The following is a 56,405-nucleotide window of genomic DNA, read 5'->3' on the forward strand; positions in this document are numbered from 1 at the left end:
TGTAGGATTTCCGCAATCAAAAACAGCGGAAAGCCACATTTTAAATCTTTGCTGATATCTTTCAGTGCTTTGGTGAGGTGGTTGTTGACTGTTTTTTCGGAGATGTTAAGGTCTTCCGCGATTTGTCGACGCGACTTTCCCTCTTCTCTGCTCAATCTATATACGATCCGGCATTTTTCGGGCAATTTGGCGATAGCTTTTTCGAGCGTTGCCATCAGTTCCTTCTCCAGAATTGATGCTTCTGCTGACGGGGCGTGCACAGTCAGGTCCTCTATGCGAAGCTCCGCCATTTTTTTTCTTTTTCTATACCGCTTATCCAATATATTGATCACCCGATACTTCACCGCCACCGCAAGATAGGTGTATAGGGAATAGTTTAAACTTATGCTATCGCGCCGTAACCATATGCTGCAAAAAATATCCTGCACGCATTCTTCGGCCTCTTCGATATTATCCAGGGCATTAGCTGCGAGCATAAAGATTTTTTCCCAATATCGATCATAGATCTGGCTGAAAGCCAGTTCATCTCCTAATCGCAAAAGTGCCATCAGCTGATCTTCCCCATATGTACTATAAACTGACATTGAATTGTTTGATTATACTAAGTTACGTAAATGCAACCATATTTAGATGTGGTGCCCGGTATATCCCGGGGTCAAGGCATTATAATTTGATCAAAAATTTGCTGCTGTATTAATGATCCCGCCTTGCATTTACCCTTAGTGAATTGGAATTGTTTTAATTGATGTTATTTCAAGAGATTTAAGCTGATTTTTCAAAAATATGAAAAACTGCTTGCCGCGCTTTAGTTCAGTTTCGCTGTCTATCCTCATTGAGATTATATCCAAAGAACCATGGGAAGGTTTTCTTGCAACCGATTCTCAGACCTTAGGTTTTCCTTTTAGAATTCTTTTTGAACCATTAATTAAAAGATTGTGCCGTGTTAAAACCATCATCAATAGCGCGGCATTAGGAGTAAAGCATTAGAATCTTTCTACAAAATCGATATACACATCGAAAAATAATTTTTTTGTTAGATAGCAGATTCCACTAAACACACAACCAGGATTTGTGGATAGGTATAATGCATACTTATTCTTAAAATAATAGATTGTGTCAAGGTATGGGTGATAGGTATAAAATTATTAAGTTGTTTTTTAATGATGTTTACAAAATTACAATCTAACATTTGATAACTTTTTGAAAGCCTACACTTCATTTTGGCCGTTGAATCGGGTTAAAAAGTCTTTTTGGTATGCTTTCCCTAGTGGAATCTTGACCTCACCGAGGTAAATGTTCCCGGTATCAAATGATGTAATTGCCTGCTGGTTTATCACGTAGCTTTTACTTACCCTTAAAAACAATCGCTCCGGTAATTTCGAGTGAATGGTCTTCAGGTTCATCCAGGTAATGTATTTATTATCCTGGGTATAGATAATGACATAATCCTTGAGACCTTCGATGTATAGGATACTTGAAAAGTCAATCTTGTAAAATCTTCGATCTGCACGGATCATAATATAATGATCTGCAACATTATCCAGTTCACTCTGTTTGTTTTGCCTTAAGGAAAAATACATACTCGCTTTATCCACCGCTTTGGCGAACCTTTCGGATGTGATTGGTTTAACCAAATAGTCGATCCCATCTACCTCGTAACTCTCCAGGGCATGTTCAGAGTAAGCAGTGGTAAATATCACCAAAGTTTCTTTTGGTAGCCTACGAGCAAGCTCCAACCCAGTTTCACCGGGCATCTGGATATCGAGGAAAACAAGGTCTATGTTATTTTCGGTGAGAAATTCATTTGCACTTAGTGCATTATTGAAAGATCCTTTCAGGTGAAGCCCCGGGAAGTTTGCAATCAGGGAGGACATTCCCTCCCGAGCAAAGGGTTCATCGTCGACAATTATGCAATTCATGTGGGTATTTTCAATTCTACGGTATATCTGTTTTTTAAGGAGTTGCTTTCTAATGTAAACGTTTCTCCATAGAGCAACTCCAATCGTCTTTTCATATTCTCCAGGCCTAATCCTCCACGCTTGCCAACAACCTTGATCTCCGGAACAGAGTTGTCACAACAAATGCAAATACTATCTGTCGTTCGTGTAATTCGAAGTTTGACATCAGAAGGAGACATTGTGTCAAGGCTATGTTTTGTTGCATTTTCCACCAGCGTGAGCAAAAAGTGGGGTGGAATTTTCAAGTCACCCAGGCTACTTTGTTCAACTTCTATGTCATATTCAAACCGATCTCTTCGAACCTTTTCAAGTTCCAGAAAATCACTTATAAACTGAATCTCGGAAGATAAGTAAACTTCATGGTGATTGCTTTCATACAACTGATAACGCAGGAAGTCTGAAAGCTTGAATATAATGTGAGAGGCCAATTTCGGATTTCTATTATTGACAACTTGTATGTTGTTTAGCATGTTAAAAAGAAAATGGGGCTGGATTTGGTTGCGCAAAGCAATCAGTTCACTCTGCAAAGCCTTATTCTCCATTTCATTGATTCTCTGTGTGTCATTTATCCATCTCTGGAACAACTTGATAGCGGTCGCAAAAAGATAGAATGGTGTCAGATAAAAAATGCCGGCCAAGACGTCCAATAGGTTGAAAATAGCATTCGAAGTCGTTAAGATTCGGTGATGGTCGAAGATAAGACGATGAAAGAAAAAAAGAACTAAACAGGCAGAAGCAATAGCAAAGGTTAAGTAAACCAGATAAACTGTGGTCTGCGCATTATAAAAATACCTTGGGACAAGTATTCTGAGGTTTAGGTAAAAAAGCGCCATTAATACCACATAACTTAATATCCAATCCAAATGGTCATATACGCCCTGGAACTGGCGCCAATCTTTTCCAACAAGTATTAAAAGAAGGTAGGCAGTCATTGCAAACGCATGTCGCGAATGCCGGTATGATTTGTCGGTAAGGAACCTCAAAAGCCATTCCCTCTCTCGGATAATAGTTTGGTCTTGATGAATGCTCATGGAAAAAAGCAGATTTAATCATTTTGGTGCGCTGCAAATATAATCATCTTCATTGCGAAATTGAGATGAGGGATATTGTTTTGGTATGGCTTTGCCATCATTCGTCTAAAATTTAAGTCCAAATGATTTCTAATAATTTAATATGGTTAGGGTTAATTTTGCAGCCTACTTGTGACCTTTTTCAGCTACGGACGCCATTTTTAAGGTTTTGGAAGCTACTAAATGACTCGTTTATTTCGAGGGTTGCCCAATATAAATTTCTGTTGGTATAGGCAATCGATACTTTGGTCTAGTAATAAGATAATTCGAGCTGTATTGGAAAGATATTTGAACACCCGGCTACCATAATTAAATATTTATAAATTATTATCTTAAAAAAAAATGAAAACATTACATCAGCACAGAACATTCCTTTTCACGACATTGATTACACTGTTGATTACCGTAGCATGCAGCTGTAGGAAGGACACCATAGTGAAAGATGGAGGGATGCCTGGACAAGCACAAAATGGCCCGGGAGGTAGTGATTATCTTTACCGTAATATTACAAAGATAGCGTACCAAAGCAATGGTGTTGAAAATTATATTTTCCAGCCTTCACCCAAGCCTAAAAATGCACTTCCTGTAATTGCATTTCAGCACGCCTATAATATCTATCCTGGCAATCAGTTAGATCGTCACACTGGCCTGATCAATCACCTTGTAAAAAAAGGGTATACCGTTATATATGATGAGTTTCAACCAAAGCTCGATACCGACCCAAAAACTTTTGAAAACAATGCTGCAATCATAATCAGTGATGGCCTAAAATATATCAAGGAACATCCTGAAGAATTAGCTCCGGTTGCTTTGTCCGAAAATGGTCTGCTACAGCTTGGGCTGATCGGATATTCGGTAGGTGGGGCGACATCCATCAATCTAGCAGCGAACTATCGCCAGAACGGTATTCCAAAGCCTGCATATTTATTCACTTTGGTTGCCAATAATGGAGGTGGTAATACCACACCAATGCGAGATGCGGGAACAATTGATCCAGATACGAAAGTCGTGATCATTGATGTGGAAGATGATGGTGAAAATACATTTATTACTTCCTCAAACTGCTGGAATCAGATTTCACAAATCCCTGCTGCGAACAAGCAATGGATTGGGGTATTCTCAGATAGAAATCCATCCAAACCGTCCGAGCAATTGAAGGCAGACCATTATAGTCCCGCTTCAGACGCTCCAGATGCGCTGGATTTTAATGGTTACTATAAATGGGCGACTGCGCTGGCCAACTACTCCTTTTACGGTAATGATTATAAGTTTTGGTGGGGAAATACAGAACAGGCCACCTTCATGGGAATTTGGGGGGATGGTTCTGAAGTTAAACGCGCAAAGACCGGTCAGACAGCTTTCTGGCCTGGACACTAAAAGCATCAGTGTTGGCTTAAGGTCTAAACATTATTTAACCGAAGTTTGCCATTATTATCTTAATAATAAGCATGTTTATTTGGTAAGTATTGGATACTATCATCCTAACTTCGATAATCTGAGCATTTATGCTCAGATTATCCCCAGTTTTAAAGTTTCAGCACTTTGTGGAAGTTTCTTAAGAAATGAATATGTTATTCGAAATTGAAAGTCACTTCGTTTAGTTGATAATTGACCAACTCGACACATTGATTTTTAACGTGCTTGAGGAGTACCGAAATCTGCATAACTAGTCGATCTGCCGCGGGATTGCTTGCCCAAGACTTGCGGGAACTCCATGGCACTCACCAAAAGATGAATAATTATATCCGCTCATAACGATCGGGCGATCCATTCTCGGAGTTTATCGTAAGTCTAAGTTGTCAAGGTCGATTTTTGGATATATACATTCCTAAACCTGATAAGAGTTCGACTTTTAACGGCTGTTTTTAATTATTGATTAAACTAAAGTAGCTAAAAGTCCCTGTTTGCGAAAGATCTCCTTTTACCACAACGCCTGCCCTATATCCCATTCCCCAAGGTGCATATTTCGCTGCTGAAAAATCTGTACGGTAAAAACTAAGCCATTCTGCGCGCTGTTTTTTATAGAAAAATTCGATTTGTTTACCATCATTACTGATTTGCATCTTCAATTGCACGAGGCCAGTTAAATTTTCCTTTGATGTTTTAAGGATATTATAAGCTCCCTGAAAATTATCAAAGACAATAAAGCCGTCACTTGAGGCCGTAATCCCTATTCCACCCAGTTCCCCAGGCCATTTGCTTTTAAAAATAGCGCCGCCAAGGCAGATACCCGTTTTTGCCATACCCGGCTTTACTTCGGCACTAATGCTGAAATTCACAGTTTTAATGTACTGGCCCAGAAAGGTGCCTAACGCATGGTTTTCATCGGATGCAGCTAATTTTAATCCCTGATCAAAAGACATCGACGGCCTTTGCGATTTGGAAGGCCATTGCCATGCAAGATCAAGTTTTTGATCGTTTTCAAAATTGTCCACAAAATCAAGGTCGGTCCGTGGCCTATTTGGGAGGGTTGCATTATGCAACACAGGCCAACCATCAGTACCAACAATTAGTTCTTCTAAAATGCCTTCCCGGCCTACAAAAACGTCATAACTTTTGTTAAAGGCATGATACAGCATAAACAATCTGTCCTCTATTGTATTAACCACGGTACCGTGGCCTGGGCAATTCCACTTATCGTTACTTTGCATAATCGGGTTATCGCCATATTTCTCCCAAATTCCGCTGTCAAGGTCTTTCGTCCTGGCAATTCCTGTTTTATAGTTGCATTTTGCATCGCAGCAGCCGCCAACAGAATACAGGCTATAAATATATTCTCCCAAAGTAAAAAAACAGGCGCCTTCAACAAGTCCTGTTTCCCATGGTTGGCTGTTGGTAAATACTTTACTCTTTTGGCCCAGCAATTTCGTTCGGCTATTGTTAATTTCCTGTTTCCAGATCCAGCTATCTTTGCCACAGCCATTGCCGTCATTTTTCCAGAAAGCATAAATTTTTCCATTTTGCTGTAATTCAAATGCATCTATGGCGCCACATTCATCCTCAATAATAACGGGCCCATTGTCGGTAAATTTACCGTTTTCAATTTTATCTGCATCGATCCAGGCGGTACCGCACTGTAAACCCCGATTACCTTTTGTTTCCCTGTTGTGCGCTGTATAATAAGCATAAATCCGGTTCTGCTTTTGATCGTAAACCAGCTCTGATGCCCAAAAGTTATTCTCGCCCCATTGGTTTTTCATATCTTTAAACCCATCTGGAAAGACATGATTGATCAGTTTCCAGTTTTTAAGGTCAGTAGATTTATAGATGGTAAAATATGGAGCCCACTCGTTTGTGGTAGAAGTTGCATAATACACTTTTCCAACTCTGATGATCGAGGGATCCGGGTTGTCGCCTGGTAGGGCAGGGTTTAACAGCAAAGGAGCAATGTTTTTAGTATTAGCATTTGGAGTTTGTGCTCTTTTTAATCCGCAGGAAGCGGTGCAAAAGCTGACTAACAAATAAAACAGACAAATAACAAAAGCTGTTAGGTATGGCTTCTTTACAATTATTGTTGTTTGGTTGTTTACCAGATGGATACCACTTATATATTTTTTAAAGAATATAGATAACTGAAAAGTGATCATGTACTTAAAGTATTAATCGTTTTTTAACATTGGTTATTTCACCGAAAATAGACAATTATCGAACAGGGCAATGGCATACCGAAGTTGGAGCATCGCTCACAAATTAACGTTTTATTGCTAATCCATGAGTTCTGACCTGAGATCTTTTACTTCCTTTTTAGTCATTCGCTTTGTTTTAAGCTGTTGTCTTGTAGTGAGTTGGTTGTATTTTATTTTATTTGGTTACATCTTTTTTAACAGGCACTTAGCCTTGCCATTCTTCTTCTTTTTCATTTGTTGATCATGTAAAATGAGACAAATCAACAATAAATTGAGCATATTTTACAATGTTCATTGGCTTACTTTGGCCCTTGAACCAATGATGAGCTTGTTAATCGAAATCAAATCGCAAATGCTATACCACCAGTATAGGGGTGCCTATGAAGCCATATTACTTCTTGTTATTGCTATGTGCTCCTTAGGTGCTCGTAAAATCAATCGTAAAGCTAATTCTCTAAACACATTATACAATTTCAATAAATTAAATTCAATGAAAAACTACAGGTTAATTTACATCCTATTATTGGGCATTTTTGCCGTAAACCTAACTCACGCTCAAAACATTCTTAGCAAAAGTGAAAAGAAAGAAGGTTTTAAATTGCTATGGAACGGCAAGGACGCAAGTGGCTGGCGTGCGATATTTAAAGCACAGTTTCCTGCCAAAGGCTGGGAGATGAAAGATGGTGTTTTAACGGTATTGGCATCCAATGGACGTGAGCAGGGCTCAGGTGGTGATATTGTAACTAGGGATGAATACTCTGCTTTTATATTAAAATTCGATTTCAAACTTACCTCGGGTGCCAACAGTGGTATAAAATATTTTGTAACTGAAGAAGAAAAAACCAACCTATCGGGTATTGGTCTTGAATTTCAAGTATTGGATGATGAAAAACATCCTGATGCAAAACTGGGCAAAAACGGTAACCGTAAACTGGCTTCTCTTTACGATCTTATTCCATCACATAAGCCTGCCTCGATAGTCAAAGCTATTGGCGAATGGAATAGTGGTGAGATCCGTGTTTATCCGAATGATCATGTAGAGCATTGGTTGAACGGGGTGAAGGTAGTGGAATATGAACGCGGATCAGAAGAGTTCAGAAAACTGGTGGCTGGAAGTAAATACAAGACATGGAAGACCTTTGGAGAAGCAAAAAAGGGACATATCCTGATCCAGGATCACGGCAACAATGTTTCGTACAAAAACATTAAAATAAAAACACTTAAATAATAGCTGTTATGGAAGAATCGAGAAGAGACTTTATAAAAAAGGCGGCTTTTGGTTGCGAGGAAATGCTGGCCTCCCCATTAACGTATTCTATCTTTTCCATAATATAGTTTGTAAGTTGGTATTCTATAAATTTCCTTGTGCATTCCAAATGTTGCAGACAGCGGCGCCATATACTAATTTCATCGTCAAAGTTAATCCGGTTTAAAAGTATAATTCCCGAATTATGATGGAAGAAGTGGGGGTCGGTGATTTTGCAGTGCTGAATGGTTGCAACTTTTTAGCTGATAATCTGATCCAAAACCGCAATAAAAATCCTTGGATGAACTGGTTGAATAGGCAAAGTCATTTTCATTGTTTATCCAAATGCCATTAAGGTGAACTTTTTTCCCCTGCTGCACTTTCAGGAAAAGGAATGGTAGGCTCCATGGTCATTGGGTTTTTGCCCACCATTATTCTACCAAGCGGATTATTTTGCGCTCAAATCCCTGAACCTCTAAACAAAAAGTCCGAAGATTAAGGAACTTGCGTTACCTTGACCTTCGGACTTTCTTAAACTCTTGTCTTCTGTTTCCTGGCTTCAGGCCTCCAAACCTGAACTACTAATACAGGTTATAAATCTCTTTAATGTCTTTCAAAATCGCATCGAAATCTATATTAAGATCGATTAATTTACCAGTGCGGATATCGAAAACCCAGCCGTGGACGGTTAAACCACGTTCTGTAATGGCTTGTTGTATTGCCGCAGTTTTTAAAAGATTTACACATTGTTCCTGAACGTTAAGCTCTACTAATCTGTCGTAACGTTTAGCTTCATCCTCAATTCCATTTAATTCATCTTTGTGGGTACGATACACATCGCGGATGTTACGCAACCAAGGGTTTAAAATACCCATATCGTCAGGTTGCATTGCAGCTTTTACACCACCGCAATTATAGTGACCGCAAACGACAACATGCTTTACCTTTAAATGTCGAACAGAATAATTTAGTACAGTCATAACGTTTAAGTCTACGTTATTAACCAGGTTTGCCACGTTACGATGTACGAAAGCCTGTCCGGGCTGTATGCCCATTAAATCCTCAGCCGAAACACGGCTGTCGGAACAGCCGATGTACAAAAATTCTGGTGCTTGTCCCTTAGCTAGTTCAGTGAAATAATTTTCATCTATTGAGAGCTTGTTTGAAATCCATTTTTCATTATTTTTAAAAACGTCTTCTACTTTCATTTTTTTATAATTTTTTATGATACAAATAGTTTATTTTGATGCTATTGGTGAAAAACTAAACAAAGATTTTTCCGTTTTATCAAATCTTCTGTCCATTAATTTTAATTCCCTGATAAACAAAGTATTTGGATGAATGCTGAAGAAAATTGAATAGAGTCAATTTCTTTAAGAATGTTTAATCTCGGTAACATTAATGCCAGGTGTGCCGTCACTTATTTAATTTAAGTTTAAACTTCTTTACATTATACCTAACCAAGCTGCCATATCTTCTTACATGTTTTAAATCGGCTCGTACCGCTTGCATACAAATTTATTTAACCCGTTTTCTCTCTCTTTAAAACCGCTCCGTGTCAGAGTGGAGTAAGGAATACGTTAACCGCTATATAATGGCAGAAAGAAAGTGATGAAACTTTTGTTTTTACATGACTCCAATTGAAGGTTAAAGAGTAAGCCGATAGTAAACCAACTTACAATAATTATACTTTAATAACTATTTTGCCAACAGTTCTTCCTGTTTCTTGCTGTAAATGAGCTTGCTTGATTTCGGTAAATGGAAAAATATGCGATACAGAAACTCTTAGCTGGCGCTTTTCCAGTAAGGAGGCGATCTGCTGCATGTCCAGACCATCGGATTCTACAAGGAAAAAATAAGCATTTACACCTTTTGATTTTGCTTTTTCTGTAATGGTCTCGTTCAAGCCGCTAGGGATACTGATGATACTTCCTCCCTCCTTAGTGACTAAAATCGAGTTATCAATATTTTCACCTCCGATTGTATCCAATACAAAATCAAATTTTTCAGGATGGTTTTCCCAATCGTAACCATGGTAATCGATGTGGGCATCTGCACCTAGACTTAACACCAAGTCTCTGTTCTTTTCAGATGATGTTCCAGTGACCTGGGCGCCTAAGTACTTAGCAATCTGAACCGCAAAATGACCTACCCCACCTGCAGCTGCATGAATCAATACTTTCTGTCCACCTGTTACATTCCCGTTTTTAACGATTGCCTGCCAAGCGGTTAAAGCAACCAAAGTACTGGCGGCAGCTTCTTCAAATGAAATATTTTCTGGTTTTATTGCCAAATGGTCTTCCGATGCAATAACATATTCTGCATAGGCTTTGCCATGGCCAGGAAAGTTAATCATTCCAAAAACTTGATCTCCATTTTTAAATTTAGTTACTTCTGAGCCTACATTTTCTACCACGCCCGCAATATCCCATCCAATAATAAGCGGATTTTCTGTGCTTATCCTCCCATATATTCCACTACCTTTTCGCGTTTTTACATCAACAGGATTGATACTGAACGCTTTTACACTGATCAAGACCTCCTTAACGGAAGCTATTGGTTTTTCAATTTCGGTGTAAACCAACTGGTTTACATCACCTGTCTTTTCTAAAATTATTGCCTTCATTATTGTATTTATTAAATTTACAAGATATCTTCTTTACTTACATGTTTACAGATTATTCTGTAGTATGTCCCGACAACGCCTTGGGCTTTGAATTGATGGTTATTATTATGGAGTTTGCGCAATCACAAACGACCTCAATTCACTGATGAGCCCATCCTTAAAACTCCAAATGTCACAATAGGAACTCTTTTCTGAGCCTGAATCTTTTTTGAATTCAATCTGGCCCAACTCCACCACCGTATCGTTATTCTGGATATAATTTTCGGTTGTAAATGTTACTCCATCATAGGCTGAGCTAACGTAACCAAGAAGCTCGGCTTTTCCGTTGAATATGTTCTCTCCAACGTTTTCCCATCGGATATCATCGGTGCAGTAGCTGATGAACTGCTCGAAGTTTCCATCAAGTAAAGCGCGGTTTGCGCTTATCAGTATATTCCTGTTATCCATAGCTATTTCTGTTCAGTGTTGCTTTCATCCTCAACTTGTATGGCAATCTTACCATAGAAATTTTTATCTCCTTTTCTGAACTCGAGCAGGCTGTGCGCCTGTCCAATCTCCGACAAAGGGAAAACTTTTCCAACAACAGGCTTCAGTTTGCCTGATTCTATAAGTTTTGTGAGTTCATCCAGTTTGTTTCTGCTCTGTCTGGTAAATACGAAATGATAAGTGGCATTTTTTCCCCAAGCGTGGATCAGGTTCTGTGGCTTTTCGATGTCAACCAAAGTTACGACCTGTCCCATTTGGCTTAAAACCTTTCCGCTGTCCGAGAGTGTGTTGCCGCCCAGGGTATCGATCACCACGTCCACGCCCTTGTTACCGGTAAGCTTTAAGATCTCCTCGATATAGTTCTCGCTTGTGTAGTCGATAATATAATCGGCCCCGAATCCTTTGAGCATCTGATGGTGCACGGTTCTGGCAGTTGTGAAAACTGTTGCGCCAATGGTTTTTGCCAGTTGAATAGTAGGTATCCCTACGCCGCCTGCTCCACCGTGTATTAAAATCGTTTGATTGATCTTAAGCTGTGCCCTGGTATAGAGCATTTCCCAGGCGGTGCCCGCTGCCAACGGAAAGGTCGCTGCTTCCAGATGGCTTACGTTTTTCGGCTTGATACCGATTATGGCCTCGTCGGCCACATGATATTCCGCATAGCTTCCCTGTCCCTTAAAAATTTCCGGGGTATAGTATACTTCATCACCAGCCTTAAAGTTTTTGACGCCCACTCCGATCTCCACGATTACTCCGGAGACATCATGCCCGGTAATCACAGGAAGCTCAAGTTCACTCTGGTAATCCCCGCGGCGGACCTGGAAATCCAGTGGGTTTACAGATGTCGCCATCACTTTTACGAGAACTTCACCAAATCCCGGTTTTGGGGTTGGAACATCCAGGATTTCGAACTTTTCTACCGAGCCGAACTCGTTTAACACTGCTGCTTTCATTTTGTTACTGTATTTAGTTATTTAGGTAAAATTCTAATATAATTTTGAAATTCTTATGTTTTCGTAGCCCAATTCAACTTACTGCTGCCGATCTTCCATGTAATGAAAAACTTGCTCTGCTTTTTATTCAGTTATTTATCATAGATTTAATTCCTGCTCAATGGTTTTCATACTTCTTACTCTGTCGTTAAAATAAAACGTCATTTAGTTGGGGGTCTTTGTCAAATTGGGCACGTGCGAAGGGACATAAGGGGAGTACCTTTATCTTTTTCTCTCTTGCAAAGCCGATCATTTGGTCAAAAAGTTGCTTGCCGATACCTTTGCCTTGAAGTGACGGGCTGACAAATGTGTGATCTACAATAATTTTTTGGGTGCCAGACCAAAGATAGGTCATCTGGGCTTGAATACTTTCATTCTCCCCAACCTGAAAGCTACCCTTGCGACCATTTTCAATATGTTTAATTTCCATTATCGGTATTTTTATTGATGCTTTATTGTTCGGCCTAAAGCTTGATTCAGCAATGCAGCAAAATAAATCAAAATAAAAAAGATAGGTGTAGACATTTATCTATGTGCATTTTATTCAATGCCAAAAATGACTTGTGTTAACCGTAGTCACATGACGTTGAGGTGTAGTATTTACGGCCTTAAAACCAAACCCCTCTTATCGCTGAGCCCTATTTTTTTGTTAGAATCAATTAGATAAATCAGAATATATGAGAAATGTCTTTTTACAATTTCTGGACATTATGAGCTAATTTATAAGATTTAAGCGGCAATAAGTGGGGCGCTAAAAGTCCACTGGTTTCCGCCCATCAGTGGACATCTTTTTCGGCCTATATTGGTCTCAAGATTTTGCTTGAAAGTGGTCGTTCGGTTTATTTTAAGCGGTTTTACGCTTCTGAAAAGTTTCGCTGGATTCATTGGCCATTCCGCTTACACAACCGAAATGAAGATGTTCCAAATAGCCTTAAAATCGAAATTATATTTCTTATTCTGATGTGTTTTTAAATTGGGTTGATTTGCCACAAATCATGTCCTGGAAGGCCGTTTTTCTTGCAAAACCATCCTAAGTGGAGGATAGACAGAACAGATGCGGGAAAGATGGATTGGAAAATGAAGGGAAGGAATCTGGGAAGATTGGATATATTAGGCTTAGTCTTTACGGTTCCATCAAGACCGGATGGTAAAAAGCTTGGTGCACAGTTTGGTATGAAATCTGGTGCACACTTTTAAGTTCTTCCCCAGATTGATGAGAAAATCAGTTTGTTAAGATTCATTATTTCTTCACGAATAACAACCAGACTTATCATTGGAACCGTAAAATTGGGAAAGAACCACTTTTAGCGAAATCCCCAGTATGACCAGAAAGCAACAACATTGTTTTCTTTATAGAACTTTTACTATTTACCATCATATTTATACCTTTTTAATCAGTTTTTCCATAAGTTTGTTGAACCCAGCAAGTAAAAGGGCAATAGAATTTTTGGAAACAAAGAAGAACTATATGAGTGATATCACGATCGAATACGGTACTGCAGCATATTCCGCTGAAAAGCAAAAGCTTGCTGATTTTATTTTAATGTTTGGTGACCTAAGCACACAACAAATTGATTTTATTGCGAGTAAAGCAAAATTTACCACATTGCTTAAAGACGAATATTTTTCAAAGGCTGGGAAGATACCCACGCAAGTATCCTTTTTGCTTAACGGTATATTCCGCTTGTCTTACTATGATAACGATGGTGAGGAAATAACAAATTACTTTATTGAAGGAAATCAGTTTATTGCGGACTATCAGAATTTTGAGGCAAATTTACCCTCGACAGATAATTTACAGGCCGTGACCGATTGTGAATTACTCCTATTTGCAAAAAAGGACTGGGCAGAAATTTCGAACGCAATAAATGGTTGGGATAAAATCACAGATAAAATGTATAGGAAGTGTCTGATAGAAACAATAGAGAAAAGAAGCCCATTAGTTGCAGAAGATGCTACTACCCGATACTTATTATTTCTTAAAAAATTCCCTAGTCTTGCCAATCGGATTCCCCTCTCTTACATTGCATCTTATTTGGGAATTACCCAACAATCATTGAGCAGAATAAGAAAAAATATAGGTAGAAGGCAGTAAATACTATAACAAATTATAATTCTTTCCACCTGCAGGCATTATAGGATTTTAGTTTGTGGCCCAAATACAGTCATTGCAGAAACAGTAAATCACACCACGCTTAATTCAGGTAAATAAAATTTTGAGCGATCAGCTAGGATGCATTGGTGCTGGTTCTCTTCCGATTATATCAAGACAGAATCAAGCATCAGGCATTAGTAATAATATCGTCAGCCAGTTGAGCGAAAAAAGATACGAGACAAATTTCTAGCTTTAGACAACGGTTTGGATTTCTCACAAAAATAACATTGTTATTATTATACTAGAGTATGGATCCTGATTAAAATTCATTCCATTGGAAATATGTGCTGCCTATTTTTCAAATGATGTCTCCATCAAACTTTAGATAATATCACCTATTAATAACCCGCTCTGTACTCATCCGGGTTTCGCTTCTTTCTGAATAATGTTTTCTCATTTTCTAAGAACACTGACTATCAACATGAGATATTATTAAAGGGCAATTTTGACCATTAGCCACCAAGCGCTATTCGGTCGTTACTGAAATTCTACAGGATATTTAATCCGATTTTTTTGGACCTCTGGTAATATGGGCAATATGTTTCAGTGATTTAGAGGTAAAATATCAAAAGTGCTATTTACCAATTGGTAAATAGCTTGTTGTTTTTTAAATGAATTTTTGTAGAGATGATTTACAAATCAGCAGGTAATGATAAACGGAATTTTAACCATTAGGTTAGATGGAGCTAATTGCAAACATCCAAATGCGCTCTTTGGATGTTGATCGAGCAGGAAAAGAGAACACTTGAAAGATAGTGGACTAGATTATTGGTTTTACCAAAAGTGTCAATCCACGACTTGTTACAAAAGTACAGGAAAACATTAATCATGTTTGGCTGCGAACATTTGGGGCAAAATATAACTGTTGGAATTTGATATTCAACAGTTGGTAAAGTTTCGGAGAAAGTGACGGAAAACTGAAAACAGATACGCAGCGTTCTACCGCGAAATGATGATCATGATTTTTTGCATTAACAGCAATTAACAAACTAGCAGTAGCATCAGCACCTGGCTTTCTATACTAATGATTAAAAAAAATAACAAACAAATTATGAAAAAAGAATTAAGTATTTCAACCAGAGGAATCAAAGCTTATGTAGGGCCATTATCTATCACTAAGTTGCTACCCAATCGGTATGCCCATAAGATAGGTCCTTTTGTATTTTTGGATTACATTTCACCAGCCATTAAAGAAACATTTTCTAAAAAGGGCATGGGAGCTCATCCGCACAGAGGTATAGCCACCTTATCTTACATTCTTCGAGGCGAAGTCCAGCATCTTGATAGTGCGGGATATGCTGCAACGATACACTCTGGAGGGGTACACTGGATGAAGGCTGGTAATGGTGTCATTCACGACGAAATTATTAATTATGATACTCACACTACTAGTAAACTCATAGAAGGATTTCAGTTCTGGATCAATTTGCCTGCAAAAAATAAAGCGGAAGTTCCCGCGCATATAGCCCTTCGTGCAGAAGAAATTCCTCAGAAATGCTTGGAAAATGGAAGTGGTTGGATAAAAGTGATTGTCGGAAATTATAAAGAATTACGTTCACAAATACCAAATTATTCAGAACAGTTCCTATACCACATTCATTTGGAAGCAGCAAAGCAATTCACAATCGATTTGAAAAACAAAATACAGGTTGCTGCTTTTTTGCCAAGCCAATGTGCTTTGCTAAACGACTGCGAATTCCAGGCTGGAGAATTTATAGAATTTGGAAAAAAAGCTGGACAAATTGAAATCAAAAATCGTTCAGAAAAGTCCTTAGAGATAATCCTATTTGGCGGAGAAGAGTATAAAGAACAAATTGTTGCAGATGGTCCTTTTGTAATGAACACAGCTAAAGAAGTAGCTGACGCATACAAAGATTTTTATGCTGGAAAATATGGTCAAATAATGCATAAACAAAATCAGGTAGAAACGGATAACTTCTATCAATGGAGGTTGTATTAAATCACACCGCTGATTTAGAGTGAAAATAGGGGTGTTTTTCAATAAGGATGAATAATAAACTACCCACTCAAAATTAAAGCTTTTACAAACAAACAGCTATTGGACTATAAAAGCATTCCTACATAAGTTTGAACATGGGGCTGCGGGGATAAGTTAGCAGTTGATGATTGTGGAATTTGTCTATGGCCTGTCTGTTTGGCGTTATATTCTTCAAGTTATAAAAATTTATTACTCAATGTAATTAGCATTAAAAATTAAATTATAAAAAAAAAAACATGGATATACTCATAATTGAAGATGATAATACAGGATTTGCGCAAGCAAAGCTCAATAATTACCAGATAGGAACAATGAATTATTCCAAAATGGGGAAAGACCTTATTGCTATAGATGCTACTTTTGTTGAACCGGCACATGAAGGCAAGGGTGTAGGTAAAAAGATGTTATACAAAATCGTAGAAATGGCGAGGAAGAATAATATTAAGATCATTCCTATATGTCCTTTTGCGGTAGCAATGTTCAATAAAATGGATTCGATCGCGGATGTGTTAAAATCATAAAAATAGGTAGTGTACAACAATTTATCCTAATGTACCAGTACTAATATTTACCTTGGGATATACCTAAATCGCCACTTAATTAAAAAAAAATGAAAAAATCTTGTAGGTATTTAGGTAATTACCTAAATTTATAATCGATTAGTTAGAAACTTTTTTTTACAAGTTTTCAGAACGAGTGGCACTAATATAGAATTAGGATATAGTGCTTATTAAAACTGAAATGAAGCTTTTTGAAAAAAGATGTGCCTCCAAGAATTAAAATCAGCATGGCGCGTAAACTATAATTAAATTTTTAAAACGTAAGATCAGGTTTGCCTGATTAAATAGAAAAGAAAAAATGAAAACATCAATTTTAAGAGAATATCAAACTGCAGAGGGTTACAAAATTTTGGCTAGACCATCGCAAACTTTAAAAAGAGCTTTGAATAGATTCAAAGCAGTTTCACTAAGATGGATAAATCCTTGGTAGGGTCATAACCGATGATTGGTTGAATATCAATCAAGTTACATTATTTCACTGTGCGGAAGTCAGAAGGAGGTATGATTCGTGCAGGAGGTTCTGTATTAGAATCTCTTTGATTTGTATTAACTGATTGAATATTAGATTTTTCCGATTATCCTAGAACCAAACTCATATATTCAGACTGTTTACGATGGTTAGAAGTCGGTATATCTTCCTGACTTTTTCATATCTACAAAGGTTGAAGTTATTGCAGGATAAGTAATCCTAATTATCATATGAGCATACAGAACATAGTCGTAAACTCATTGTGTCGATCTGTAGTAATGTGGTAGAAAGCTGCCCGACTGAAAGTCAGGCAGCATAATGAATGATGCGAAATTTATTTGCTTTTGAATTTATCGCGCATTATCATTTTATAGCCAGCACCTTCGAAATGTTAGAAAAGTGCGCCAAAAAAGGGTTGCAGTTTTTGGGGAACCTTTTCTTCTTGTAGCATCTCAATCAAGTCGATCTCAATGTTACGGACGATTGTGGCAACAGGAACATCATTTAATAAGCCTTCGAATGGATTTTCGCTAATATCCCCGACATATTCCATAAATAAAAAAACCCATGAAACTATCATATTGAATGGGATCAGCAAAAGTAAATACTCTTTTCCTAACTCCACAAATTGTGGGAGCAGTCCAAAAGGAAGAAGTGTAAGGAAAACAAAAATAAACAGATTGGAAGTCGTAGCATACTGGCGAGGAAACGGTGTATTTTTAATGCGCTCACTTTTCCCCTGTTCATCATACAAATTGGAAATGATACCTTGTAATGATATGTGCTGATAAGCATCCACTCCGCCAGCATGTCGAAATTTTGCCAGGTGTTGTGACTGTAGATCCAGAATTTGCGTAGATAGATTCTTTTTGTTCTCCAAGGCAGCATGCTCGCTGGCTCCAAGATACTTTTCAATTTGGATATCACACGAAACCTGTTTTCCATGAAGGGTATTACGCTGGCGCTTACTTGCTCGGTCCTTATGCTCCCAGCTTGTGCGCTGAGACATCGCCATTTTCATGGCATATAGCCACGCAATGTGTCTATAAATCATTATCTTGACATCTTTGTCGAAATCTGACGTCTGCGAGCTGCTTTTATAAGCATAGGCCCTTAACGCTGCTCCAAATGATCTGCTATGATTGGTGATACTGCCCCAGATTTTACGAGCCTCCCAGCTTCGGTCATAGGATTGATTGTTCTTAAAGCCAACAAAAAAGGCTGTGGCGGTTCCTATCAGAGAAACCGGCAGCCAAGGGATTGCAACCCACTGCCAGCCTAAGTAGGAATAGACAAAGATAGCACCAGATCCAGTAAAGAGAGAAAAGAGGACCATTCGCCAAGAATAATAGTAAACTATTAGAGGAGAAAGATAACGTTTTACGTACATGATTTTGATTAGGTATTGATTGTATTTGAAAAATATTAAAGTTGATATAAAATTGATTGAGAATTGTCAAATAGCTCTATCGCCTGTGATACGTTTTCGTTTGTCACAGCAATCGTCTTAAGAACAAACCCGAGTTAGTGGGCAACAATCCGACGTTGTTCTCCTGCACCAAATCGGTGGCTAAACCGAATTGCCAGTCGTCATAACTTAACCCTAATCTTAAATATTGGTTAGCGAAATTGTAACGAAGATTTTTTTTATAACTGAAGTTATAGGAGCCAATTAATTGAGTAAACAATCTCCAATTGCCTCTTTTATTTAATGGCGGGCTGTAAGAGATGAGTGCAAAGATTTCGCTATTAGCTGGCTTCACCGGCTCGTAAGAGGCAAAAACTGTAAGAGAAAGATTTCCGACATTGCGGCCATAAGCGATGGCGAGCTGAGGCATAAACCCTGCACTTGTTATGTAACCACCTCCTGCAAGACTGACTCCCTTGAAAACATCATAAAAGAATAGTGACTGTCCAAGGAAAATGCTTTTCTTGCGGTCCAAATAAGGTGTTTCAATTCTTAAATATCCAAAATAGCCAAACCGGCTGTTTGAATCAGTGTATTTAGTCAGATACATTTGATGTGCAATAGCACGATTTCCCACAAAAACTTCCACAGGGATGTCGCGAACCTGCGCCGTAGCGCTTGATGGCATCCAGAGTAGCAGTATACTAACTGAGCCAGGCCATAACCATTTTATGGCTGATCCATTAAAATATGGTTTATTAATTATATTCATGTTATCTCTTTTAATTTGGTTTTCTTTTTTGTCAATTGTTAGCTATATTATAAGCATACTTGCTCAGTCGGTCCTACATCTTTTTTATAAACACCCGACGTCGGACTGCCTAAGGCAATAAGCCGTTTGAAAAATATGTAAGATTAAAGGGCTTACTTCTCCTTATGAATTGCCCTCGTTATATAGCGAGGGTGTATTACCTTGCAAGATTTTTTTTTAGAGAATGGGCAATTCCTCCAGATTGTTTTTTCTTATTGCTACTTTAGCTTTCATGTTTTTGTATATCTGTATTTAATTTTTATAATCTCTTAATTCTAACAATGCCTAGAATGCTTTTTATCAGTTCTTGAAAATTCCGATAAGAGTCGGAATAGAGCTTCGCAAATTATCAGTCTCGATAGAAAAAAAAGTTGACATTTGTCGAAAAAACAAGTAGATATTAGTCGTTGGATCATGACTGAAGGCTCAAATTTAACCTTTTGTAAAAATTTATTTATTGCATCTCTAGGGTATTAGTTAAGCCTGAAAATATCACAGGATGCATATTCATCAATAGTAGTGACCCCTCCATATCAGTGCAAAGTGGCCGCCAAATGGATTGCCGAGTAAATACGATACTATTATAACCACCGCCAGCATCTGACAGAACAAATCGCAAGATATATACTCAAGATGCAGAAAGCGCTCAGACTAATGAACATTAGACTCGACGTTGCTATTCGCGATATCACTGGCAGATCCGGTATAAATATTATTAAAGCTATTTTGGCTGGTAATCGGAATCCGGAATATCTTGCTTCGCTGGTTGACATCAGGACAAAAAAGTCAAAAGACGAAATTGCTAAATCTTTGTGTGGCACATGGCGCAGTGAGCTATTGTTTGAATTGAAAGCTTGCTTAGATTTTTATAGATATTTTAATTGCTCACTGAAAGAATGCGATCAAATAATAGAAAGACTTCTGATAGAATACGTTCCAAAAAAACCGGTTTCAATAAAGCAGGAAACAATCTTTAAGGGCTACAATAGAAAAAAAATTAAAAATGCTCCGCGAGCAATATTCTGCTGCTTTCTTAATATAAGCTCTACGGATAATTTTGGGAAAGTGATTTGAATTTGAGACATATCGACAAAAAAATGAACGAATTTTAAGGGAATCATTTCTTTACTTTGAATAACCAAATTAAATCTTGCTGCGGTAAATTCCTGTTATCGGCAGTATTCCTTTGTAGTTTAGTGTTTTATTATGAGAAACAAATTAGTGAGTAATCTGGCATCCGCATTGGTGATTTTAACAGGTCTTCTCAGAAGGACCATCAAGCGATAGAACTGTGGTGAGAAAAATAGATGTCCTGATCGATCTTTTGGGTTACGGAATAGTGGAATTGTCGGTGGAATACAGCCTAAGTTTTACAGATTTATCTCCTAGGGCTTATACTATAGAATGCCATATCGATCAGTCCGATTCAAAACTGCATTCCTGGCTTTACTCATCAGATTTTAAAATGGTTTTTTCAGAAATCTGTGGGTGCAAAGGCCATATGGTATGCTTCAATAGTAAAGGATTAAACAGAAATGTTTACTATGAAACGATGTTAAACGTAGTTTCTGATTACATTTTTTTAAAGGAGAAATTGTTATTGTAGAGAAAAAGATTTTAAATCAAATTAGTACGTGTAGAAAATTAATTGTTTCATTTGTTCTCTTATATTCATTTCCTGTGTGCACAGAAAAATCTCCTGAAAGATTTTTTCGAGAAGGTTGGTAAAAAAGAAGTAGTGAAACGGTTAGCTTGCTGGTTTCTTGATGAGAACAGATGGTGGACATTGGGAAATGGATCAGCAATACGGAAACATTCAATTGGATTGCAGCATTTAAAATGCTAAGTTAACAAAATATAAAAGCTCTTTATGCTTCTTGGAGGAGAGCTTAACGAAGCTGACGATTACACCCTTGGTGCAGGTGGTTAATTTTAGTGAGTATTTTTTTTATATCGGGCTTACCATCAATGGGACAGAGATTTAGCTGCCTAATCGGAAGTCTTACCAGATGCCTAGAACAGGCTGCTTTATTAAGGGCTTTTTTACATTATTTGGCTTTTGATTGTTCAATCATCAGCAATCCACCAAGTTTCAGAGAATGCATATCCTGGTAGTAGGTTTATTCAAATGCATAATATCTGATCCGGTGGTACATGATGAACTGATTACTAACAGTTCCAAAATTATTTTTGTCTGTAAAATACTATAAATCTATGGGAACTTTTTTGCAGCAATTCCTGCCGTGTTTTAGGTGTGGCAAGGATCCCGATCATGTCTTAATCATATTTACCCTTAAGTCAAATGTCCTTAATGAGTTGATTCATTTCATCGTCCTGTTAGAAATAATTCTTGTGGACCCCATCATCCACTGCTGTATTTCCCTGCCATAAATGGATTTTTTTCATTCTTTCGGCTTGGCATGTTCACATTATTTATTTTTTTGATTTTTTAATCTTAATGATTTGCCGGGAAATTTACAAACCTTGAATAAAGGCTTGTTACCATTGAAGCGGTTTCGGCGTATTTAAATATGAATTTGCAGGTAGCTAATGAAGTTAATTTTATTTTCTTGGATTGATCAATCCACTTGAAAGGGAATTTTTTTAGACGTTTTTCAGTTGATTTTTATATAAAAAAACCTTGCCGGTCTTTTGGCAAGGTTTCATTAGTGTTCCCGACGAGATTCGAACTCATATCAACTGAACCGGAATCAGCAATTCTATCCATTGAACTACGGGAACGCTTAGGGCTGCAAATATATGATTTGAAAACTTATTTTTTTTGCATTTTGAACAAAAAAATACACTTATTTTTCCCCTTGGTCCCATCACACGAAGTTTCTTTGATGTCATTACCCACTATATAGTTGTCTTCAGTGATGTGCCCCTGTACTGCAATTAATTTATCTTAATAAGTGTACGGATGTTATTCAGCATCAATCAGGTAATGTCATTTATATAACCGCTAGAGCTCATTTATAGCTCATCTACGGCCCAATTTGGTCCATTTCAGTCCAAAAATTCCATTTTTTTTGATTCATAGATACGTTTGGACCAGTAAACCTATATAACAGGTTTCAAAGCTAATATGATTTCTACAAAAGAACTTTCCTTTCTCTTTCAGTCGGCCGTAAAAGCCGGATCGGAAAAATGTTTCCGTGATGGAAGACTGTTGAAACAACAGCTTTCCTTCTCTGAGGCTTATGCCATTTATGGGAGGACCAATGTAGATAGGTGGATCACCGAAAAACTCATTGTCACAAGTAATAGTGCTGCTGGGATCTTTAGGAAATCCATCTCTAGAACTCAGCTGGAGGCTGTTGCCTTTAAAAGCAACAGAATCAGTTATCTGCCTGTGGCAGAACGTTAGGGTGCTTTCTGGCATCTGTTCTTTGACATACTGGAATGAAGCATTATTCCGCGAGAGTGGAAAATCCTGCGAAGTTGAGATTGTATCAAAATGACGAAAGCGCAGGGGCAGGCGAGGGCCCGGTCCGTATGGACTGACGCAAGTAGTTCCGATCCACCGAAGACTTTGAGTGTTGTGTTTAGTTTAGGTAAGAGGGGGGCCATGTGGCCCCTTTTTTTGTGGACTTTTTTATGGAAATACAGATCAATATTTATACGCTGGAAAAGTTGCTTGCAGAAGCGGCGGAGATGGGCGCAGGGGCAGCGCTTTCCAGAATAGGCAAGTTAAGGCCTTATCTTAAAAAGTCGGAAGCTTTCAGGTTATATGGAAGAAGGAATGTTGAGCACTGGATAACTGAGGGACTCATCACCGCGCGCAAGGATGGGGACTATTCGGCATCCTGGCGGATTGAACGGTTGGAAATTGAAGCGGTCTGCAAGGCTAAAAATCTTATCCGCTATTTATAGGTGGAGCGCTCGGATATGCATGGGTGGCTTCTGCTTTTTATACACGCAAGATGTCTTTTTGTCCGACGAAAATCCCTGCGGTATTTCCTTTTCGGCCAAAAAGCCCCTTGCCCTGAAGACTGACCGTCCGCTGCGCTTCGTCCACCTTCAGGGTGAGAAAACTCGCGGCTCGTTTTCTTTTTTTAGTTACTTGTAGATTTTATGAATAAAAAACAGCTTGGAAGACCTCCAATGGTGCGTGGAAAGCGGGATAAAAAGATAGATGTGCGTTTTACCAAGGAGGAGTTTGAGCTTATCTTAAAGCTGGAGAAAACTTTGGGTGTCAGTAAGGCTGATCTGATTAGAAATAAAATTCTGATAGGTTCAGAGCGGGTGATAATAAATGCCGGACAACTTATTTTGGCATTAGATCTTTTGGGAACAGAAATGGGAAGGGTAGGAAACAATATTAACCAGTTAGCGAGGTATTCGAATGCGCTGAACAGGCAGGGAATTCTTTCTGTCGTTGTTGCCGAGCGTTACAATATTCTGCTGATGAATTATCAAGAGATTCAAAAACGGCTGGAGGTGCTGCTGCGCAGGGTGATCAGGTTGTCTGGTAAATAGAGGATAATATTGTTTGGTGCTTGTTGGTGGTCGTGCTTATTATATGTGTTAATGTATAAGCTATGTTGTTATGGATGTAACAGGTTATACGGTTCTTAAGTTACTCTGATATTTTTTTAGCTGGTTTTATTGCTCATTTGTTATGTAGTTATCTGGGTAGCCATGTTACCTAATAGCTTGTAATCTGGTTACTAAGTGATCCGCTTAACATTGAAACTTGGTAACGGTGTTTCTGGTGAGCTAGTTATGCTGATAGGTAAATGGCTTTGAATCTTTATGGCTGATGAGCCTGGTAACTAAATAGCCTGATATATGATTGTAAAGATTCTTTCTTCTTCCGCCAGTTTCTCCGGGGTGGATTACAATACGGACAAGGTTGAGCAGGGAAAGGGGGAACTGGTGAATGTTTCGAACTTCGGTGCGCTTCAGTTTCTTTCTTCGCTAAGGCCTTCTGATTATATCAATTATTTTAAGGCGGTATCCTCAGCAAACAAAAGGGTTTCAAAGCCTCAGTTTCATGCGGTCATTTCTGCCAAGGGAAAGTCAACACTTAAAGAAGACCTGACCAGGATTGCTGAGCATTGGCTTTCAAAAATGGGTTATGGCAAGAATCCTTATCTGCTCGTTTTTCATAATGATACAAAAAATAACCACGTTCATGCGGTGTCCACAAGGATTGATAAAACAGGGAAAAAGATATCCTCGGCTTTTGAGAAACTGAGATCCATCAGAATGCTTTCGCAGGTTTTGGAGCAGGATGCTAAAACAGATATTAAATCTGTAGCGGCCAAAATGCTGAAGTATCGGTTTTCTACGGTAGCGCAGATCAGGCTTTTATTTGAGGTTCTGGGTTTTAAGACGGAGCAGGATGAAAATGTTGGCCGGTTAAAAATAAGTGGTCAAGGTGGTCAGATATATAGTATTGAGCTTTCTGAAATTGATAATCAGATTTTACTGACTAAGAACACCGTTAAAAGAGTTGCGCAGCTTCGGGAGATTATTAACAAGTATAAACTTCAATATAGTCCATTACTGGTCGACCGGTTAAAATTAGATGATAAGCATACTAAACCCGTATTGCGTTATGGTTCTGAGTTGGGTGATTTTTTATATTCAAAATTTGGTGTCCAGCTCATCTTTCATTATTCAGGTGATCATCTGCCTTATGGTTATAGTGTAATCGACCATGCAGAAAAAAATGTATTCAAAGGTTCCCAGGTAATGAAAATGGCAATGATGATGGAGCACAGTGCAGATGGACAGGTTTTCACTCTTCAGATGCCAGCATATACCAATTTAGATAGTGGGATTTCCAGGGGTGATTTCGAAAGCGGACCGGAATATTCAGACTTCAATGTTTCTATTGTGAACCTGCCGGATCTGGCAGAAGATATTGACGATGAGGCTATCCTTGGCCGGAACCGTCAGCGAAAGGGCATGGCCCGCACCAATACACGTTAAACTTAAATCATTTTTATTATGCTGATAATTATCGGAAACCAAAAGGGAGGTGCTGGGAAAAGTACGCTCACGCTATTGCTTGCCAATTTTTTAACTCTTGTTAAAAAACGGCGGGTCACTGTTATTGATATGGACTATCAGCAGTCGCTGGCTCAGAAATATGAGAAAGCCAAAATACTGGAGAACACTGAGCCTTACGAGGTTATTGCGGCGGGACTGGAACATTTTCCTTCCATGTTTACTGTGCTTGCTCAGAGTCCCGAACATATTGTGATCATTGATCTTCCTGGTAAACTTGATGATGATGGCCTGATGCCGGTTTTTGCTGCTGCAGATCTGGTATTCTGTCCTTTTTCTTATGATGAGCTCAGTTTTGATTCCACGATACTTTTTTCGGTGGTTTTAAAGAAGATCAATAAAGATGTTCCGGTATTTTTTGTGCCCAATAGGGTGAAGGGAAATGTGAAGTATGAAACCCAGGCCGAGGTTGAACATCAGTTGATCCGATTTGGGACTTTGACTGCGCCGATTTCGGACCGGGTGGATTTCCAGCGTACCAGCACCTTTCAGACCCCGCTGGTGCTTTACCCTATCATCCTTCCTGTCTTTGAAAATATCTATGAAAGTCATATTGGCCTTTCTAATTCATAACCGATCAGCAAGTACGATATATTATGGAAAAGAAGATCACTTCGATTGCAGATGAACTGCGAAGGTCAATATTGCTGCCCTTTGATGGGGGGGAGGGCGATAATGGTAGGATTGGAAATTCCCTTAATGCAAAGGAGGGAATAGGGCCGAAGAAAGAAAAGAAAACCCTGAACGCTGCTAAGGGGATTCTGGATGCGATGAACGGATTTGACTGTTCGGGCAATACACACATGCTCCATCCAAGGCTGGACTCCAGGACGGTAAAATTGCTGAACAGTTTTAAACTGGCGTCAGGGGTTGATATGAACCGGTTTATTGCTTTTTCTATCCATTACCTGTTTCAGCAGCACCCCGAACTAAAAACTTATATCAAAAAATCTTTAGAAAACTTTGACCTATGACTTGGACACAATTTATCATTTACCTCAGTGGTACTTACTTTTTGTATTATGTTGCTAACCTGCTCTTTGATTATTCCAGATCTGGAAGGATTAGAGCGGCTGATAACACCGATCTGATTGCTATCGGGTTATCCTCTTCTGATCTTCCCAGGAAAATAGAAATGAAGGATCTGGACCCTGGGTTTTCCGAAATAGATTATTTTGTTGGGGAGGGCGAAGGCGATGTAGCGGATTCACCGATCGTGGAATCTGGCGGGATTTCCATTAGGGAACTCTTTGAGCTTGCCAGGGATGAATCCATTGAGTACACCAGATCGGTTAGCTTCTAGTTGTGGGAAGGTTTAGTGGTTTGTTATTGCTCTTAGTAGTGCAATTGCTTATGCTGGGTGTAAGGCCTTTGGATGCGCTGGCCCAGCCCGGTCTACCTGAAATGCAGCAGGCCGGTTCGTTTATCCGAAATTCTTTTTTTTCGATGCGGGACCTTTCCTATGTGATCTCGGCGTTGATTGCGCTGGTAGGAGCTGTGGTGATCTACCATAAATGGCAGATGGGAAAGGATGTGAGCATGGATATTCCTGCCTGGTTTTTCTCGTCCATCTTTGTGCTTTTGACAGGTGCTTTTCTTTCTCAGCTCTTCGGTATCTGATTTCTGCTACTGTTTATGTTATGGCCCTTTCAGGGCTTTTTTTATTTCCATCCATTTATCCTTTAATCAAATTGTTATGAAAAAAATCAAGAATCTACGTTTTATTATCCTTCTTTTTCTGGTAACCAAGGCAGGTGTCCTTTTTGGCCAGAGCGGTGTCAATGGCCTTAACACGGCAACAACTACTTTAAAGACCTATGTGGACCCTGCATCTAATATTGCCCTTGTCATTGGAGGTATTGTGGGGATCGTCGGTGGAATACGTGTGTATTCCAAATGGAACAGTGGTGATCAGGACATCAATAAGGAACTGATGGGATGGGGTGGTTCGTGCCTTTTTCTGGTGCTTTCGTCACTGATCGTAAAAGCTTTCTTTGGCCTGTAACATGGAAGCCAAAAGATTTAAGGTGTATAAGGGGCTTCAGCGTCCGCTTACCTATAAAGGTTTTAAGGGCAGGTTTATCTACTGGGGCCTAGGGATGTTGCTTTTTTCTCTGGTGACCGGTGCGTTATTGATGGCGATGGTGAGTATGTATGCCGGGGCAGTTTTGATGATCGCGATGCTCATTTCCGGATTTTTCTGGCTTGCCGGGAGACAGAAAAAAGGGCTGTACGATAAAAAAAAGTTAAGGGGAGTCTATCTGCATCCCTCCAACCTTCAAAAAATCTATAGATATGTCAGGCAGGAACGAATTTAAACTTCCCTATCTGGGCGTAGATTCCGGTGTTTCGGAAGATCTGCTGTATGGCCTGAACGGTGAATTTTCGGTGATAATCCAAATGGAAAATCCTGTGGTACAATATGGCGCTGACGCGGATGCCTATGAGAATTTCCATTCCGTTTTTATGAATCTGGTTGGTATTATCGGTGAGGGCCATATCATCCAGAAAATTGATGTCGTTTCAAAAGCTGTTTATCATGCCGGATCCGCAACGGAGTTTTTGCAGCAAAGTTATAATAACCATTTTTCTGGGCGTACTTTCAATAAAGTACTGACCTACCTGGTCATTACAAAACAGTCTGCTTTTGGCCGTTTTTATAAGTACGATAAAACGGCCTTGCGGGATTTCAGGCAGTTGGTGTCAAAGGTCATGGATATCATGGTTGCCGGGAGCATGATGCCCGTTCTGCTGCGGGAAAGGGAAATCAATAAGCTTGTTTTACGGACAATGGCAATGGATTTTTCTGAAGGTCCGGTAGCATTGGAGAATTATAAATCCGGGGAGACTGAAATTCGCCTTGGGGAAAAGACGGTCCGGTGCATCTCCCTTATTGATGTCGATCAGATCGACCTTCCGCAGGACATACCTGTTTTTGGAAATCTTGCAGAGGGAGGCAGGGTCAGGGATTTTCCGGTCGATATGCTTTCTTTTCTTTTCAAGGTTCCTGATTTTGACTGTCTGCTTTATAACCAGGTGATTGAAATCCCCTCGCAGTCTAAAGTGCTTTCAGGGTTGGAGCTTAAAAAGAAAAGGCATTCCGGTATTCCCGACCCTGTCAACAGTATCTGCGTGGAGGATATTTCGATGCTGCTTGATGATGTGGCCAGGGATAACCAGATACTCGTCAATGCGCATTTTAACATTGTGGTCTGCACTAAGAATGAGCATATCTCAAAAAGCTGCAATTTTATAGAAAGCGCGCTTTTCCAGATGGGGATTGTCCCCTCAAAAAATGCTTACAACCAGATGGAGCTCTTTCGGACCTGTTTGCCCGGAAATGCCGTTGAGCTTAAAAAGTATGATTTTTTTCTAACTACTGCTGAAGCGGCGCTGTGCCTGTTTTTCAAGGAAGCTCCACAAAAGGATGAACAATCTAATTTTCTGGTCCGTTTTACCGATAGGAAAGGTGTGCCTGTGGCAATCGATACGGAAGATCTGCCCATGGCCACAGGACGTATAAACAATCGGAATAAATTTGTCCTCGGACCTTCAGGTACAGGTAAATCATTTCTGATGAATTCACTTCTGGAGCAGTACATGCTTTACAACATGGACGTAGTGATCATTGACACCGGGCATTCCTATTCAGGGCTCTGTAGTTATTTTGGTGGTAAATACATCACTTATTCTGAGGAAAACCCCATTACAATGAATCCCTTCGCAATAAGTGAGCAGGAGTATAATATCGAGAAAAAAGATTTTCTTTCTACCCTTATTATCCTTTGCGTCAAAGGGCAGGATGGTACGGCCACACAGTTGGAAAGGGATATCTGGTCTAATGTGATAGGCGCCTATTATGCCAACTGGTTTAGTCCGGTGGAGGGGGTGCCAGAAATTGTGGCGCTCTGTTTTGATTCGTTTTATGAGTTTGCACTCTACAAGATCCCGCTGATTATGAAAGAGGAGTCTGTTCCCTTCGATTTTGACGAGGCGAGGTTTATTTTGAAGAAGTTTTATGCCGGTGGGGAGTTTGGTACGATACTCAACAAGCCTGGAGATACTTCTTTATTAAATGAGCGGCTTATCGTTTTCGAAATTGATAATGTGAAAGAGCATAAAATATTGTTTCCCCTTGTTACGCTGATTATTATGGATGTTTATATCCAGAAGCTGAGGCATAGGAAAGGATTTAGAAAGTTATTGGAAATAGAAGAGGCATGGAAATCGGTTTCTTCTCCGCTGATGGCAGGTTTTCTGGTTTTTGTTTATAAAACCGCTCGTAAATTCTGGGGCGAAATTATCACGGTTACCCAGGATCTGGAGGATATTATCGGAAATGAGATTGTAAAAAATACAATAGTCAGTTCTTCTGATACGGTCATATTGCTGGACCAGACCAAATTCAAAGATAGCTACAAGGAGATCGCGCAGCTTCTTTCGATCAGTGAAACCGAGAAAAGAAAGGTTTTTAGTATGAACCAGCTCGACAACAGATCCGGTAGGGGTAGGTTTAAGGAAGTCTATATCAGGCGTGGGGCGGTCGGTGAGGTCTACGGGGTAGAGGCGTCACTTGAACAGTATTTATGCTACACCACGGAAAAGCCGGAGAAACTGGCTGTAGAAAGTTATGTTTTGCGGTTTGGATCTTATCCGGCGGCACTTGATGCTTTTGTTTCAGACCTGAAGGCCAGCGGGCTTTCCATCGGTGAATTTGTCACTTCGGTTAACCTTGCTTCGGGTGATTTAATCAGTTAAACTTTATTATTAATCAATTAAGATATGAAAACAATACTTATGTTTTTAATGGTCTTGCCGTGCTTTTTTACTTCGGCACAGACGCTTTATGTGGACCCCTTGACTTCTGGCGCAATCGCAGGGCATGCTTCGGTGATCAATGGCCAGTTGAACAGGACAAACGACAACCTGAGCCTGATCTCAAAAGGCCAGCTTGCAGTGACCGGACAGTTGCTGATCGTGAATGATATGCAGGACCGGATCTACCAGGGGCTAACTCAGGTTGCTACGGTGATGAACAATCTGGTATCGGTCAAGGAGATCGGTGAGATCGGGCTTGATATTGTTGGGGATGTTGAAAAAACGGTGGCCTTGGCAAAGTCTGATCCCGTGCTGTTGCTTTTTGCGGAGCAGGGGGCACGGGAATTTAAGGTCAGGGCGCTTTCTCTTGGGGCCGAAGTTGGAGCCTTTGTATTAAAAGGTGGCAAGGGAAACCTGATGGATGCAGGTGAGCGCTCAAAACTGCTCAACAATATTGCCACGCAGATGCGGATGCTCCGTGGTACTGCTTACGGGATGCACAGGGCGATGTACTGGGCGAAGATGAAGGGGTTGTTTGCTGCGCTTAACCCTTGGGCAGACTGGGTAAATATGGATGTCAGGATTGCCAATCAGGTGATATCGGAGGCTAAATATTTAAGAAAATGAAAGGTTTTATCATCATCATGCATTTGGTGTTCGGCTGCTGTTTTGGTAGTCAGGCCCAGCAGAAAGCGCTGAATATTCCGGGCATCCACCAGTTGGTGGGCGATTCAAAATCTGAAAATGAAAAGCAGAAAGTGGCCAGGGAAAGGCAGAGTCTAACTTTGCTTAATGAGCAGGCGAACCGGACGATGCTGGCCAGGCTGAAAAATAGCTACCGGGAAATCCAAAGTCGTTTTAACCTGATTGGGACGGCAACGATTGCCATGGATATCGGCTTAAAAGCTTTGCCGATTGTGCAGGGTATTACGGATGACCAGGTCAAATTCTATGAACTGGCGAGAGAAAACCCCGTCCTGCTTTTACTAGTCTATCAGACCGAGGCCGAATTTCTCTCTCGGTCCAAAGACCTCCTTTCGTTTCTGATAGGGTTAACGGTGAGCATAGGGGCAGTTAACCAGATGAAGGTTTCGGAAAGGAAAATCCTCTTCGATTTTTTTCTTGCTGAACTCTCAAAGCTGCGTGCGCTATCCTCTGGGCTGCTGAATATGATCTCTCACGGGAATATGCGGGCACTTTTCATGCGGTTAAACCCATTTGCAGATTACATCAATACCGACCGTTCGCTTATTGAGGATATTATCCAAAACGCTAAATACTTAAAAAGATGAGAAAACAATTGTTTATGCTGATTTGGGTATTGGTTACTGTGCTGATAGTGGGAAGCTGTTTTTTGGAAGGATATGCCCAGCGGGTGGTTTTTGATTCCAGGCATTTTGGCATTGTCAATGAAAATTCAGTTGTTCGGAATGCCGCTGAAATGACGCATAATGAATTTTTGGATAGGATAAACGCAAGCCTTAAGCAGATCAACTTGAACTGTGCGACTGTTGTTGCAGCGCAGACCATGATATACGAAGGATTGTCCAATGTCAATTCCGCATTAAAAGGAGGTCTGATGGTCAAAAACATGGCTATCGTCTGTAGGGATATCTTGAATTATTCTACTCAGATGGCTGAACTTGCCAGGGCAGAGCCTTACCTATTGCTTTTTGCGGAAGACATGTACCGAGAGATGAATTCGCGTGCGGTAAGGCTGTTCAGTGAAGTTTCCGGTTTTGTGCTTAAAAGTGGGAGTAATATTTTGATGGATTACGGTTCTAGGGACGCGCTGCTGCGGAAGATCAATACCGAACTGCATATTCTTTCGGGACTCACCTATGGTGCATGGAAGGTGATGTACTATGCCAAAATAAAGGGGGTGTTTTCTTCGCTCAATCCCTTCCGATCCTTTATCAGTCAGGACCGTTCTATGGTCGAAGATATTATCAGGAATGCTAAATACTTGAAAAGATGAAAAAAATAAGAAGAAATAAAGTTGCTATAGGTAAAGTCGCGATGGATAAAATTGCGATGATTACGGCTGTTGTGATGCTGTTGATGTTTTCAGCAATGTTATGTGCCGCCCAGAAATCGATCAGGGATGAGAGCATGGTCAATCAACAGGAACGAATGGTGTTCAAACAATGGGACCGCTCGAAGTTTACGCCGACTTCGGGATGGCTGGGCATAAATCCATATTATTGGCTGACCTGGGGACTGCATCCCAATTACCCCAAGACGGATCTGCGTCCCTTGGCGGGCGCCGGGACACAGTTACAACGTCTATCGCTGGCAAGCCTTCAAAAAGATGCCGACCGCTCTTTTGAACTTCATTCAGATTCATTGGGCAATGTAGCAAAAGAAGAAATCCTGGGACATTCCGGCTTATTATCTGCCACTGATCCTTTATGGGTGCTTTATTATTCACGGCAGCTGAGGCCTGTGACCGATTTTGATCCTCATTTTGCGCTAGATGGTTTAGCTACTGGTGTTAGAGCCAAGCTAATCAGTGAAGGAAGTTATGACTGGTACATGGGTGAAATGAAAATGCTGGGCGAAAGACTTGATCTAACCAGAAAAAGCAATCAGGACCGCGGTGCTAGGATCCTTTCTTATCATGGGATGCTGATGGAATACCGCAAGCTGATGGGCATTTGGTCAACAAGGGTTTCAACTGCTGGGCGTTTCATCTCGCAGGGTCTGCTTCAGAAGAAAATTGGCGCTCAGGAAATTCGGATAGAAAAATGGAATGAGAATACTGATGTTGAAATAGCCCGGGAAGTACTGCGCAGCCGTAAATATTAATGTTATCCTAAACTATTTATTATGAAAAAATATATAGGGCTTGTCTCTCTACTGATGGTAATAGCCATAGGGGTATCAGCTCAGAATAGCGATTACCGGCGGTCATTTGAGTTTCTGCAGGGGAATGGGGTATATGAAGAGGGGGTGATGGTCTTTTTAAAGGGACTTAAAAATTCGCTTTGGGAACATTTTGATCTTTTTATCACTGATGCCAAGGCGCTGGCTGCCATATTCATGATTATATTCTTTGCCATTAAATCTTATGAAATGATGGCTGGGGACAAAAAGTTGGAGGTTATGCCATTGCTACGCCCATTCGGACTGGTGATGATCATTTTATGGTGGGGCGCATTCACGAAAGTGATTGCTTTTCCGACTGATCTGGTTGCAATGAAAACTGAAGAGATGTATATGAGCGAACAGGCCAATGTCAATAACTTGCGGCTGATCCGTGCTGATTATATGATCAAGGTTGCCAATGCGCTTTACAGTTTTCAGGCCGAGACGGAGCTCGCTGAAAAAGAGTCTGATACCTGGATCGGGCAGGCATGGGATTCGGTGACCAGCTCAGTGAAAGAGGGGATGTCGACAGTGATCAGTCCGGTTATTGAGCTCAAAAACCGTCTGAAGATCGGCATGCAGTTATTATTGACGCAGTTACTGGAACTGCTCGGTATCTGGATCCTGCGGTTGGCGGTATATGTTCTTTTTATCATCCAGATCATTTATTCTGCAATCCTGATTATCCTGGGACCGTTTGCAGTTGCTGCAAGTATCTTGCCCTCTTTCAGGGATTCTTTAAGTACCTGGATTGCGAGGTTTGTTTCTGTAAATCTTTATCTGGGCATAGGATATTTGGTGATGTACATAGTAGCTCTCTTGCAGAAAACGGCCATGACCATGGAGATCAGTAGGTATAAGGAACTGATCGGGGAAAATGGGGAGGCGGTGAATATGGAAAAAATGGCCTGGTTTGCCGGGAACGGCATTCTCTCTTTTGGAACGGTGATCCTAAGTTTTTTGATCGGCGCGATCTGCATGTTCACCGTTCCAAGCATCTCTACCTGGATCATTTCTACTTCTGGTATCAGCTCCGCTGCGTCGAATTTTGGACGTGGATCCCAGACCGTTCTGGGGATGGCCAAAAAAGCGTCGGGAAAATTCTTTTGATTTTAATCCTTTAGTTGTTTGTTATGATTATCAAAAATATTGAATCCAAAATACGATTGGCCACTTTTATATCTATGGGCAGCCTGCTACTTGCCTTTTCGGTAAGTGTGGTGGTATCGGTTTATGCCTATAAGCAGGTGCTTTCGGCCAGAAAGAGCATTTATATACTGGATAATAATGTGCCCATTCTGGCTAAACAGACTGATGTGCAGCTAAACCGTCCGGCAGAATATAAGGCCCATATCGACTTATTTCATTCTATTTTCTTTTCACTCACACCCGATGACCGCTTTATTGAATACCAGATGAAAAGAGCGATGTACCTGATTGATGAATCAGGAGCCCGGCAGTACAATGACCTCAAGGAAAAGGGCTATTTCAGTTCGGTTCTTTCAAGTAGTTCGGTATTGACCCTTCAGACCGATTCTATCGTTCTTGATCTGCCGCATCTGTATTTCAGGTACTATGGAAGACAGAAGATAGACAGGCGTAGCGTGACCGTTTCCCGTTCACTGATCACCGAAGGTTATCTGAAAGATATCCCGCGGAGTGAAAACAATCCCCACGGGGTATTGATCACCGGTTGGAAAACCATTGAAAATAAAGACATCGAAAATGTTCAGAAAAATTCGCTCTAACAGGGCACCCGAAAAAACGGTATGGGCTGATCTCAGGTATGAGCTTGCGCCTTATATCAAAAAGATATACCATTGTTCAACAGCGGTTTTATCCAGGTTTCCAAGGACAATATTTATCTGTATGGTCATAGTACTGATCTACTCGGTTTTATGGTCGTTCAGTGCTGATCTTAAAGGTGGGTCTAGAAATATGCTTGCTGTAGGTGGGAAGAATGATAGTGTCCAAAATTCCGAAGTAATTACCAAAGGCTTGAATTCCATTTCCAGAGCAGCGGGTGATCTGCGGCGGACAATTGCAATCAGAGATAAAGTAGACTCGGTTATAAATAAAAAGAAGCTTTCACTGGCTGATTCTGTATTTCTGGAAAATGCACTGCTGGAGCTTAAACTAATCCAACAACCATGAAAATAAACTTAAAACAGCCCAGATATGTAGTGCCCTTGCTAGCGCTACCTTTTTTATGCCTGTTCTTCTATGTTTACCAAAGCTCTGCTGGTCAGAAAGCACAGCCTGTGGTTCAGGATGGGATGAATAGTAATGTTGCCGATATTTCTGATCAGGTCAGAAAACGCGGTCTTACCGATAAACTTGATGCTTACCGGGACCGTTATAAGGACTCGCAGGGAAATAGTGCGATAAACAATATTGAGGGTGATGAAAAGGCGGACATTGCCTTGAACGCTGGAAAACAGAAAAATACGCTGGATTCCATAGACCGTGTACTTAAAAGCAGGGGGACAGCAGCCTTAGGTTCTTCGGTTGTTCCTTCTGCTAGTGTCAGGGGTGGCAACAGGGGCAAACCTCAGCTTTCTGCTGAAGACAGGGCAATGGCGGAGGCACTTTCAGCATTGGCCGAGCGCGATAAACCTACCTGGCAGCCTGTCGTAGATCGAAGTATTAAGGAGCCTGAACGGGATCCGATGGAAGTCTTTAAAAAACAGATGTCTTACATGGACAGTATGGGCAAAGCCAACGATCCTGAATATCAGGCCGAACTTAAAAGAAAAGAAAAATTAAAGCCAGTTTTGACCGCAACACCTGCGGATGTTCAGCCGGTCACTAAACGACCCGCTACCGGGGATATTTTTAATACGGTAATGGCAGAAAAAGAAAACACCCTAGTTAGTGCGGTGATCGATGAAAACGTAACTGGATACTCCGGCTCAAGGATCAGGATCCGTATCCTGGAAGACCTGTTCGTAGGTTCCCTGCCGCTTAAGAAAGGTACTTATCTCTATGCGGAAATTTCAGGGTTTTCCCAGCAAAGGGTCAAGCTTAGTATCACTTCCATTGCGAGGGAGGATAAAATTATTCCTGTCAGGCTTGACGTATATGACCTTGATGGTTTGGAAGGCCTTTACGTCCCTTCGTCAAACTTTAGGGAGTTTTCGCGGAACCTTGGAACTGAATCAGTGCAGGGTTTTTCTACCCAAGGTGGTGCTAAGGATCAGCAGGAGTTCCTGATGAGTGCGGTAGACAGGATATTCACATCAACTTCATCAGCAATTTCAGGACTGATCAGAAAAAATAAAGCGAAGGTGAAATACAACAGCCGTATTTATCTTATCGATCCCCAGTCTTTTCAGAAACAATCAAAATAAACATTATGAAAAAAATACTTTTTGTATTGGCTATAAGCTTCCTGGTCGCCAGGCATTCTTTTGCCCAGACTTTTCCTTTGGATAGGCCACTGTCTGTAATATACCTTAAAAAGGACATGACGGTACATGTCCTCTCCCCGGAAAACATCCGTTACGTTGATATCTCTACCGCTAAGGTTCATGGTGATATCCCGGTGGCGAACCTGCTGAGATTAAAATTGACGGATTCCTGTGCTTCTGCTTTTTCCGCAGTGCTTACTGTAGTAGGAGAAAAGAACATTTCTCAGTTCAGCCTGATTTATGATCAGGGTAGATCAGACAGCCTTTTCAGGGCCAACCTGGATATTGGTATTTCGGATATGCGGCCTATTTCAGTCCCTGATGTTTCGCTATCTGAATCGGAGGCCAGGAGGTATGCGCTTTCCATGTTCAGAAAATCTTCTTTGAGGGGGGATGTCAGGGCAAATGGATATGGGATCAGGGCAACACTTAATAATATCGCAAGCGTTGGGGATTATGTGTTTCTCGATATCAGCTACCTTAATAAGAGTAATCTTAAAATTGATATCGATGAGATCAGGTTTAAAATCAATGATAAAAAACTGATCCGGGCTTCGAATAGCCAGTCTATTGAACTCGTTCCGGAATATGTTTTTTCCAGAGTATCATCTTTCAGGAGGTATTACCGTAATATATTCGTGTTTAGAAAATTCACCTTTCCGGGAAACAAGATCCTTAATGTAACGCTTTCAGAAAAACAGATCTCAGGGAGAACAATTTCTTTTGGAATACGGTATGGCGACCTGCTTGATGCTGATACAATTGAACAATAGTACAGTGCTTTTATGGAAGAGTCAAAAGAGATTCAAAAGCTTCACGGCTTTCTCCAATGCCTGATCTATTTCTGCATTTTTTTAGAAGTCACCGTATTCGTCTACATTGATGCGCCTTTCTGGGGACTTTTCGCCACTGGGCTTTACAGGATTAAATTGCTTCCTATCTATGCTGAGCTGATCTATAGCAAGCTGTCCATATTGCTATTGATCTGTCTGGTCAGTATCGGGACGCTATCTAAAAAGCAACCGGACTTTGATGTGAAAAGTAAAATCATATATCCGCTCTGTTTTGGTTTAGTGTTATATTTTGGAAGTATATATTTCTATGGAAAACCTTCTGTTCTGGTATTTGCTTATACTTCCTGGTACGATCTAGGGTATATTATTTGTTCGCTAATCGGCGCGGTAATAATCAGCGTTTCAATGGACAATGTGTCCAAGATCATCCGTTCGGGCCTGGGCAAAGATAAATGGAACGTTGAGGCTGAAAGTTTTATGCAGCCGATGTTTAAGGTAGAGACGCCGTACTCGGTGAATATACCGATGCTTTTCTATTATGGGAAAAAAGTACGAAAGGGCTGGATCAATCTGGTCAACCCTTTCCGGGCAACAATGGTGATCGGTACGCCGGGTTCCGGGAAGTCCTTTTCGATCATAAATCCATTTATCCGGCAGATGATCGCCAAGTCTTTTGCGGTATGCCTGTACGATTTCAAATATCCGGACCTTGGAAAAATCGCTTATTACCACTTTTTGGCTGCGAAGAAAAAAGGAATGTTATCGGGCTTTACCTTCCATGTAATCAATCTTAATGAGGTCGAAAAAAGCAGGCGGATAAATCCACTCCGGGCCGACTATATCCTTACCCTGGCAGATGCCTCCGAAACTGCTGAAGCAACGGTTGAGGCACTGAAAAAAGGGGACAAGGCCAGCGGAAGTGATGCTTTTTTTACGCAGTCCGCAATTAATTTTCTGGCCTCCTGTATTTATTTTTTAAGCAGGTATGAAAATGGAAAATATTCAAGTCTGCCACATGTGATGGCTTTTTTGAACCGATCCTATGCGGAGATATTTGCTGTGCTCTTTACCGATCCCGAGCTGGTTTCGCTGCTTTCTCCTTTTAAATCTGCATTTGCAGCGAAAGCCTTTGATCAGCTGGAAGGGCAGATCGGCACGCTGAAGATATTCATGAGCCGCATGGCTACAAAAGAGAGTTACTGGGTGTTTTCGGGTGATGATTTTAACCTGAAGATCTCTGATCGCGAATCTCCCGGGATATTGGTGCTGGCAAACGACCCCAATACCCAGAACATCAACTCGGCGTGTTATTCCGTGGTGCTGAATCGCCTAACGCGATTGATCAACTCAAAGGGTAATCTTCCTTCCGCGCTGCTTATTGACGAAGTACCTACGCTCTTTGTACACCGCATCGAGAACCTGATTGCCACTGCAAGATCAAACCGGGTTGCGGTACTGATCGGGCTGCAGGAACTGCCACAGTTTAAACAGCAATACGGAAAAGATACAGCTTCTACGATTACTTCAGTGATCGGAAATGTACTTTCCGGATCTGCACGCAACAAGGAAACCCTCGACTGGTTGGAACGGATCCTCGGAAAGTCCAAACAGCTGGGCGAAAGCCTTTCTATTGACCGGAGCAAGGTCTCGGTCTCGTTAAGTGAAAAACTGGAAGTATTGATCCCTGCGGGGAAGATAGCCTCACTGGGCGCTGGAGAAATGGTCGGCGTGATCGCTACTGACGCGCAGAGCACTTTCTCCGGTAAATATGAGACCTCGGCAGTCAATTGCAGGATAAACCTGGATATGGAAGAAATCAAAAAAGAAGAAGAAGGATATGTCGAACTGCCTGTTTATTATGATTTTGGAGCTAATAAAGAAGAAATACTCCGTAGCAACTTTATGCGCATTACCAGGGAAATCGAAGTTATGGTCGCTAGTTTTGCTTAAGGCATTATCACTGTTTATTGGTTTTGCCCATGCCCAGTCGTTGGATGGCCTAAGGTTATCGCTTCCGTTGCGTGCATTTAAAATTAACTCTGGATTTGGTATGCGTACTCATCCGGTCACTGGGATAAAGAACAGTTTCCATTCAGGTATTGATCTCTATGCGAAATCAGATACCGTATTTGCCATCCTGCCGGGTAAGGTCGTCAAGGTCTCTTCTGACCGGATGATCGGGAACTATATCATCATTGCCCACGGGGCATACACCAGTATTTATGGACATCTTTCAAAGTCTGTGGTCAGTGGCGGGAATCTCGTGGCACCTGGAACTCCTATTGCTATCTCAGGCAGTACCGGCAGGGCAACGGGAGAACACCTGCATTTTGGTTTAAAGCACAGGGGGGTATTTGTTGATCCGCTTAGAATGCTTTATCTCTTTAGCAATATGAATAAGGAGGTGCTTTACCTGTTTTTAAATGACCTTATTGATGTGAAAAAATTACCTGTCCCGTCTATTCAAGTTGGGACCAAAACTGAAATTAATCATTAAAACCGAAATTCATCATGAATACAGTAATATTAAACGAAAAGGATCTGCCAATGGAGCAGCTCCGGGAATTAGGCCTTGTCAAGGGTGAAGAAATGCTGATGGAGCGAAAAGATATTCACGCGCTTCTATCCGGTGGCAGGACGAATCTGATCAAACTGCATGATATCTCGCGCAGCGGGATCGAGATCAAAGAAATGGAAGTAAAACTCTCTTTGGTAAGGGGCGTGTCGGGTAAACCGGACTTGCTAGTCCATCCTGTATATAAACAGTCTTTAAACCCTTCATATATTACACAAGCGGAGGCTGATCAGCTTATTTTAGGAGAAAAAGCAAATATCTTAAAAGAAGTCGACCGTGAGGGAGAGAAAAAGTCACTTTTAGTTGAATATGACTGGGATACAAAAGAATTTGTGGTGACTGATATGTTAAAGGTCAAAGCGCCCGATAAGGTCAATGGAATGGCTTTGAGCCCATATCAAAAGGAACGTTATAGTGCAGGGAGACAGATCGAGCTGGAAGATGGCACTTTGATACAGGCAAGCAGCACCAGTGCCGAGGGCATCCGTTCAAACAGGCTGGCGCTAGTTGTTTCGGTATTGATGGACGGTGGGATTTCTTATCTGCTGTTGACCGGACTTAAGGCATTGATAGGGGAAAAAGGTATGCTTGCCCAAACCAATGAAAAAAATAATGGCTATAAACAGGCTTTTAAGGAGTATGAGAAACAGCAGCTATCTAGGCTCGGGGATATGTTGTCTGATGAAAAGCTAAATACCAACGCTGCTCACAGTCGGGGATATACGCGTTCGGGAATGTCTAGGTAGATGTTGCCTGCTGTTTCTACTGCCATCGGAATATGTGAAACCTATGGGTTTTCTTTCAGGACCGACATTTTAGGTGACCTCTTGTTTGATTATCACAATGGCCAGTCAGAATACTTTGGGGAGAAAGGACATTTAGTGCCGCCGGGCGGCGGTTTTTGGAGCAGTAGATCGGTGGACCTTAATATTATATCCCAGGTTTACATCTGTTCGAGCGCGATGGAAGCCATTGCATTTCTATATTTCAATGCGGTCCGGTTTAATAGGCCTTGTGAAATTCTCTTTATCGCCATCGGTCCCCGTTATATTTACCCTGTTGAACTCTTCAAACAGCTGGGGAAAGTGAGAATAAACCTGGTTTTGGGCAATAGTCTCATTGACATACTGTGTGCGGTTAGATTCTGTATGGATTACAAATGCATGGAGGTACATTTTACCCTTCAGGATGAAAGTGTAGTTTTCAGATTTTCTGAACTTGTTTTTTATATCCCTCAGCATCGCCTCTGCTTAAGGCAGGTTTTCTTAATGGCTAACATCAGGCCGTTTTTCAGGCAATATTTGCCGAAATCTAAAATTTCTTTTTTATACGAATTTCTAAATCAATAATACCGAGCTGTTTCAATAGCTAGGTTTTCATTTTCTATCAATCAAAATTAATCCATTTATTATGAATGAAAACAATTTGGAGTATCTTCAGAATAATCTGAAATACCTTGGGTTTGGCGAATCGCTTTATCCACAATTAAAAGAGGCTATTGGAAAAGAGCTTCCGGAATTCAAGCTTCAGTTTGAAGTCAATATGGCTGCTCCCAACGCAAAAGATAAGCCTGAGCTCGCTGATACTATACGCTATGAGCTTGATTTTTCAAAGAGTAAGGATACGGATATGTATTTTTTTAATAAATACAATGCATCCCTTCAAGCTGCAGGGAAGCCCAATACACTTGATCAAACTTTTTATATTAATAAGGGTAAAGGAGTAACGGTAAAAGAGAGTTACAATTTGCTATCTGGACGTGCGGTTAATAAAGATGTTGTCCTTAAAAGTGGTGAAAAAGCTAATATGTGGCTTAAACTGGATCTCGCGGAGCGGGATCCAGAAAAGGGGTATGCGGTAAAAAAATATGGTGAAAACCACGGGTTTAACCTGGCTTCAACAGTTGATCGGTTTGTACTCCCGGAAATCGATAAGCCAGGATTTAAAGATCAGTTGGTGAAGAGCTTGAAAAGGGGCAATCTTCATGAAGTGAGTTTCTCTAAGGACGGCAAAGAAATGAAAGGATTTATTGCTGCAAATCTGCAGTTTAAAACGCTCGATTTCTATGATCTCAACCTTGCCACGGTTTACAGCAAGGCGGTTGATCTGAAAGAAGTTCCTGCCAAAACTTTGGCACCGGCTGAAAATAAGGAAGCTGTGATTGAGGAGGCTTCGCTCGAAACAAAAACGGGGAGAAGGAGATAATATGTATTTAATTTAGCTGAATACCTACTGGTTAAAACTGGGGACTTCGGTCCCTGGTTTTTGTATTGGCTATTTGTCTTTTAAATTCATCAACGTAAAGCAGTAGGCACTAGTTTGATTGAACTGTTTTAGAGTAAAAAACCGGGGAAAAGTACAAAGCATGAAATATCAGTTAGGGAATTACTACAACACTGTTATTTATTTTGGGTAGAAGATATTTTAAGTCAATTAGTATGAATGAAGAGAATTTGAGGTATCTGCTGGCTATGCTGGAATATCTTGAGTTCGGCAAGACTTTGAACGCAATACAGTAACTTGTATCGAACGTGAGTTGCCGCGATTCCGGTTAACGTTGGACACTAAAGTGCCTGTGCTCAATCCAAAAAATAGGCCGGATTTAGATATTTTACATTATCAGCTTGAAATATCAAAAGAGAGCGATACCGACAAGTACTCATTCGTTAGGTATGGGCCGAAATTTTTCAAAAGAATGCAAGGCGTGGAATCCTTGCATTCTTTTCAATCTTGCGATTGTTCGGTACATCCATACCTTGTTGTGTGAAAAGTATATTAACTACATTAGATTCCCATGCAAGTTTTAGTTAAATCTAAATTAGGTAGTTTGTACTTTTTAATAAGTATAAATACAGTCCTATGAAATCTTATAACTTTGTGTTAAATCTACAATCACCTGATGGCAATGCAAGACCTGAACATACAAGATTATCAAAAAAAATTATTTCCATATGCTTACAATATTCTTGGTACCTATGATGATGCTAAAGATGCGGTTCAGGATGTGATGGCCAAATATTATTCAACAGGAAAAAAGGATATAGACAATGAAAGTAGTTACCTCATAAAAAGCGTAATCAACCAGGCGATCAATATCAAAAAAAGAAACAGCAAGTCAATAGATTCCGGAATTTCACTCCCAGAACCGGTTTCCACCGAAAGTGCAGATACTAACCTTAAACGGAAAGAGATCATTTCTTATTCCTTGCTCGTACTGCTCGAGTCGGTCAACACAAAAGAAAGGGCTGTTTTCATTCTTAAAGAAGCTTTTGATTATTCGCATGAAGAAATTGGCGACACACTTCAGATTTCAACTGAAGGCTCACGAAAGCTATTGAGTCGTGCTAAAATAAAACTGGGAGCACTGAAACGTGTCGAGACGAATTACTCATTTGCTGGCACGCTGCAACTAGAAAACTATATTGATGCGGTAAAAAATGGTAATGTAAAAAAGCTTGAGGAAATGCTCGTGAAAGATATATCAGTTATGGTTGACGGCGGTAAGCTGCGAATAGTTTCAGCATTCGAAAGCGGCGTTGAACAGGTTATCCAGCTGATGACTTATGTATATGCTGCCTACCAAACTAAAACTGAAATAAAAATCGTGTCAGTCAATCATCAGCCTGCATTACTTTTTTACCAGGATGGGTTACTGGTAAACTGCCAAGTATTTGATTTTGCTAAAGATACCACTCATATTACTGGCATTTATTCTATTGTTGACCCTGAAAAATTAAAAAACTTCCATAAATTTTAAAAACTGGTCACGTTTCTATCATGCTGTTTGTCTTAGAATAATAATCAAAACAATAGCTATGATAACAAGCAACAAAAACAAATTCCTGTTTTTTTCGGGCAGCAACAGCAGTAACTCTATCAACAGAAAGCTAATAGAAATCCCGATCGGCAAGACGCAAGCGAAAACAGTCAAACTCATCGACTTGAGAAACTTTCCGGTACCCTTGTATTCGGATTTGGAAGAGGCAGGTGGAATCCCTGCAGAAACCAACAGACTGCTGGAAATAATAGACAACCATGATGTGCTGGTGATTGCTATACCTGAACACAACCACTCGATGCCGGCTTTCTTTAAGAACACCATAGACTGGATGTCACGCGCCCACTCCGATTACCGAGTTTTTGATGGCAAGAGAATAATTCAGTTAGGTGCATCTCCCGGAAATGGGAGCAGCAACATCATTTTGAATGCACGCGTAGTACTCTCGAGTTACTTGGAGCACATGTTATTGGTGCTGCAGTTTTAAATCAATTTTATAAGCAGATAGTTAATGAGAACGGAGAGTTTCATATTATCGACACTCGGTTCTTATCGGAATATGAGAACCTCCTCGCATCGAGCCTCTTAAAAATATCCACAAACCTAAAAATAGAAAATAAAATGATCACAGTAAAAGTAACCTACGGAGTGAAGAAAGAATTTGTATCTAAAAACAAAGAGAACATCACCATATTTATGGCTGATTTCAAAGCTATGAACAGCAGGGATTTCAAGTATAATGTATATACGCTTGATGACGAAACCGCTTTCGTTCACATATCAGAGTATGCTAATGAGCAGGTCCAGAAAAAAGTATTGAGTACGCCTTCATTTGTTGAATTTCAACGGCAAAGGGATGCAAGCGGACTGATCAAGGCCCATCATATTGAAGTACTGCATAGTTTTGCAGCTTCAAGCGATGCCTGAAAAGTATCTAAACAACATCATTTCAACGCGGCCAGCACTTAATTGATTTCGGCGTCCCGTTTTGCAATCTCGTGCTGGTGCTGCGCCAGTCTTTCATCCTCTAGCGCTGGTTCAATTGCAATATGTTGGTTTGGTTTAGGAACGGTCTCAATGGCGGTTTGTCGACATTAAAGGGAGAGCCTGACAGAGGTTGTAAATAAGGTTAGCCTGCGGTTATGTACTCCTTTTTGAGCATTATTGAATGAATGCTATACATAAGGGTTAGGGAGAGGGCTTGCGGCCAGATAAGGAATTACGCTAATTCCAGCGCCAGACATTGCATAGCGTAGGGGCTGCCTCAACTCGTTTTCTTTTTAAAGCCAAGTAAAATTTGGTAGAGATATAAAGGCAATGACCATCCCATCCAAAACAGCGATGGTGAGATATCAGCAAAGCTACCAAAGCTTTGAATGAATGGAATTTTTAAGACTAATCCCGAAATTATAAATGCCAGTGTCACAATATAACTTCTGGTCATCCATTCCCGATGATGTGTAAACCTGCGTTTAATAGCAGCATAATACGCAATTGCGGTTGAGCTTATCCAAACGCTGACCCATATCTGTAGCGAAAAAGCATATGCCCAGTTAACTTCTCTCGCGGTGGTAAAAGCTAAAATTACAGCACAAACGCTACTTACCAAAACAGCAATCAAGTATAAAAATCCTATGACCCTATGTACTTTCAGATTCCAGTCGCGCAGTTTCGGCCAAAATTGAAGAAGCCCTAATACGAGTGATCCTCCTCCTGCCGTAATATGTGCAATCAGTATCCATTTCAATTTAAAGTACTTGCCGAGCGCCTCCCGTGTGAGCAAAAGAAAGTGATCTGCCCTGTGCATAAACTGCCAGGTCAGAAATAAAACTACTGCGAAAATTGCTATTGATACAATATCTGTCCGTTCTATCTTTAAGGTTTTGGTTGTGCTTATATTCTTTGCCATAATACGCTATTGGGATTTATAATCGATTGGCCTGGCCTTTGTGGCGGCCTGAAAGGAATTTTATTTTATAGGTTGATTTCATATTTAAAAAGAAGTCACAAACGATATATAATCGTTTACACTGTGCGCTATTCTTTTATCCGTGGCATGATATTCTATTCCATAAAAAGCAAATAGGCTTGTATAGTTAGCCTTTACATACTGAAAAGTTAACTCTAAAGGTGCTGTCAATTCTTTTACTGTATATTTATATGGTCCGTCTTTTTGATACTCCTTTTCACCGATTCCGGCAGTAATGGCTAAGGCGATCTTTTTTGCCTTTTAACTTATAACCGCTTTGGCTGCCATAGGCCCAGCCGTAAGTTAATACCTCGTCCATCCATTGTTTAAATAAAGGGGGAACTAAACCAGTAGAAAGGGAATTGAAATATTATTTTATCGTGCACTTCCAGCAATTCCTGCTCTTTGGTTATATCTATTTTCCGGAAGGGTGCCGGCCATATAAGTCATGCAGTTCAAATCGCTCTGGATATTTTTTTAGCGCTTCAATCCATCGCGTGTTTACAACCGAATTTTTTAAAGCCGGATGAATTATAATTATCGAGGTCTTTGCCATTTTATACTTGTTAACTGTTATCAGACAGGGGAACCATTAATATCTTCCCTGTACTTACTCTTGCTTCCATAAGATCATGTGCTTTTTTACCGTCCGACAGTTTGAAAATAGTTGGCTCAGAGATTTTAACTTTTCCACTAATAATCCACTCAAACAGCAGCTTTGATCTTATTAGCCGCTCTTCTTTTGAAGTAAGGTAATTCCAAAGATCGCCGCCGGTTATCGTTTTTGAATGTGCGATTATCCATAAGGGATTACCCAATTCTAATTTGCCACCTGCAAGGCCAAACAGCACTACTTGCCCCAGGATTTTTGTTACCGCAAGACTGCTTTCCATTGTAATTCCAATACTTTCATATACCACATCAACACCCTGGGGGTATATTTCCAAAACTTGTGCAGTCCAGTCCTGATCATATAAAAATACAGCATCGGCACCGAGTAAAAGTGCTGTTTCTTTTTTACTTTCTGATGAGGTTAAGCCTATTACAGTAGCGCTTAATAATTTGCAAATCTGGATCAGTAATTGTCCAACCCCACCTGCAGCAGCATGGATTAACACTATTTCACCGGGTTCAACATGGTGACTGTCGGTGGTCAAATAATGGGCTGTCAGGCCTTGCAACATAACCGAGGCTGCTATCTCAAAGCTAATTTCATCCGGCAGAGGGATCACATTTTCAAATGGTACTGCTACCAGTTCAGCATTTGCAAATGGAACATCGGCAAATGCCACGCGGTCACCAATTTTAATTTCCGGATGATCATTGCTATCCTTAACTATACCCGCCCCCTCGAAGCCATTAATATAGGGGGCATTCCCCTTCATCGGATAGGTGCCGTTTCTTCGCATCAGGTCAGCGAAGTTTAAGCCGATAGTTTTCATTTCTACCAAAATCTCACCATTTTTAAGAACGGGGTTATCTATTTCTTTGTATTCAAGTACGTCCGAATTTCCGAACGCGGTTAAGGTTAATGCTTTCATACTTGTCAGGTAGTTTTTGATATATTATTAGCTTCCAAATATAAAATGTAACAGGCATTTTAGTATATTGACAGCCAATTGTATGGTACTACCAAAAATGTAAGTAATGAGTATAACTAAGGTAACCTCAAAGCATTTCGAAAATAAAACTAAGCTAAACCACTGTGACCAGATCTACGCGGTGGGGCTTATTGCAGGTCAATGGATACTGGAAATCTGCTGTCATTTGTCTGAAGGAAAATTGCGTTTTGGCGAATTAAGAAAACGTATTCCTGATATTACCGAAAGAATGCTAACGCTACAGTTACGCAAAATGGAGGGAAGTAATTTGGTTAAACGAACAGTGTATGCCGAAGTTCCACCAAGAGTTGAATATGAACTGACAAAAAGCGGAAAACAACTTGGGCCTATTCTTTCGCAATTGGAGGACTGGGGCAAAAAGCATCGAGAACAAGATATAATTTGAAATGGTTTTAAAACAATATGCTTAACATGTATGTAGAAGATTCTATAATCGCTTCGATTAAAAATGAAAAATCTTATCAATGGACTGCGGCAATCGTCTCTTCAATGTAGCCATTGAATTTGGACTGACCGACGAATGTCGTTTTATAAAGCCACTTAAGCGAAAAGGAAAGAAAAACACTTAGGATATTTATAGAAGTAGCCCGTTAACCGTCATTAGTAATAATTAGTGTCAATAAATCTTAAATCACGACGCCATTGCCCACTTTTACCTTATCCATCACCACATGGGTATAAAAATGTTTAAGATTTGGATTTTCCATCAATTGCGTTTTTGAAAAGGTTTCAAAATGCCCCATGTCTCTGGTGTTAACGATTAATACAAAATCATAGGTACCCGTTACATAATAGCAGTGCGCAACTTCCATACACTTACGCATGGCCTGCTTAAATTTCTCAATGTCTTTTGAACTGCCCTCGTGTAATACTACATCTACTACGCAGGTAATGGCCATGCCAATTGCTGAAGCAGAAATGATTGAAACATCAGCTTCAATAATTTTTTCGTTTCGCAATTTCTTTAGCCTGCGCTGTACCGCGCTTTGACTCAAACTTACCTGTCCGCTAAGTTCTTCTGTAGTTAACCTGTTATTCTGTTGAAGTAGTCGCAGCAACTTCTTGTCATACTCGTCGAGTATATGCATAATCTACCCTTTTTGCTCGTAAAATTAAATATTTTAACTGTGTTATATTGAATAACGAAGAAATTAATCAGAAGTGCACTGGTAATTTTGCGTAAAGAAAACAATTAATATGGAATATATATATAGCGCCCAAAGCTGTTGGGCCAAACGCACTGGCAATTTATTGTATTGCTCCGGCTTAACGCCGATAGATCCTGCTCCTATGCAAATAGAAGCAATTACCATCGGGGAGCAAAGGAAACGGGCGATCGATAATCTGGACATCGCATTACAGGCAGGGGGCCTTACACTAATCAATGTTGTAAAAAACCAATGTTTTTATAGCGGATATGGCCTTTTTTCTCAAATGAATGCTACATATACAGCATGTTTTGGCGGTCATCGCCCTGCCAGTAGCACGATGGCTGTAAAAGGATTATCTCACGATGCGATGGTAGAAATAGCATGTATTGCCCAGTATAATTAAGCATTAAAAATAAAGTCCATGAATACAAATAAACAGATCATATTACCTGCAAACAGTGCGTTCACTGCAGCAGAAGTTATCAGGTTCCGTAATGAAACTGTGGGAACAAAAAACGTCATGCATTTAAATAATGCCGGTTCGGGCCTGATGCCTGATATTGTTACCCAGGTGCAGATTAACCATATTAACCTTGAGGCCCAAATAGGCGGCTACGAAGCTTCAGCATTGAGGGCCTCAGCTATTCAAAATTTCTATAACCAAGCTGCAAAATTATTTAACTGTAGCCCTTTAAATATCGCTTTTACAGCCAGTGCTACAGATGCTTATACAAGGGCTTTATCATCTATTCCATTTGAACCGGGCGATGTTATCCTAACGGATAATGATGACTTTGTATCCAACCAAATACAATTCTTATCTCTGCAAAAAAGGTTGGGTGTTAAAATTATAAGAATAGCTAATGCTGCTATAGGCGGCGTTGACTTAAATGACCTGGAGGAAAAACTAAAAAAATACAAGCCCAAGCTTTTTGCGATCACCCATATCCCTACAAATTCTGGGTTGGTGCAACCAGTTAAAGATATCGCCAAAATATATCATGAGTATATACAACAACATGAAGGCCAAACGTGGTATATTCTCGATGCCTGCCAGTCAGCAGGACAAATGAAATTAGATGTTGAGGAATTAAAGTGCGATTTTTTGAGCGTTACTTGCCGAAAGTTTTTGCGGGGCCCCCGCGGTACCGGTGCCTTGTATATTTCTGATAAAGCGTTAAATGCCGGCTTAGAACCGATGTTTATTGATATGAGGGGTGCGGAGTGGAAAAGCAAGGACAAGTATCAACAACAACTCACAGCCATAAGGTACGAGGACTGGGAGTTTGCCTATTCGACGGTTTTAGGGACGGCTACAGCCATTGAGTATTGTTTAAACATTGGAGAAGATAAGATCTGGCAACAAGTAAAGCTGTTGTCAACTATTTTAAAAGATCGGCTTTCTCAAATCGATAAAGTACGTGTGCTTGATAAGGGGCCGGAAGTGGGTGGTTTGATCACTTTTCACGTACAGGGTGGAAACCCCAGATTTATTGTAAGTGAGTTGCTGAAAAGAAAAATCAACGTAGTGCCCAGTTACAGGCAGTTTGGTTTGATTGATTTCGATGAAAAGGGGGTTGAATGGGCAGTTAGGGCTTCGCCCCACTATTATAATACCATTGAAGAAATTGATTTTTTAACCGAAAGTATTAAGGAGATAATTTAAAAACGTACATCAATTGCGGGACTTGGGGCGCTGAAGAAGAATATTATTGTAACTCATCAAAATTCTCAACTACATAGCTGCCCCAACCTGCAATAGAAATTAGTAATGGAAAAAGTATTTTACCGACGTCTGTCGGCGAAAATTCTACCATCAGTGGAGGTTTGAGTTGTGATTTTTTTAAATTACACCATTTCGTTCTAATTTTTTCAATTGCAGACTCAATGCCCACTCTGTCACATCTTTCCTTTTCACAACTTATTATACCTTAAAGAGCCTCCGTCAAATAATATAAGAATAACGGTAGGCGTCCTTTTGAACGGCACTATTTAACATAACAAGTGCTTGTAATTTTCTACCGTGAAGGTCTACAAGAACTATCATCTTTTATAACGAACAGAAGCAAATCAAATATATTTTCACATCATTTAATTTTTTGACGGTGGTTCAGGCCCCAATTAACCAGGCTGTCTGCAACTGGAAATACGCTGAGGCCATATTCCGTCATGGCGTAGTTCACTGTTACTGGCCGTGTGTTCATAACGGTTCGGGTGACCAAAAGATTGATTTCCAATTCCTGCAACTCTTTTGAAAGCATTTTAGCAGATATACACTCTACTCCCCGTTGGATTTTTTTAAATGTGTTAGTTTCGTTAACATGATTATTAAGATACCTCATAATTCTTAATTTCCATTTTCCGCCTAAAATCTGCAGGCTGTCGCGAATAGCCGCCAGTTCTTCTTCACAAGTGGCTTCATATTTTTCAAATTGTTCCATACACAAATATAGCATAGTTAACAAAAGGTAACCAGTTACCTCTTGTTAACCCATATAGAAAATAGACTATTACCTTTTAATTTTGTGGTTGAATAAATTTAAGAAAATGAAACAACTTGATTACTATGTGTTGGACGTATTTACCGACCAAAAATACGAAGGCAACCAGCTAGCTGTGGTAAATATCGATGAGGAGCTAGAACCTGAGCAATACTACCGTATCGCACGGGAATTTGGTTACTCTGAAACATCTTTTGCGCATTATTCCACAAAAGACGAAATTTTTAAAGTACGCTCATTTACCCCTGCCGGGTTTGAAGTAGGTGGTGCAGGCCACAACCTGCTGGGTGCAGTCTGCTTGGCACTTCTGAATAAATGGGATTTCTTTAAAATTCGAGACGAAGCTTCATGGGTGGAAATGAAGGACATTAAGGTCCCTTTAAAAATAACCGAACAGAATGGCCTGCCATACGTTAGTATGAAACAAAGGCCCGCCATCTTTAACGGAACTGTGCCGACAGAACTAATTGCTAAGGCAACGGGATTAAGGCTTGAAGATTTCTCATTAAACGGATGGGACAATCAGATTGTTGAGACCGAAACTTCTCATTTGATGGTACCTGTAAGCAATACAGGGGCTTTACAGAAGGCAATTCCTGACAAAACGTTATTAAAGCAAGTATCTAAACAATATGGGTTTGAAGGGTACTACCTGTTTACGTTAAACGACACTTCAGACCCGGTACTGGCGGCCTCACGGTTCTTCAACCCGGGTATTGGCATTGATGAAGATCCGGCAGCAGGATCCGCGGCAGGTCCGCTTGCAGGTTATTTGCAAGGCCTCGGGTATATTCAAAAAGAACATGATTACAAAATTTTACAGGGTACTTATGTTAATCGGCCATCAACAATACAGGTAAATGTTGCAGACGATGGTATTTGGGTTAGCGGATCATCAATCATTGTCATGAAGGGTAAATTATTCATTTAATAGACAAGGGGTTAATAAAGTAGTGTATATTAATACTTTCGAACGAGTGAACGTGTACTAATCATTAAAGCTATGGACCATATTAACAAATATCTGGTAGTTCAATATACTAAAAAGTATCGGCCATAAAAAAATCGAAGACAATCACCTATATTTAAAAACTGCTTTAGTTTATGATAAGCAGACAGAACGGGCTTTAAATATGAAAATTCAACCATACATGCTGCTTGCTTTAAGGCGAAATATAGAAAACGTAGTCAAACTCACTGATGGAGAGTTTGACCAGATAGCGAGCCGCTTTACGCCGAAGCTGATCCGTAAAAATCAATTTTTATTGGAAGAGCAGGATAAATGTAAACATGACTATTTTGTTATTAAAGGGGCATTAAGACAATATCGTATGCATGATACGAAAGAGTGGGTTAATCAATTTGCATTTGAAGGTTGGTGGATAAGTGATTGGTATTCCATGTTAAATAATACGCCCAGCGACTTTTATATCGACGCATTAGAAAACTCTGAAGTTTTGCAGGTTAATAAAAAAGCACTGGATTCTTTATTTGACCAGATAGTCAAGTTTGATAAATTTTATAGGGTTATGTTCCAAAGAGCATTTAGTGCCCAGCAAAAAAGGATCGCATTTATGCAAAAATCAGCTGAGTCTCGTTATGAAGAGTTTGTGTCTATGTATGGCAGATTTGAGACCCATGTCTCGCAAGCGCAGATCGCATCTTACCTGGGGATCACACGGGAATCACTTAGCAGGATTAAAAACCTTGGAATAAAAAGATTAATAGATCAGAAATGAATTAAACATCAATTCTAACCTGTAAAATGCTCGAACAGCAAGAGAAAACGCCCCATTGTGTTCTAAAATAATGGGTGATATCCACATTTACAATCTTTTCGCAGAACTTTTACTTTTAGAATCAACATATATATGAAAATTATAGTAGCAGTTCAATAGGCAGACATCTCACCAGGGTATTGGTGGCGATGACAGGGCATTAGCATTTAATTTTATTTTTTTCTAAGATTTTTAAAAATAAATGCTGCTAGGTGTGAAACAATTGTCACAAGTAATCTTTAACATATATCACATTCCCATAGATTTCAGTTTCAGACCTTAGGGGCTACAAAATCAATAGGGTATGATACAAAGATTTTTATTTGAAAATCAAAACGATTGGGTTGGTCTGATTCTTAGAATTACGATAGCAATCGTGCTTTTCCCACATGGTGCCCAGAAACTTCTGGGTTGGTGGAACGGTCATGGCTATTCTTCTACTATGCACTTTTTAACTGGAAAAGTCGGACTGCCCTATATTATTGGCTGGTTGGTGATCATGATCGAGTTTTTCTGCCCGCTTTTTATTCTTGCAGGTTTTGCCTCTAGACTTTGGGGATTGCTAGTAGTTATATTAATGATAGGAATTTTGGTGACGGTACAAAACCAATATTTTTTTATGAACTGGTTTAATGAGCAGCAAGGCGAGGGTATGGAGTTTTTCCTATTGTTGATTGGATTAGGTGTTGCACTTATTGTAAACGGAAGCGGAAAAATTTCAATTGACAGCCTCATAACTACTCCATCAAAATTAGGAACCTTATAGGTTATTATTTCCTAGCGCAGGTTTTCTTCCTCACCCTTTCCTGCAGTCACGAACACAGAATCAATGAAGCAAACAAGGCGCTTATTGAAATTTACCTCAATATCAGATATGGAACCCGTGCCGGATACTTCCGGCGATGAAGCCAAAAAAGACCTGGCAAAGACTGCCGGGATAGAAATCGCTGCAAAAACTGTAAAACTAATGGCAGGAAGGCTTGATTATCAAAGACAGGGAGAGCTGGAGGATTCGAAGAGGATCAATAGGGAGATATTCCTGTCTGATCTCGACATCATCCAGCCAATTGTTTTTGGGATAACCTCAAATAAGCTTTTCATTAACAAAAATGGACCAACTTTGTTGCTTAGTTCGAATAAGTTTGCAACATTAACGCAGTACATCAACTCCACTTATCAACGGTTATTCTTCTAAATCCAATACAGCCAAAGATGCGGGTTCTGCAGCTATATATTGCTATTGGAAGCGATAGAAGAGAGGTGATTTTATCTGCAGATGATCCTATCTATTATGGATACTGGCTTGGAAAAGGACGTTTGTTCCTGAATTCGATATTCTTTGGCAGTCTATTAAATAACGGGTATATATAATCTTTAAACCTAACGTGGCCCTTCAGCCGCCTTTTTATGAAAGAAAATAAGCGTAGTAAATTGACAAGAGAACTGACTCAGAACTACCTCGAACTGTTTTCGGGTAAATGAAGCAATCCGCGTTATAGGTGGTTTAAATGACGTTGTGAAGGGCAAAAAAAAAGCTTCAGTTGAACCAAAAAAGAATAGGAGCAGGTACATCTGCTTTGAGTTTATGGACGGAATGCTGGCCTCCGTGCTTTTCATGGTCAAGCTTTTAGCTGTTTTTATTAGGTAATGTGATGCTGTCAAGCGATTTATGATTTGAATAATTTGGTGGATTAATGTTAATGGATATATTTGCTGCTCAAATTTGTAATTAGCATGGAAAAATTCAGTAAAGTCAAAGAATTGATAGCTTCTGTTGAAGCTGATGTCGAAAAATTCTACAATGCAAATAATAGTGCAGCGGGAACACGTGTACGTAAAGGTATGCAGGATCTTAAAAACTTAGCTCAGGAGATCCGGGCTGAAGTAACAGAAAAGAAAAATAAGTAGTAAAAATCTGTTTTGGGAGCAATAGCAAGGCCGCTGTCCAATTGGGTAGTGGCCTTGCTTATTAATGGTTACTGAAGCTGTTTTGAAGGCAGACTTAATCAGATTTAATTTAAAGATCAGATCTCAACCATCTTTTCGTTTTTTACGATCAGGATCTTCCCGTTTTCAAGTTCCAGCCAGCCGTAATTATAGCAGAATTTATAAATTCCTTTAGATGTATTCAGTATCCGTGTATGGAACTCAAAGTTAAATCCGCTATCCCTTAGCAGGAAATTTGTAATTATCGTATTATCCCCATTTCCCTCAAATTGGTGTTTAAGGATTTTATGGTTGTTTTTAAGGATTTCTGAAATCTTGTGATAAAAAGCTGGGGCATTCCATTTTTCAGTCTTAAGCTGATCACGCCGCGCATGGTTGCGGCACTGGTCGCTACAGAAGATTTTGTCACTTCTTCCTTCAAATGTATTCTCACAGTTGCGGTAACTACAGGTCCGCTCGGTTTCTTTGGGCTGCTGCATCTCTAAAAATCTTCATGGGTTCCTATCCGTTTTTTATCCGATCGGATCGGCTAACACAATATACAACCGAATCGTCAGAATCCAATGGATAATTTTGTTCATACTTAAATTTTATAGATATGAGAAATAGTAACCTTGCTACTGAAAATTTTTCTTCTGGAAAAAAGAATTATTTTTTAGATTTTAAAAGGGCAGTTAATGATAACCATTACCTGTGCATTACCAGGAGTGATGAGCAGGATGATGGTAGCTATAAACGGTCAACTGTTGTGGTCTTTGAACAGGACTTTCATTTTTTGATTTCCGCAATGTCTTCCCTGTTCCATTCCGCCGTTTATCTTAATCAGGATAATTTCAGTGTGGCGGATGTAGCCCGCCTTAAAAGTTCCGGTGTGAATAAAGGGATCAAGTCATGGGATGTCAACTTAAGGCCAAGGGAAAAGTTTGTTGCACTGGGATCGTCCCATATGAGTGATGCAGAACTGATAGCGATGCTAATCGGTTCCGGCAGGATTGATGTGAGCGCTGTGGATCTGGCAGAAAATATCTTAAAAGCCGTTGGGGGTAGGCTTGACTTATTGGCCGTTCAGGACCATAAAGCACTCTCTAGGTTTAAAGGGGTTGGTCTCGCGAAGTCCAGTGCAATTCTGGCTGCGTTTGAACTGGGCAGGAGGATGTGTGCGGTTTAGATTAAATCAGAACTGCCATTGAATCCACCAATCCAGCAGGCAAGTCTGATGATAGCCGGCAGAGCCTATCAGACAATCGGACATAATAATTTCTAAAATAATTATTACTGCTAATCACTGTCTGCGGCCTTGTGTCGATTTTTCAGGATAGGGGTTCTTTTTTGGTTATATGCTAGAATGTGAAACTTTACAATAGAAAACGAAAAAAAAGGCCGTGAAATTCGGGCGCTCCGTTCTCTGCGAGCGCATAATGTTTTGGCTGCGTCAAAACACCCTCCGGGACTTATAGCTCTCCGTTCCAGTACACCCGCTTTTCTGTACTTTCTTTTTTTTCGTTTTTTCTTTTGAAAAGATTTTTTGGGAAAAAAGGAAAGGAAACAAAAAAAGTTAAACTTAAAATTTACAACATGGAAATTACAGGAAGACTGACCGCTGATGCAGTGTTAAGGACGGTAAGCGGAGACAGGAAAGTAATTGGCTTTTCAATTGCAATCAATGACACCTATCGTTCTGGTGGGGAACAGAAAAAGGTTACCACATTTATTGACTGTTCCTATTGGATGAATACAGGTATTGCCGAATACCTTAAAAAAGGTGGA

The 56,405-nt window shown here is 40.1% G+C and carries 60 protein-coding genes, 1 tRNA gene and 2 pseudogenes (2 of these 63 cut by a window edge); 45 read left to right on the forward strand and 18 right to left on the reverse strand.

From position 1 onward, the window contains the following. On the reverse strand, positions 1-584 hold the 5' portion of the coding sequence (locus EZ456_RS04870) for an RNA polymerase sigma-70 factor (RefSeq protein ID WP_131527851.1). 22 nt of this gene lie to the left of the window's left edge; only the first 584 of its 606 coding nucleotides appear in the window; it begins with the start codon at positions 582-584; the stop codon falls past the left edge of the window. 199 nt (positions 585-783) lie between these two features. Between EZ456_RS04870 and EZ456_RS04875 the strand changes: the two genes are divergently transcribed. Further along, the gene (locus EZ456_RS04875) at positions 784-987 is read left to right on the forward strand and encodes a hypothetical protein (protein WP_131527853.1); all 204 of its coding nucleotides are present in this window, start codon (positions 784-786) and stop codon (positions 985-987) included. 221 nt (positions 988-1,208) lie between these two features. Here the strand turns inward: EZ456_RS04875 and EZ456_RS04880 are convergent, their stop codons facing one another. Continuing rightward, on the reverse strand, positions 1,209-1,919 hold the full coding sequence (locus tag EZ456_RS04880) for a LytR/AlgR family response regulator transcription factor (RefSeq protein WP_131527855.1): 711 nt from the start codon (positions 1,917-1,919) through the stop codon (positions 1,209-1,211). Next, on the reverse strand, positions 1,916-2,989 hold the full coding sequence (locus EZ456_RS04885; protein WP_131527856.1) for a sensor histidine kinase: 1,074 nt from the start codon (positions 2,987-2,989) through the stop codon (positions 1,916-1,918). Before EZ456_RS04885 ends, EZ456_RS04880 begins: the two co-directional genes overlap by 4 nt. A gap of 381 nt (positions 2,990-3,370) precedes the next feature. Here EZ456_RS04885 and EZ456_RS04890 point away from each other — a divergent pair, with 381 nt between their 5' ends. Then, positions 3,371-4,405: an alpha/beta hydrolase family protein gene (locus EZ456_RS04890; protein ID WP_131527857.1), complete on the forward strand. Its 1,035-nt coding sequence runs from the start codon at positions 3,371-3,373 to the stop codon at positions 4,403-4,405. Positions 4,406-4,893: 488 nt separating this feature from the next. On the opposite strand, the gene EZ456_RS04895 is transcribed toward EZ456_RS04890, so the two are convergent. Continuing rightward, positions 4,894-6,615 (reverse strand): glycoside hydrolase family 43 protein, encoded by a 1,722-nt coding sequence (locus EZ456_RS04895; RefSeq protein ID WP_131527858.1) that lies wholly within the window; start codon positions 6,613-6,615, stop codon positions 4,894-4,896. 529 nt (positions 6,616-7,144) lie between these two features. Between EZ456_RS04895 and EZ456_RS04900 the strand changes: the two genes are divergently transcribed. Further along, positions 7,145-7,882 (forward strand): 3-keto-disaccharide hydrolase, encoded by a 738-nt coding sequence (locus EZ456_RS04900; protein ID WP_131527860.1) that lies wholly within the window; start codon positions 7,145-7,147, stop codon positions 7,880-7,882. A 599-nt stretch (positions 7,883-8,481) separates the two neighbouring features. Here EZ456_RS04900 and EZ456_RS04905 read toward each other — a convergent pair. The 5 genes from EZ456_RS04905 to EZ456_RS04925 form a co-directional block, all read right to left on the reverse strand. Then, positions 8,482-9,108, reverse strand: a complete 627-nt coding sequence (locus EZ456_RS04905; protein WP_131527862.1) for a carbonic anhydrase — start codon at positions 9,106-9,108, stop codon at positions 8,482-8,484. Between the two features lie 476 nt (positions 9,109-9,584). Further along, positions 9,585-10,526, reverse strand: a complete 942-nt coding sequence (locus EZ456_RS04910) for an NADP-dependent oxidoreductase (RefSeq protein WP_131527864.1) — start codon at positions 10,524-10,526, stop codon at positions 9,585-9,587. Between the two features lie 105 nt (positions 10,527-10,631). Beyond that, positions 10,632-10,973, reverse strand: a complete 342-nt coding sequence (locus EZ456_RS04915) for a nuclear transport factor 2 family protein (RefSeq protein ID WP_131527866.1) — start codon at positions 10,971-10,973, stop codon at positions 10,632-10,634. Positions 10,974-10,975: 2 nt separating this feature from the next. Further along, on the reverse strand, positions 10,976-11,965 hold the full coding sequence (locus EZ456_RS04920; RefSeq protein WP_131527868.1) for a zinc-dependent alcohol dehydrogenase family protein: 990 nt from the start codon (positions 11,963-11,965) through the stop codon (positions 10,976-10,978). 187 nt (positions 11,966-12,152) lie between these two features. After that, the gene (locus EZ456_RS04925; protein WP_205945028.1) at positions 12,153-12,434 is read right to left on the reverse strand and encodes a GNAT family N-acetyltransferase; all 282 of its coding nucleotides are present in this window, start codon (positions 12,432-12,434) and stop codon (positions 12,153-12,155) included. A 1,038-nt stretch (positions 12,435-13,472) separates the two neighbouring features. Between EZ456_RS04925 and EZ456_RS04930 the strand changes: the two genes are divergently transcribed. The 4 genes and pseudogenes from EZ456_RS04930 to EZ456_RS25635 all read left to right on the forward strand — a co-directional run bounded on the left by EZ456_RS04930 (position 13,473) and on the right by EZ456_RS25635 (position 17,148). After that, positions 13,473-14,099 carry a Crp/Fnr family transcriptional regulator gene (locus tag EZ456_RS04930; RefSeq protein WP_131527873.1) on the forward strand — a complete coding sequence of 209 codons (627 nt, stop codon included), beginning with the start codon at positions 13,473-13,475 and terminating at the stop codon, positions 14,097-14,099. 1,111 nt (positions 14,100-15,210) lie between these two features. Beyond that, positions 15,211-16,119: a pirin family protein gene (locus tag EZ456_RS04935; protein WP_131527875.1), complete on the forward strand. Its 909-nt coding sequence runs from the start codon at positions 15,211-15,213 to the stop codon at positions 16,117-16,119. Positions 16,120-16,391: 272 nt separating this feature from the next. Beyond that, positions 16,392-16,679 (forward strand): annotated as a pseudogene (locus tag EZ456_RS04940) (GNAT family N-acetyltransferase); the annotation flags it as partial. 337 nt (positions 16,680-17,016) lie between these two features. After that, positions 17,017-17,148 carry a hypothetical protein gene (locus tag EZ456_RS25635; RefSeq protein WP_262711966.1) on the forward strand — a complete coding sequence of 44 codons (132 nt, stop codon included), beginning with the start codon at positions 17,017-17,019 and terminating at the stop codon, positions 17,146-17,148. A gap of 430 nt (positions 17,149-17,578) precedes the next feature. Here the strand turns inward: EZ456_RS25635 and EZ456_RS04945 are convergent, their stop codons facing one another. Further along, the gene (locus EZ456_RS04945) at positions 17,579-18,577 is read right to left on the reverse strand and encodes a bestrophin family protein (RefSeq protein ID WP_131527879.1); all 999 of its coding nucleotides are present in this window, start codon (positions 18,575-18,577) and stop codon (positions 17,579-17,581) included. 103 nt (positions 18,578-18,680) lie between these two features. Beyond that, on the reverse strand, positions 18,681-19,367 hold the full coding sequence (locus tag EZ456_RS04950) for a hypothetical protein (protein ID WP_131527881.1): 687 nt from the start codon (positions 19,365-19,367) through the stop codon (positions 18,681-18,683). Between the two features lie 672 nt (positions 19,368-20,039). On the opposite strand from EZ456_RS04950, the gene EZ456_RS04955 reads away from it, so the two are divergent. After that, positions 20,040-20,480, forward strand: a complete 441-nt coding sequence (locus EZ456_RS04955) for a hypothetical protein (RefSeq protein ID WP_131527883.1) — start codon at positions 20,040-20,042, stop codon at positions 20,478-20,480. Positions 20,481-22,076: 1,596 nt separating this feature from the next. On the opposite strand, the gene EZ456_RS04960 is transcribed toward EZ456_RS04955, so the two are convergent. Next, positions 22,077-22,148 (reverse strand) — tRNA-Arg (locus tag EZ456_RS04960). A 346-nt stretch (positions 22,149-22,494) separates the two neighbouring features. On the opposite strand from EZ456_RS04960, the gene EZ456_RS04965 reads away from it, so the two are divergent. The 27 genes from EZ456_RS04965 to EZ456_RS05100 all read left to right on the forward strand — a co-directional run bounded on the left by EZ456_RS04965 (position 22,495) and on the right by EZ456_RS05100 (position 44,597). Further along, on the forward strand, positions 22,495-22,776 hold the full coding sequence (locus EZ456_RS04965; RefSeq protein WP_131527885.1) for a hypothetical protein: 282 nt from the start codon (positions 22,495-22,497) through the stop codon (positions 22,774-22,776). Between the two features lie 230 nt (positions 22,777-23,006). Continuing rightward, the gene (locus tag EZ456_RS04970; protein WP_131527888.1) at positions 23,007-23,282 is read left to right on the forward strand and encodes a hypothetical protein; all 276 of its coding nucleotides are present in this window, start codon (positions 23,007-23,009) and stop codon (positions 23,280-23,282) included. Positions 23,283-23,483: 201 nt separating this feature from the next. Next, positions 23,484-23,888: a plasmid mobilization protein gene (locus EZ456_RS04975; RefSeq protein WP_131527890.1), complete on the forward strand. Its 405-nt coding sequence runs from the start codon at positions 23,484-23,486 to the stop codon at positions 23,886-23,888. A 312-nt stretch (positions 23,889-24,200) separates the two neighbouring features. Next, a complete protein-coding gene (locus EZ456_RS04980) occupies positions 24,201-25,349 on the forward strand; it encodes a relaxase/mobilization nuclease domain-containing protein (RefSeq protein WP_131527892.1) in 1,149 nt (382 codons plus the stop codon). An 18-nt stretch (positions 25,350-25,367) separates the two neighbouring features. Then, on the forward strand, positions 25,368-26,000 hold the full coding sequence (locus EZ456_RS04985) for a ParA family protein (RefSeq protein WP_131527894.1): 633 nt from the start codon (positions 25,368-25,370) through the stop codon (positions 25,998-26,000). 23 nt (positions 26,001-26,023) lie between these two features. Then, complete coding sequence (locus tag EZ456_RS04990) at positions 26,024-26,401, forward strand: hypothetical protein (protein WP_131527896.1); 378 nt, start codon at positions 26,024-26,026, stop codon at positions 26,399-26,401. Continuing rightward, entirely contained in the window at positions 26,398-26,730 is a 333-nt protein-coding gene (locus EZ456_RS04995; protein WP_131527898.1) for a hypothetical protein, read from the forward strand. The genes EZ456_RS04990 and EZ456_RS04995 overlap by 4 nt, the downstream gene beginning before the upstream one ends. A 2-nt stretch (positions 26,731-26,732) precedes the next feature. Next, positions 26,733-27,047, forward strand: coding sequence for a DUF4134 family protein (locus EZ456_RS05000; RefSeq protein WP_225876470.1), 315 nt, complete (start codon positions 26,733-26,735; stop codon positions 27,045-27,047). A gap of 76 nt (positions 27,048-27,123) precedes the next feature. Further along, positions 27,124-27,432: a DUF4134 domain-containing protein gene (locus tag EZ456_RS05005; RefSeq protein ID WP_131527900.1), complete on the forward strand. Its 309-nt coding sequence runs from the start codon at positions 27,124-27,126 to the stop codon at positions 27,430-27,432. Position 27,433: 1 nt separating this feature from the next. Continuing rightward, positions 27,434-27,745 (forward strand): plasmid transfer protein, encoded by a 312-nt coding sequence (locus EZ456_RS05010; RefSeq protein ID WP_131527901.1) that lies wholly within the window; start codon positions 27,434-27,436, stop codon positions 27,743-27,745. Further along, on the forward strand, positions 27,723-30,185 hold the full coding sequence (locus EZ456_RS05015) for a TraG family conjugative transposon ATPase (protein ID WP_131527902.1): 2,463 nt from the start codon (positions 27,723-27,725) through the stop codon (positions 30,183-30,185). The genes EZ456_RS05010 and EZ456_RS05015 overlap by 23 nt, the downstream gene beginning before the upstream one ends. Before the next feature lie 24 nt (positions 30,186-30,209). Further along, a complete protein-coding gene (locus tag EZ456_RS05020; protein ID WP_131527903.1) occupies positions 30,210-30,872 on the forward strand; it encodes a hypothetical protein in 663 nt (220 codons plus the stop codon). Further along, on the forward strand, positions 30,869-31,537 hold the full coding sequence (locus EZ456_RS05025; RefSeq protein WP_131527904.1) for a hypothetical protein: 669 nt from the start codon (positions 30,869-30,871) through the stop codon (positions 31,535-31,537). Before EZ456_RS05020 ends, EZ456_RS05025 begins: the two co-directional genes overlap by 4 nt. Further along, entirely contained in the window at positions 31,534-32,223 is a 690-nt protein-coding gene (locus EZ456_RS05030) for a hypothetical protein (protein WP_131527905.1), read from the forward strand. The genes EZ456_RS05025 and EZ456_RS05030 overlap by 4 nt, the downstream gene beginning before the upstream one ends. After that, positions 32,220-33,053, forward strand: coding sequence for a hypothetical protein (locus EZ456_RS05035; RefSeq protein ID WP_131527906.1), 834 nt, complete (start codon positions 32,220-32,222; stop codon positions 33,051-33,053). The genes EZ456_RS05030 and EZ456_RS05035 overlap by 4 nt, the downstream gene beginning before the upstream one ends. Positions 33,054-33,074: 21 nt before the next feature. Then, entirely contained in the window at positions 33,075-34,223 is a 1,149-nt protein-coding gene (locus EZ456_RS05040; protein ID WP_131527908.1) for a plasmid transfer protein, read from the forward strand. Positions 34,224-34,297: 74 nt separating this feature from the next. Next, the gene (gene traK, locus EZ456_RS05045; RefSeq protein ID WP_449421233.1) at positions 34,298-34,861 is read left to right on the forward strand and encodes a conjugative transposon protein TraK; all 564 of its coding nucleotides are present in this window, start codon (positions 34,298-34,300) and stop codon (positions 34,859-34,861) included. Further along, positions 34,839-35,267: a hypothetical protein gene (locus EZ456_RS05050; RefSeq protein ID WP_131527911.1), complete on the forward strand. Its 429-nt coding sequence runs from the start codon at positions 34,839-34,841 to the stop codon at positions 35,265-35,267. The genes traK and EZ456_RS05050 overlap by 23 nt, the downstream gene beginning before the upstream one ends. Next, positions 35,264-36,463, forward strand: a complete 1,200-nt coding sequence (traM, locus tag EZ456_RS05055; protein ID WP_131527912.1) for a conjugative transposon protein TraM — start codon at positions 35,264-35,266, stop codon at positions 36,461-36,463. Before EZ456_RS05050 ends, traM begins: the two co-directional genes overlap by 4 nt. Positions 36,464-36,468: 5 nt before the next feature. Continuing rightward, on the forward strand, positions 36,469-37,296 hold the full coding sequence (gene traN / locus EZ456_RS05060) for a conjugative transposon protein TraN (protein ID WP_131527914.1): 828 nt from the start codon (positions 36,469-36,471) through the stop codon (positions 37,294-37,296). Between the two features lie 12 nt (positions 37,297-37,308). After that, the gene (locus tag EZ456_RS05065; protein WP_131527916.1) at positions 37,309-39,267 is read left to right on the forward strand and encodes a type IV secretion system DNA-binding domain-containing protein; all 1,959 of its coding nucleotides are present in this window, start codon (positions 37,309-37,311) and stop codon (positions 39,265-39,267) included. Then, complete coding sequence (locus EZ456_RS05070; protein WP_165501251.1) at positions 39,260-39,814, forward strand: M23 family metallopeptidase; 555 nt, start codon at positions 39,260-39,262, stop codon at positions 39,812-39,814. The genes EZ456_RS05065 and EZ456_RS05070 overlap by 8 nt, the downstream gene beginning before the upstream one ends. A gap of 14 nt (positions 39,815-39,828) precedes the next feature. After that, positions 39,829-40,638 (forward strand): DUF4099 domain-containing protein, encoded by an 810-nt coding sequence (locus EZ456_RS05075; protein WP_131527921.1) that lies wholly within the window; start codon positions 39,829-39,831, stop codon positions 40,636-40,638. Positions 40,639-41,302: 664 nt separating this feature from the next. Beyond that, a complete protein-coding gene (locus EZ456_RS05085) occupies positions 41,303-42,097 on the forward strand; it encodes a hypothetical protein (protein ID WP_131527924.1) in 795 nt (264 codons plus the stop codon). 694 nt (positions 42,098-42,791) lie between these two features. Beyond that, positions 42,792-43,649, forward strand: coding sequence for a sigma-70 family RNA polymerase sigma factor (locus EZ456_RS05090; RefSeq protein WP_131527926.1), 858 nt, complete (start codon positions 42,792-42,794; stop codon positions 43,647-43,649). Between the two features lie 58 nt (positions 43,650-43,707). Further along, positions 43,708-44,157, forward strand: a complete 450-nt coding sequence (locus tag EZ456_RS05095; protein WP_131527928.1) for an NADPH-dependent FMN reductase — start codon at positions 43,708-43,710, stop codon at positions 44,155-44,157. Positions 44,158-44,291: 134 nt separating this feature from the next. Further along, on the forward strand, positions 44,292-44,597 hold the full coding sequence (locus tag EZ456_RS05100) for a hypothetical protein (RefSeq protein WP_131527930.1): 306 nt from the start codon (positions 44,292-44,294) through the stop codon (positions 44,595-44,597). A 337-nt stretch (positions 44,598-44,934) separates the two neighbouring features. Here EZ456_RS05100 and EZ456_RS05105 read toward each other — a convergent pair whose 3' ends face one another. The 4 genes and pseudogenes from EZ456_RS05105 to EZ456_RS05115 all read right to left on the reverse strand — a co-directional run bounded on the left by EZ456_RS05105 (position 44,935) and on the right by EZ456_RS05115 (position 47,180). Further along, the gene (locus tag EZ456_RS05105) at positions 44,935-45,579 is read right to left on the reverse strand and encodes a DUF2306 domain-containing protein (RefSeq protein ID WP_131527933.1); all 645 of its coding nucleotides are present in this window, start codon (positions 45,577-45,579) and stop codon (positions 44,935-44,937) included. An 84-nt stretch (positions 45,580-45,663) separates the two neighbouring features. Next, positions 45,664-45,888 carry an NAD(P)H-dependent oxidoreductase gene (locus tag EZ456_RS25640; protein ID WP_317129994.1) on the reverse strand — a complete coding sequence of 75 codons (225 nt, stop codon included), beginning with the start codon at positions 45,886-45,888 and terminating at the stop codon, positions 45,664-45,666. Beyond that, positions 45,857-46,025: pseudogene (locus tag EZ456_RS25785) on the reverse strand (NAD(P)H-dependent oxidoreductase). Before EZ456_RS25785 ends, EZ456_RS25640 begins: the two are co-directional and overlap by 32 nt. Before the next feature lie 180 nt (positions 46,026-46,205). Continuing rightward, positions 46,206-47,180: a quinone oxidoreductase family protein gene (locus tag EZ456_RS05115; protein ID WP_131527934.1), complete on the reverse strand. Its 975-nt coding sequence runs from the start codon at positions 47,178-47,180 to the stop codon at positions 46,206-46,208. Between the two features lie 106 nt (positions 47,181-47,286). Between EZ456_RS05115 and EZ456_RS05120 the strand changes: the two genes are divergently transcribed. Continuing rightward, positions 47,287-47,646: a winged helix-turn-helix transcriptional regulator gene (locus EZ456_RS05120; protein ID WP_131527936.1), complete on the forward strand. Its 360-nt coding sequence runs from the start codon at positions 47,287-47,289 to the stop codon at positions 47,644-47,646. 241 nt (positions 47,647-47,887) lie between these two features. Here EZ456_RS05120 and EZ456_RS05125 read toward each other — a convergent pair whose 3' ends face one another. Then, positions 47,888-48,349, reverse strand: coding sequence for an Lrp/AsnC family transcriptional regulator (locus tag EZ456_RS05125; protein ID WP_131527938.1), 462 nt, complete (start codon positions 48,347-48,349; stop codon positions 47,888-47,890). Positions 48,350-48,458: 109 nt separating this feature from the next. Between EZ456_RS05125 and EZ456_RS05130 the strand changes: the two genes are divergently transcribed. Continuing rightward, entirely contained in the window at positions 48,459-48,815 is a 357-nt protein-coding gene (locus EZ456_RS05130) for a RidA family protein (RefSeq protein WP_131527940.1), read from the forward strand. An 18-nt stretch (positions 48,816-48,833) separates the two neighbouring features. Beyond that, positions 48,834-50,078: an aminotransferase class V-fold PLP-dependent enzyme gene (locus EZ456_RS05135; RefSeq protein ID WP_131527942.1), complete on the forward strand. Its 1,245-nt coding sequence runs from the start codon at positions 48,834-48,836 to the stop codon at positions 50,076-50,078. 421 nt (positions 50,079-50,499) lie between these two features. Here EZ456_RS05135 and EZ456_RS05140 read toward each other — a convergent pair whose 3' ends face one another. Beyond that, positions 50,500-50,853, reverse strand: a complete 354-nt coding sequence (locus tag EZ456_RS05140) for a winged helix-turn-helix transcriptional regulator (RefSeq protein WP_131527944.1) — start codon at positions 50,851-50,853, stop codon at positions 50,500-50,502. Positions 50,854-50,959: 106 nt separating this feature from the next. Between EZ456_RS05140 and EZ456_RS05145 the strand changes: the two genes are divergently transcribed. From EZ456_RS05145 to EZ456_RS05180, 7 genes are all read left to right on the forward strand, one after another. Further along, positions 50,960-51,844, forward strand: a complete 885-nt coding sequence (locus EZ456_RS05145) for a PhzF family phenazine biosynthesis protein (protein WP_131527946.1) — start codon at positions 50,960-50,962, stop codon at positions 51,842-51,844. 202 nt (positions 51,845-52,046) lie between these two features. Continuing rightward, positions 52,047-52,652 carry a Crp/Fnr family transcriptional regulator gene (locus tag EZ456_RS05150; RefSeq protein WP_131527948.1) on the forward strand — a complete coding sequence of 202 codons (606 nt, stop codon included), beginning with the start codon at positions 52,047-52,049 and terminating at the stop codon, positions 52,650-52,652. Between the two features lie 343 nt (positions 52,653-52,995). Continuing rightward, positions 52,996-53,457 carry a DoxX family protein gene (locus tag EZ456_RS05155; protein WP_131527950.1) on the forward strand — a complete coding sequence of 154 codons (462 nt, stop codon included), beginning with the start codon at positions 52,996-52,998 and terminating at the stop codon, positions 53,455-53,457. Positions 53,458-53,520: 63 nt separating this feature from the next. Then, the gene (locus EZ456_RS05160) at positions 53,521-53,886 is read left to right on the forward strand and encodes a hypothetical protein (RefSeq protein WP_131527952.1); all 366 of its coding nucleotides are present in this window, start codon (positions 53,521-53,523) and stop codon (positions 53,884-53,886) included. A 539-nt stretch (positions 53,887-54,425) separates the two neighbouring features. Further along, on the forward strand, positions 54,426-54,599 hold the full coding sequence (locus EZ456_RS05165; RefSeq protein ID WP_131527954.1) for a histone H1: 174 nt from the start codon (positions 54,426-54,428) through the stop codon (positions 54,597-54,599). Between the two features lie 637 nt (positions 54,600-55,236). Continuing rightward, a complete protein-coding gene (locus EZ456_RS05175; protein ID WP_131527958.1) occupies positions 55,237-55,806 on the forward strand; it encodes a UPF0758 domain-containing protein in 570 nt (189 codons plus the stop codon). A 407-nt stretch (positions 55,807-56,213) separates the two neighbouring features. Continuing rightward, positions 56,214-56,405: the beginning of a single-stranded DNA-binding protein gene (locus EZ456_RS05180; protein WP_131527960.1), read on the forward strand. The gene runs 228 nt beyond the window's last position; the window shows 192 of its 420 coding nt (coding positions 1-192); its start codon is at positions 56,214-56,216; the stop codon falls past the right edge of the window.

Source organism: Pedobacter psychrodurus, from assembly GCF_004331735.1.
Classification (GTDB): domain Bacteria; phylum Bacteroidota; class Bacteroidia; order Sphingobacteriales; family Sphingobacteriaceae; genus Pedobacter; species Pedobacter psychrodurus.

What these genes read in the sequence shown, in the direction of transcription:
- EZ456_RS04920 (WP_131527868.1), bottom strand. Translation starts at nt 11,965, where the DNA reads ATGAAAGCAGCAGTGTTAAACGAGTTCGGCTCGGTAGAAAAGTTCGAA.
- EZ456_RS04905 (WP_131527862.1), bottom strand. Translation starts at nt 9,108, where the DNA reads ATGAAAGTAGAAGACGTTTTTAAAAATAATGAAAAATGGATTTCAAAC.
- EZ456_RS04970 (WP_131527888.1), top strand. Translation starts at nt 23,007, where the DNA reads ATGGAAATACAGATCAATATTTATACGCTGGAAAAGTTGCTTGCAGAA.
- EZ456_RS05085 (WP_131527924.1), top strand. Translation starts at nt 41,303, where the DNA reads ATGAATGAAAACAATTTGGAGTATCTTCAGAATAATCTGAAATACCTT.
- EZ456_RS04885 (WP_131527856.1), bottom strand. Translation starts at nt 2,989, where the DNA reads ATGAGCATTCATCAAGACCAAACTATTATCCGAGAGAGGGAATGGCTT.
- EZ456_RS04925 (WP_205945028.1), bottom strand. Translation starts at nt 12,434, where the DNA reads ATGGAAATTAAACATATTGAAAATGGTCGCAAGGGTAGCTTTCAGGTT.
- EZ456_RS04915 (WP_131527866.1), bottom strand. Translation starts at nt 10,973, where the DNA reads ATGGATAACAGGAATATACTGATAAGCGCAAACCGCGCTTTACTTGAT.
- EZ456_RS05125 (WP_131527938.1), bottom strand. Translation starts at nt 48,349, where the DNA reads ATGCATATACTCGACGAGTATGACAAGAAGTTGCTGCGACTACTTCAA.
- traN (WP_131527914.1), top strand. Translation starts at nt 36,469, where the DNA reads ATGAAAAAAATACTTTTTGTATTGGCTATAAGCTTCCTGGTCGCCAGG.
- EZ456_RS05035 (WP_131527906.1), top strand. Translation starts at nt 32,220, where the DNA reads ATGAAAAAAATAAGAAGAAATAAAGTTGCTATAGGTAAAGTCGCGATG.
- EZ456_RS05150 (WP_131527948.1), top strand. Translation starts at nt 52,047, where the DNA reads ATGAAAATTCAACCATACATGCTGCTTGCTTTAAGGCGAAATATAGAA.
- EZ456_RS05160 (WP_131527952.1), top strand. Translation starts at nt 53,521, where the DNA reads ATGAAGCAAACAAGGCGCTTATTGAAATTTACCTCAATATCAGATATG.
- EZ456_RS05105 (WP_131527933.1), bottom strand. Translation starts at nt 45,579, where the DNA reads ATGGCAAAGAATATAAGCACAACCAAAACCTTAAAGATAGAACGGACA.
- EZ456_RS04955 (WP_131527883.1), top strand. Translation starts at nt 20,040, where the DNA reads ATGCAGAAAGCGCTCAGACTAATGAACATTAGACTCGACGTTGCTATT.
- EZ456_RS05015 (WP_131527902.1), top strand. Translation starts at nt 27,723, where the DNA reads ATGTCAGGCAGGAACGAATTTAAACTTCCCTATCTGGGCGTAGATTCC.
- EZ456_RS05050 (WP_131527911.1), top strand. Translation starts at nt 34,839, where the DNA reads ATGTTCAGAAAAATTCGCTCTAACAGGGCACCCGAAAAAACGGTATGG.
- EZ456_RS04965 (WP_131527885.1), top strand. Translation starts at nt 22,495, where the DNA reads ATGATTTCTACAAAAGAACTTTCCTTTCTCTTTCAGTCGGCCGTAAAA.
- EZ456_RS05040 (WP_131527908.1), top strand. Translation starts at nt 33,075, where the DNA reads ATGAAAAAATATATAGGGCTTGTCTCTCTACTGATGGTAATAGCCATA.
- EZ456_RS04890 (WP_131527857.1), top strand. Translation starts at nt 3,371, where the DNA reads ATGAAAACATTACATCAGCACAGAACATTCCTTTTCACGACATTGATT.
- EZ456_RS04900 (WP_131527860.1), top strand. Translation starts at nt 7,145, where the DNA reads ATGAAAAACTACAGGTTAATTTACATCCTATTATTGGGCATTTTTGCC.
- EZ456_RS05165 (WP_131527954.1), top strand. Translation starts at nt 54,426, where the DNA reads ATGGAAAAATTCAGTAAAGTCAAAGAATTGATAGCTTCTGTTGAAGCT.
- EZ456_RS05155 (WP_131527950.1), top strand. Translation starts at nt 52,996, where the DNA reads ATGATACAAAGATTTTTATTTGAAAATCAAAACGATTGGGTTGGTCTG.
- EZ456_RS04935 (WP_131527875.1), top strand. Translation starts at nt 15,211, where the DNA reads ATGAAAAAAGAATTAAGTATTTCAACCAGAGGAATCAAAGCTTATGTA.
- EZ456_RS05135 (WP_131527942.1), top strand. Translation starts at nt 48,834, where the DNA reads ATGAATACAAATAAACAGATCATATTACCTGCAAACAGTGCGTTCACT.
- EZ456_RS04985 (WP_131527894.1), top strand. Translation starts at nt 25,368, where the DNA reads ATGCTGATAATTATCGGAAACCAAAAGGGAGGTGCTGGGAAAAGTACG.
- EZ456_RS05005 (WP_131527900.1), top strand. Translation starts at nt 27,124, where the DNA reads ATGAAAAAAATCAAGAATCTACGTTTTATTATCCTTCTTTTTCTGGTA.
- EZ456_RS05175 (WP_131527958.1), top strand. Translation starts at nt 55,237, where the DNA reads ATGAGAAATAGTAACCTTGCTACTGAAAATTTTTCTTCTGGAAAAAAG.
- EZ456_RS04975 (WP_131527890.1), top strand. Translation starts at nt 23,484, where the DNA reads ATGAATAAAAAACAGCTTGGAAGACCTCCAATGGTGCGTGGAAAGCGG.
- EZ456_RS04950 (WP_131527881.1), bottom strand. Translation starts at nt 19,367, where the DNA reads ATGAATATAATTAATAAACCATATTTTAATGGATCAGCCATAAAATGG.
- EZ456_RS04980 (WP_131527892.1), top strand. Translation starts at nt 24,201, where the DNA reads ATGATTGTAAAGATTCTTTCTTCTTCCGCCAGTTTCTCCGGGGTGGAT.
- EZ456_RS04995 (WP_131527898.1), top strand. Translation starts at nt 26,398, where the DNA reads ATGACTTGGACACAATTTATCATTTACCTCAGTGGTACTTACTTTTTG.
- EZ456_RS04895 (WP_131527858.1), bottom strand. Translation starts at nt 6,615, where the DNA reads ATGATCACTTTTCAGTTATCTATATTCTTTAAAAAATATATAAGTGGT.
- EZ456_RS04910 (WP_131527864.1), bottom strand. Translation starts at nt 10,526, where the DNA reads ATGAAGGCAATAATTTTAGAAAAGACAGGTGATGTAAACCAGTTGGTT.
- EZ456_RS05100 (WP_131527930.1), top strand. Translation starts at nt 44,292, where the DNA reads ATGATCACAGTAAAAGTAACCTACGGAGTGAAGAAAGAATTTGTATCT.
- EZ456_RS05065 (WP_131527916.1), top strand. Translation starts at nt 37,309, where the DNA reads ATGGAAGAGTCAAAAGAGATTCAAAAGCTTCACGGCTTTCTCCAATGC.
- EZ456_RS04990 (WP_131527896.1), top strand. Translation starts at nt 26,024, where the DNA reads ATGGAAAAGAAGATCACTTCGATTGCAGATGAACTGCGAAGGTCAATA.
- traK (WP_449421233.1), top strand. Translation starts at nt 34,298, where the DNA reads ATGGGCAGCCTGCTACTTGCCTTTTCGGTAAGTGTGGTGGTATCGGTT.
- EZ456_RS04875 (WP_131527853.1), top strand. Translation starts at nt 784, where the DNA reads ATGAAAAACTGCTTGCCGCGCTTTAGTTCAGTTTCGCTGTCTATCCTC.
- traM (WP_131527912.1), top strand. Translation starts at nt 35,264, where the DNA reads ATGAAAATAAACTTAAAACAGCCCAGATATGTAGTGCCCTTGCTAGCG.
- EZ456_RS05095 (WP_131527928.1), top strand. Translation starts at nt 43,708, where the DNA reads ATGATAACAAGCAACAAAAACAAATTCCTGTTTTTTTCGGGCAGCAAC.
- EZ456_RS05010 (WP_131527901.1), top strand. Translation starts at nt 27,434, where the DNA reads ATGGAAGCCAAAAGATTTAAGGTGTATAAGGGGCTTCAGCGTCCGCTT.
- EZ456_RS05130 (WP_131527940.1), top strand. Translation starts at nt 48,459, where the DNA reads ATGGAATATATATATAGCGCCCAAAGCTGTTGGGCCAAACGCACTGGC.
- EZ456_RS05075 (WP_131527921.1), top strand. Translation starts at nt 39,829, where the DNA reads ATGAATACAGTAATATTAAACGAAAAGGATCTGCCAATGGAGCAGCTC.
- EZ456_RS05140 (WP_131527944.1), bottom strand. Translation starts at nt 50,853, where the DNA reads ATGGAACAATTTGAAAAATATGAAGCCACTTGTGAAGAAGAACTGGCG.
- EZ456_RS05120 (WP_131527936.1), top strand. Translation starts at nt 47,287, where the DNA reads ATGAGTATAACTAAGGTAACCTCAAAGCATTTCGAAAATAAAACTAAG.
- EZ456_RS05115 (WP_131527934.1), bottom strand. Translation starts at nt 47,180, where the DNA reads ATGAAAGCATTAACCTTAACCGCGTTCGGAAATTCGGACGTACTTGAA.
- EZ456_RS05025 (WP_131527904.1), top strand. Translation starts at nt 30,869, where the DNA reads ATGAAAGGTTTTATCATCATCATGCATTTGGTGTTCGGCTGCTGTTTT.
- EZ456_RS05090 (WP_131527926.1), top strand. Translation starts at nt 42,792, where the DNA reads ATGGCAATGCAAGACCTGAACATACAAGATTATCAAAAAAAATTATTT.
- EZ456_RS05030 (WP_131527905.1), top strand. Translation starts at nt 31,534, where the DNA reads ATGAGAAAACAATTGTTTATGCTGATTTGGGTATTGGTTACTGTGCTG.
- EZ456_RS25635 (WP_262711966.1), top strand. Translation starts at nt 17,017, where the DNA reads ATGAAAACATCAATTTTAAGAGAATATCAAACTGCAGAGGGTTACAAA.
- EZ456_RS05145 (WP_131527946.1), top strand. Translation starts at nt 50,960, where the DNA reads ATGAAACAACTTGATTACTATGTGTTGGACGTATTTACCGACCAAAAA.
- EZ456_RS04880 (WP_131527855.1), bottom strand. Translation starts at nt 1,919, where the DNA reads ATGAATTGCATAATTGTCGACGATGAACCCTTTGCTCGGGAGGGAATG.
- EZ456_RS05020 (WP_131527903.1), top strand. Translation starts at nt 30,210, where the DNA reads ATGAAAACAATACTTATGTTTTTAATGGTCTTGCCGTGCTTTTTTACT.
- EZ456_RS04930 (WP_131527873.1), top strand. Translation starts at nt 13,473, where the DNA reads ATGAGTGATATCACGATCGAATACGGTACTGCAGCATATTCCGCTGAA.
- EZ456_RS04945 (WP_131527879.1), bottom strand. Translation starts at nt 18,577, where the DNA reads ATGTACGTAAAACGTTATCTTTCTCCTCTAATAGTTTACTATTATTCT.